This window comes from Nonomuraea sp. NPDC001684 (assembly GCF_053596515.1).
The window spans coordinates 1-54,197 of record NZ_JBSFGJ010000003.1; the positions used below are offsets into that span (position 1 = coordinate 1).

The 54,197-nt window shown below is 68.9% G+C and carries 59 protein-coding genes, 2 tRNA genes and 1 other RNA gene (1 of these 62 running past the window's edge); 25 read left to right on the forward strand and 37 right to left on the reverse strand.

Annotated features, from left to right (window positions below):
- The 3 genes from ACWCSD_RS01205 to ACWCSD_RS01215 form a co-directional block, all read right to left on the reverse strand.
- Positions 1-522, reverse strand: a 522-nt coding sequence (locus ACWCSD_RS01205) for an amidase family protein (RefSeq protein WP_449912340.1), incomplete at its 3' end; no start/stop codon positions are given.
- Positions 522-1,487, reverse strand: a complete 966-nt coding sequence (locus tag ACWCSD_RS01210; RefSeq protein WP_397212512.1) for an LLM class F420-dependent oxidoreductase — start codon at positions 1,485-1,487, stop codon at positions 522-524. The genes ACWCSD_RS01205 and ACWCSD_RS01210, both read right to left, overlap by 1 nt.
- Before the next feature lie 66 nt (positions 1,488-1,553).
- Entirely contained in the window at positions 1,554-2,231 is a 678-nt protein-coding gene (locus ACWCSD_RS01215; RefSeq protein ID WP_449912341.1) for a TetR family transcriptional regulator, read from the reverse strand.
- Positions 2,232-2,541: 310 nt separating this feature from the next.
- On the opposite strand from ACWCSD_RS01215, the gene ACWCSD_RS01220 reads away from it, so the two are divergent.
- A complete protein-coding gene (locus ACWCSD_RS01220) occupies positions 2,542-3,291 on the forward strand; it encodes a hypothetical protein (RefSeq protein ID WP_449912342.1) in 750 nt (249 codons plus the stop codon).
- A gap of 163 nt (positions 3,292-3,454) precedes the next feature.
- Here ACWCSD_RS01220 and ACWCSD_RS01225 read toward each other — a convergent pair whose 3' ends face one another.
- From ACWCSD_RS01225 to ACWCSD_RS01245, 5 genes are all read right to left on the reverse strand, one after another.
- The gene (locus tag ACWCSD_RS01225; protein ID WP_387671721.1) at positions 3,455-4,513 is read right to left on the reverse strand and encodes an aspartate-semialdehyde dehydrogenase; all 1,059 of its coding nucleotides are present in this window, start codon (positions 4,511-4,513) and stop codon (positions 3,455-3,457) included.
- Entirely contained in the window at positions 4,510-5,784 is a 1,275-nt protein-coding gene (locus tag ACWCSD_RS01230; RefSeq protein ID WP_352318411.1) for an aspartate kinase, read from the reverse strand. The genes ACWCSD_RS01225 and ACWCSD_RS01230 overlap by 4 nt, the downstream gene beginning before the upstream one ends.
- Positions 5,785-5,871: 87 nt before the next feature.
- A complete protein-coding gene (locus ACWCSD_RS01235; protein ID WP_352362187.1) occupies positions 5,872-6,402 on the reverse strand; it encodes a DUF5063 domain-containing protein in 531 nt (176 codons plus the stop codon).
- Positions 6,395-6,994 (reverse strand): recombination mediator RecR, encoded by a 600-nt coding sequence (gene recR / locus ACWCSD_RS01240; RefSeq protein ID WP_125640516.1) that lies wholly within the window; start codon positions 6,992-6,994, stop codon positions 6,395-6,397. The genes ACWCSD_RS01235 and recR overlap by 8 nt, the downstream gene beginning before the upstream one ends.
- Positions 6,995-6,996: 2 nt before the next feature.
- Positions 6,997-7,347 carry a YbaB/EbfC family nucleoid-associated protein gene (locus ACWCSD_RS01245; protein WP_125640519.1) on the reverse strand — a complete coding sequence of 117 codons (351 nt, stop codon included), beginning with the start codon at positions 7,345-7,347 and terminating at the stop codon, positions 6,997-6,999.
- Between the two features lie 494 nt (positions 7,348-7,841).
- On the opposite strand from ACWCSD_RS01245, the gene ACWCSD_RS01250 reads away from it, so the two are divergent.
- Entirely contained in the window at positions 7,842-9,098 is a 1,257-nt protein-coding gene (locus ACWCSD_RS01250; protein ID WP_449912347.1) for a GAF domain-containing protein, read from the forward strand.
- Between the two features lie 42 nt (positions 9,099-9,140).
- Here the strand turns inward: ACWCSD_RS01250 and ACWCSD_RS01255 are convergent, their stop codons facing one another.
- Together ACWCSD_RS01255 and ffs are read right to left on the reverse strand one after the other, a co-directional pair.
- A complete protein-coding gene (locus ACWCSD_RS01255) occupies positions 9,141-11,495 on the reverse strand; it encodes a DNA polymerase III subunit gamma and tau (RefSeq protein WP_449912349.1) in 2,355 nt (784 codons plus the stop codon).
- Between the two features lie 31 nt (positions 11,496-11,526).
- Positions 11,527-11,622: signal recognition particle sRNA small type (ffs, locus tag ACWCSD_RS01260), an RNA gene on the reverse strand.
- Between the two features lie 106 nt (positions 11,623-11,728).
- Between ffs and ACWCSD_RS01265 the strand changes: the two genes are divergently transcribed.
- Positions 11,729-11,816, forward strand: a tRNA-Ser gene (locus ACWCSD_RS01265).
- Positions 11,817-11,880: 64 nt separating this feature from the next.
- On the opposite strand, the gene ACWCSD_RS01270 is transcribed toward ACWCSD_RS01265, so the two are convergent.
- The 10 genes from ACWCSD_RS01270 to ACWCSD_RS01315 all read right to left on the reverse strand — a co-directional run bounded on the left by ACWCSD_RS01270 (position 11,881) and on the right by ACWCSD_RS01315 (position 20,959).
- A complete protein-coding gene (locus tag ACWCSD_RS01270) occupies positions 11,881-12,984 on the reverse strand; it encodes a pentapeptide repeat-containing protein (protein ID WP_449912351.1) in 1,104 nt (367 codons plus the stop codon).
- Between the two features lie 196 nt (positions 12,985-13,180).
- A complete protein-coding gene (locus ACWCSD_RS01275; RefSeq protein ID WP_449912353.1) occupies positions 13,181-14,419 on the reverse strand; it encodes a tyrosine-type recombinase/integrase in 1,239 nt (412 codons plus the stop codon).
- 1 nt (position 14,420) lies between these two features.
- A complete protein-coding gene (locus ACWCSD_RS01280; protein ID WP_449912355.1) occupies positions 14,421-14,660 on the reverse strand; it encodes a helix-turn-helix domain-containing protein in 240 nt (79 codons plus the stop codon).
- Entirely contained in the window at positions 14,657-15,805 is a 1,149-nt protein-coding gene (locus ACWCSD_RS01285; protein WP_449912357.1) for an AAA family ATPase, read from the reverse strand. Before ACWCSD_RS01285 ends, ACWCSD_RS01280 begins: the two co-directional genes overlap by 4 nt.
- Positions 15,802-16,713: a bifunctional DNA primase/polymerase gene (locus ACWCSD_RS01290; protein WP_449912359.1), complete on the reverse strand. Its 912-nt coding sequence runs from the start codon at positions 16,711-16,713 to the stop codon at positions 15,802-15,804. Before ACWCSD_RS01290 ends, ACWCSD_RS01285 begins: the two co-directional genes overlap by 4 nt.
- Positions 16,710-16,961 carry a hypothetical protein gene (locus ACWCSD_RS01295; protein ID WP_449912360.1) on the reverse strand — a complete coding sequence of 84 codons (252 nt, stop codon included), beginning with the start codon at positions 16,959-16,961 and terminating at the stop codon, positions 16,710-16,712. The genes ACWCSD_RS01290 and ACWCSD_RS01295 overlap by 4 nt, the downstream gene beginning before the upstream one ends.
- A 143-nt stretch (positions 16,962-17,104) precedes the next feature.
- Positions 17,105-19,330 (reverse strand): cell division protein FtsK, encoded by a 2,226-nt coding sequence (locus tag ACWCSD_RS01300; RefSeq protein WP_449912362.1) that lies wholly within the window; start codon positions 19,328-19,330, stop codon positions 17,105-17,107.
- On the reverse strand, positions 19,327-19,536 hold the full coding sequence (locus tag ACWCSD_RS01305) for a hypothetical protein (protein WP_449912364.1): 210 nt from the start codon (positions 19,534-19,536) through the stop codon (positions 19,327-19,329). The genes ACWCSD_RS01300 and ACWCSD_RS01305 overlap by 4 nt, the downstream gene beginning before the upstream one ends.
- 14 nt (positions 19,537-19,550) lie before the next feature.
- On the reverse strand, positions 19,551-20,492 hold the full coding sequence (locus ACWCSD_RS01310) for a hypothetical protein (RefSeq protein WP_449912366.1): 942 nt from the start codon (positions 20,490-20,492) through the stop codon (positions 19,551-19,553).
- A 191-nt stretch (positions 20,493-20,683) separates the two neighbouring features.
- Complete coding sequence (locus tag ACWCSD_RS01315) at positions 20,684-20,959, reverse strand: WhiB family transcriptional regulator (RefSeq protein WP_449912367.1); 276 nt, start codon at positions 20,957-20,959, stop codon at positions 20,684-20,686.
- 593 nt (positions 20,960-21,552) lie between these two features.
- On the opposite strand from ACWCSD_RS01315, the gene ACWCSD_RS01320 reads away from it, so the two are divergent.
- Both ACWCSD_RS01320 and ACWCSD_RS01325 read left to right on the forward strand, forming a co-directional pair.
- Complete coding sequence (locus tag ACWCSD_RS01320; protein ID WP_449912368.1) at positions 21,553-22,392, forward strand: GntR family transcriptional regulator; 840 nt, start codon at positions 21,553-21,555, stop codon at positions 22,390-22,392.
- Positions 22,392-23,081: an HAD family hydrolase gene (locus ACWCSD_RS01325; RefSeq protein WP_449912426.1), complete on the forward strand. Its 690-nt coding sequence runs from the start codon at positions 22,392-22,394 to the stop codon at positions 23,079-23,081. Before ACWCSD_RS01320 ends, ACWCSD_RS01325 begins: the two co-directional genes overlap by 1 nt.
- 101 nt (positions 23,082-23,182) lie before the next feature.
- On the opposite strand, the gene ACWCSD_RS01330 is transcribed toward ACWCSD_RS01325, so the two are convergent.
- The gene (locus ACWCSD_RS01330; RefSeq protein WP_449912370.1) at positions 23,183-23,608 is read right to left on the reverse strand and encodes a GntR family transcriptional regulator; all 426 of its coding nucleotides are present in this window, start codon (positions 23,606-23,608) and stop codon (positions 23,183-23,185) included.
- A gap of 71 nt (positions 23,609-23,679) precedes the next feature.
- On the opposite strand from ACWCSD_RS01330, the gene ACWCSD_RS01335 reads away from it, so the two are divergent.
- Entirely contained in the window at positions 23,680-24,357 is a 678-nt protein-coding gene (locus ACWCSD_RS01335) for a hypothetical protein (protein ID WP_449912372.1), read from the forward strand.
- 273 nt (positions 24,358-24,630) lie between these two features.
- On the opposite strand, the gene ACWCSD_RS01340 is transcribed toward ACWCSD_RS01335, so the two are convergent.
- On the reverse strand, positions 24,631-25,734 hold the full coding sequence (locus ACWCSD_RS01340) for a WD40 repeat domain-containing protein (RefSeq protein WP_449912374.1): 1,104 nt from the start codon (positions 25,732-25,734) through the stop codon (positions 24,631-24,633).
- 411 nt (positions 25,735-26,145) lie between these two features.
- Here ACWCSD_RS01340 and ACWCSD_RS01345 point away from each other — a divergent pair, with 411 nt between their 5' ends.
- Complete coding sequence (locus ACWCSD_RS01345; protein ID WP_449912376.1) at positions 26,146-26,928, forward strand: class I SAM-dependent methyltransferase; 783 nt, start codon at positions 26,146-26,148, stop codon at positions 26,926-26,928.
- Positions 26,929-26,947: 19 nt separating this feature from the next.
- On the opposite strand, the gene ACWCSD_RS01350 is transcribed toward ACWCSD_RS01345, so the two are convergent.
- Positions 26,948-27,367, reverse strand: coding sequence for an SRPBCC family protein (locus ACWCSD_RS01350; RefSeq protein ID WP_449912378.1), 420 nt, complete (start codon positions 27,365-27,367; stop codon positions 26,948-26,950).
- Between ACWCSD_RS01350 and ACWCSD_RS01355 the strand changes: the two genes are divergently transcribed.
- Both ACWCSD_RS01355 and ACWCSD_RS01360 read left to right on the forward strand, forming a co-directional pair.
- Positions 27,293-27,691 carry a hypothetical protein gene (locus ACWCSD_RS01355; protein ID WP_449912428.1) on the forward strand — a complete coding sequence of 133 codons (399 nt, stop codon included), beginning with the start codon at positions 27,293-27,295 and terminating at the stop codon, positions 27,689-27,691. The two genes, ACWCSD_RS01350 and ACWCSD_RS01355, sit on opposite strands and share 75 nt — an antisense overlap.
- A 50-nt stretch (positions 27,692-27,741) precedes the next feature.
- Positions 27,742-28,218, forward strand: a complete 477-nt coding sequence (locus tag ACWCSD_RS01360) for a hypothetical protein (protein WP_364332970.1) — start codon at positions 27,742-27,744, stop codon at positions 28,216-28,218.
- A gap of 7 nt (positions 28,219-28,225) precedes the next feature.
- Here ACWCSD_RS01360 and ACWCSD_RS01365 read toward each other — a convergent pair whose 3' ends face one another.
- On the reverse strand, positions 28,226-28,867 hold the full coding sequence (locus ACWCSD_RS01365) for a LysE family translocator (protein WP_449912380.1): 642 nt from the start codon (positions 28,865-28,867) through the stop codon (positions 28,226-28,228).
- A gap of 88 nt (positions 28,868-28,955) precedes the next feature.
- Here ACWCSD_RS01365 and ypfJ (ACWCSD_RS01370) point away from each other — a divergent pair, with 88 nt between their 5' ends.
- The 4 genes from ypfJ (ACWCSD_RS01370) to ACWCSD_RS01385 all read left to right on the forward strand — a co-directional run bounded on the left by ypfJ (ACWCSD_RS01370) (position 28,956) and on the right by ACWCSD_RS01385 (position 31,595).
- Positions 28,956-29,915, forward strand: a complete 960-nt coding sequence (gene ypfJ / locus ACWCSD_RS01370) for a KPN_02809 family neutral zinc metallopeptidase (RefSeq protein ID WP_449912382.1) — start codon at positions 28,956-28,958, stop codon at positions 29,913-29,915.
- A gap of 53 nt (positions 29,916-29,968) precedes the next feature.
- Complete coding sequence (gene ypfJ, locus ACWCSD_RS01375; RefSeq protein WP_358291277.1) at positions 29,969-30,826, forward strand: KPN_02809 family neutral zinc metallopeptidase; 858 nt, start codon at positions 29,969-29,971, stop codon at positions 30,824-30,826.
- 45 nt (positions 30,827-30,871) lie between these two features.
- Positions 30,872-31,168, forward strand: coding sequence for a type II toxin-antitoxin system VapB family antitoxin (locus ACWCSD_RS01380; protein ID WP_352318431.1), 297 nt, complete (start codon positions 30,872-30,874; stop codon positions 31,166-31,168).
- Positions 31,169-31,277: 109 nt separating this feature from the next.
- Entirely contained in the window at positions 31,278-31,595 is a 318-nt protein-coding gene (locus ACWCSD_RS01385) for a hypothetical protein (protein WP_364332982.1), read from the forward strand.
- A 40-nt stretch (positions 31,596-31,635) separates the two neighbouring features.
- Here ACWCSD_RS01385 and ACWCSD_RS01390 read toward each other — a convergent pair.
- The 4 genes from ACWCSD_RS01390 to ACWCSD_RS01405 form a co-directional block, all read right to left on the reverse strand.
- A tRNA-Ser gene (locus tag ACWCSD_RS01390) sits at positions 31,636-31,725 on the reverse strand.
- A 10-nt stretch (positions 31,726-31,735) separates the two neighbouring features.
- Positions 31,736-32,173: a tRNA adenosine(34) deaminase TadA gene (gene tadA / locus ACWCSD_RS01395; RefSeq protein ID WP_397155899.1), complete on the reverse strand. Its 438-nt coding sequence runs from the start codon at positions 32,171-32,173 to the stop codon at positions 31,736-31,738.
- Between the two features lie 14 nt (positions 32,174-32,187).
- Positions 32,188-32,664, reverse strand: a complete 477-nt coding sequence (locus ACWCSD_RS01400; protein WP_358291272.1) for a tRNA adenosine deaminase-associated protein — start codon at positions 32,662-32,664, stop codon at positions 32,188-32,190.
- A 19-nt stretch (positions 32,665-32,683) separates the two neighbouring features.
- Positions 32,684-33,199, reverse strand: coding sequence for a tRNA adenosine deaminase-associated protein (locus ACWCSD_RS01405; protein WP_387671736.1), 516 nt, complete (start codon positions 33,197-33,199; stop codon positions 32,684-32,686).
- 149 nt (positions 33,200-33,348) lie between these two features.
- On the opposite strand from ACWCSD_RS01405, the gene upp reads away from it, so the two are divergent.
- The 5 genes from upp to ACWCSD_RS01430 all read left to right on the forward strand — a co-directional run bounded on the left by upp (position 33,349) and on the right by ACWCSD_RS01430 (position 37,423).
- Positions 33,349-33,987 carry a uracil phosphoribosyltransferase gene (gene upp, locus ACWCSD_RS01410; protein ID WP_449912386.1) on the forward strand — a complete coding sequence of 213 codons (639 nt, stop codon included), beginning with the start codon at positions 33,349-33,351 and terminating at the stop codon, positions 33,985-33,987.
- A gap of 210 nt (positions 33,988-34,197) precedes the next feature.
- Positions 34,198-34,422 carry a hypothetical protein gene (locus ACWCSD_RS01415; RefSeq protein WP_352318442.1) on the forward strand — a complete coding sequence of 75 codons (225 nt, stop codon included), beginning with the start codon at positions 34,198-34,200 and terminating at the stop codon, positions 34,420-34,422.
- 252 nt (positions 34,423-34,674) lie between these two features.
- Positions 34,675-35,208, forward strand: coding sequence for a PH domain-containing protein (locus ACWCSD_RS01420; RefSeq protein WP_352318446.1), 534 nt, complete (start codon positions 34,675-34,677; stop codon positions 35,206-35,208).
- 96 nt (positions 35,209-35,304) lie between these two features.
- Positions 35,305-36,648, forward strand: a complete 1,344-nt coding sequence (locus tag ACWCSD_RS01425; RefSeq protein WP_387671740.1) for a helix-turn-helix domain-containing protein — start codon at positions 35,305-35,307, stop codon at positions 36,646-36,648.
- Positions 36,649-36,748: 100 nt separating this feature from the next.
- Positions 36,749-37,423 carry a FadR/GntR family transcriptional regulator gene (locus ACWCSD_RS01430; protein WP_352318450.1) on the forward strand — a complete coding sequence of 225 codons (675 nt, stop codon included), beginning with the start codon at positions 36,749-36,751 and terminating at the stop codon, positions 37,421-37,423.
- Positions 37,424-37,430: 7 nt separating this feature from the next.
- Here ACWCSD_RS01430 and ACWCSD_RS01435 read toward each other — a convergent pair whose 3' ends face one another.
- On the reverse strand, positions 37,431-38,273 hold the full coding sequence (locus tag ACWCSD_RS01435; protein WP_449912389.1) for an SDR family oxidoreductase: 843 nt from the start codon (positions 38,271-38,273) through the stop codon (positions 37,431-37,433).
- Positions 38,270-38,557, reverse strand: a complete 288-nt coding sequence (locus ACWCSD_RS01440; protein ID WP_352318454.1) for an antibiotic biosynthesis monooxygenase — start codon at positions 38,555-38,557, stop codon at positions 38,270-38,272. Before ACWCSD_RS01440 ends, ACWCSD_RS01435 begins: the two co-directional genes overlap by 4 nt.
- Positions 38,558-38,619: 62 nt before the next feature.
- Here ACWCSD_RS01440 and ACWCSD_RS01445 point away from each other — a divergent pair, with 62 nt between their 5' ends.
- Positions 38,620-39,075: a MarR family winged helix-turn-helix transcriptional regulator gene (locus tag ACWCSD_RS01445; RefSeq protein ID WP_387671745.1), complete on the forward strand. Its 456-nt coding sequence runs from the start codon at positions 38,620-38,622 to the stop codon at positions 39,073-39,075.
- Between the two features lie 7 nt (positions 39,076-39,082).
- On the opposite strand, the gene dnaN is transcribed toward ACWCSD_RS01445, so the two are convergent.
- The 3 genes from dnaN to ACWCSD_RS01460 form a co-directional block, all read right to left on the reverse strand.
- Positions 39,083-40,180 carry a DNA polymerase III subunit beta gene (gene dnaN / locus ACWCSD_RS01450; RefSeq protein WP_449912392.1) on the reverse strand — a complete coding sequence of 366 codons (1,098 nt, stop codon included), beginning with the start codon at positions 40,178-40,180 and terminating at the stop codon, positions 39,083-39,085.
- A 124-nt stretch (positions 40,181-40,304) separates the two neighbouring features.
- Complete coding sequence (locus ACWCSD_RS01455) at positions 40,305-40,958, reverse strand: response regulator transcription factor (protein WP_352362228.1); 654 nt, start codon at positions 40,956-40,958, stop codon at positions 40,305-40,307.
- Complete coding sequence (locus ACWCSD_RS01460) at positions 40,958-42,376, reverse strand: sensor histidine kinase (protein WP_397155164.1); 1,419 nt, start codon at positions 42,374-42,376, stop codon at positions 40,958-40,960. The genes ACWCSD_RS01455 and ACWCSD_RS01460 overlap by 1 nt, the downstream gene beginning before the upstream one ends.
- A gap of 109 nt (positions 42,377-42,485) precedes the next feature.
- Between ACWCSD_RS01460 and ACWCSD_RS01465 the strand changes: the two genes are divergently transcribed.
- Together ACWCSD_RS01465 and ACWCSD_RS01470 are read left to right on the forward strand one after the other, a co-directional pair.
- Positions 42,486-43,391 (forward strand): ABC transporter ATP-binding protein, encoded by a 906-nt coding sequence (locus ACWCSD_RS01465; protein WP_352362232.1) that lies wholly within the window; start codon positions 42,486-42,488, stop codon positions 43,389-43,391.
- A complete protein-coding gene (locus tag ACWCSD_RS01470; protein WP_449912396.1) occupies positions 43,388-44,119 on the forward strand; it encodes an ABC transporter permease in 732 nt (243 codons plus the stop codon). Before ACWCSD_RS01465 ends, ACWCSD_RS01470 begins: the two co-directional genes overlap by 4 nt.
- 5 nt (positions 44,120-44,124) lie before the next feature.
- On the opposite strand, the gene ACWCSD_RS01475 is transcribed toward ACWCSD_RS01470, so the two are convergent.
- A complete protein-coding gene (locus tag ACWCSD_RS01475) occupies positions 44,125-45,036 on the reverse strand; it encodes an SMP-30/gluconolactonase/LRE family protein (protein WP_449912397.1) in 912 nt (303 codons plus the stop codon).
- Positions 45,037-45,092: 56 nt separating this feature from the next.
- Here ACWCSD_RS01475 and ACWCSD_RS01480 point away from each other — a divergent pair, with 56 nt between their 5' ends.
- Both ACWCSD_RS01480 and soxR read left to right on the forward strand, forming a co-directional pair.
- Positions 45,093-45,524 (forward strand): Lrp/AsnC family transcriptional regulator, encoded by a 432-nt coding sequence (locus tag ACWCSD_RS01480; RefSeq protein WP_352362236.1) that lies wholly within the window; start codon positions 45,093-45,095, stop codon positions 45,522-45,524.
- 9 nt (positions 45,525-45,533) lie between these two features.
- Positions 45,534-46,040 carry a redox-sensitive transcriptional activator SoxR gene (soxR, locus tag ACWCSD_RS01485; RefSeq protein ID WP_352362238.1) on the forward strand — a complete coding sequence of 169 codons (507 nt, stop codon included), beginning with the start codon at positions 45,534-45,536 and terminating at the stop codon, positions 46,038-46,040.
- On the opposite strand, the gene ACWCSD_RS01490 is transcribed toward soxR, so the two are convergent.
- Together ACWCSD_RS01490 and ACWCSD_RS01495 are read right to left on the reverse strand one after the other, a co-directional pair.
- Positions 46,006-46,461: a universal stress protein gene (locus ACWCSD_RS01490; protein WP_387671756.1), complete on the reverse strand. Its 456-nt coding sequence runs from the start codon at positions 46,459-46,461 to the stop codon at positions 46,006-46,008. The genes soxR and ACWCSD_RS01490 overlap by 35 nt on opposite strands.
- Before the next feature lie 105 nt (positions 46,462-46,566).
- A complete protein-coding gene (locus ACWCSD_RS01495) occupies positions 46,567-50,697 on the reverse strand; it encodes a replicative DNA helicase (RefSeq protein ID WP_449912401.1) in 4,131 nt (1,376 codons plus the stop codon).
- Positions 50,698-50,981: 284 nt separating this feature from the next.
- Here ACWCSD_RS01495 and ACWCSD_RS01500 point away from each other — a divergent pair, with 284 nt between their 5' ends.
- Positions 50,982-52,283 (forward strand): MATE family efflux transporter, encoded by a 1,302-nt coding sequence (locus ACWCSD_RS01500; protein ID WP_449912403.1) that lies wholly within the window; start codon positions 50,982-50,984, stop codon positions 52,281-52,283.
- 122 nt (positions 52,284-52,405) lie between these two features.
- On the forward strand, positions 52,406-53,875 hold the full coding sequence (locus tag ACWCSD_RS01505; protein ID WP_397155151.1) for an APC family permease: 1,470 nt from the start codon (positions 52,406-52,408) through the stop codon (positions 53,873-53,875).
- On the opposite strand, the gene ACWCSD_RS01510 is transcribed toward ACWCSD_RS01505, so the two are convergent.
- Positions 53,872-54,197, reverse strand: the final stretch of a protein-coding gene (locus tag ACWCSD_RS01510) for an amino acid ABC transporter ATP-binding protein (RefSeq protein WP_397155149.1). 418 nt of this gene lie beyond the right edge of the window; only the last 326 of its 744 coding nucleotides appear in the window; its start codon lies off the right edge, out of view; its stop codon occupies positions 53,872-53,874. The genes ACWCSD_RS01505 and ACWCSD_RS01510 overlap by 4 nt on opposite strands.

Below are 54,197 nucleotides of genomic sequence, written 5' to 3' on the forward strand. Positions count from 1 at the left end.
GATCGAGCCGCCGCCGTCGCTCGCCGTGGCCAGCGCGACCATGCCCGCGGCCACCGCCGCCGCCGAACCGCCGCTCGACCCGCCCGCCGAGTACGCCGGGTCGTAGGGGTTGCGCGTGGGGCCGTACGCCACCGGCTCGGTCGTGACCGTGCTGCCGAACTCGGGGGTGTTCGTCCGGCCCAGCAGCACGAAACCGGCCCGGCGCAGGCGGACCACGCCATGGCCGTCCTCGGCGGCGTCCAGGTCGTCGCGCACCCGCGAGCCCGCGGCGTACGGCTCGCCGGCCTGCCGCCAGCCCAGGTCCTTCAGCAGGATCGGCACGCCGCGGAAGGGCGCGTCCGCCGGGAGGCCGTCGATCTCGGCCAGCGCCCGCTCGAACCGCCGGTGGACGACGGCGTTGAGCTCGCCGTCGTGGGCCTCGACGGCGGCGATGGCGGCCTCGGCCAGCTCGCGGGCCGACACCTGCCCGTCCCTGACCGCCTGGGCCTGGCCGACGGCGTCGAGCCGCAGCACGTCGTCCATCAGCCCTCCCGGACCGGGGCCAGGTCGCGCACGGCCTGCTCGATCGGCACCTCGCCGCCGGGGATGGGCGCGAGCACCGGCGTGTCGAGCCCGTTGTCGACGTACTGGCGGATCCTGGCCCGGCAGGTGGCGGCGTCGCCGTGCACGACGAGGGCGTCGACCACCTCGTCGGGGATGGCCTTGAGCGCGGCCTGGCGGTCGCCCGCCGCCCACGCCTCGTGCATGGGACGCAGCACCTCGCCCCGGCCCAGCCAGTCGTGGAAGGCGGCGTAGGCGGGCACGGTCAGGTAGCTCGCCAGCATCCACCTGGCCATCTCGCGCACCTTGTCGGCGTCCTCGCTCACGCAGACGAACAGCCGGGCGATCAGCTCGGTGTCCGGGCCGATCTCGGCGCGCACCTTGGGCACGTCCTCGGGGGCGAGCCAGTTGGTGATCGCGCCGTCGGCCTCCTCGGCGGCCAGGCGCAACATCCGGGGCCGCAGGGCGGCCAGCACGATCTTGGGGGCGGTCTTCGGCGCCCGTTCCAGCTTGAAGCCCTTGATCTCGAACGTCTCGTACCGCTCGGAGACCTTCTCCCCCGCCAGCGCCCTCCGCAGGAAGCGCAGCGTGTCACGGGTACGGGCGTACGGCTTGGCGAACTCCACGGCGTTCCACCGCTCGACGATCGCCGGCGAGGAGGAGCCGATGCCGAGCACGAACCGGCCGGGGGCCAGGTCGGCCAGGGTGGCCGCGGACATGGCCAGCAGCCCCGGCCCCCGCGTGGAGACCGGGACGATCGCGCTCCCGAGCCGCATCCCCGGCGCCCACTGCGTGGCCATCGCCAGCGGGACGAACCCGTCGTTCCCGTTGACCTCGGCCGACCAGGCGTCGGTGTAGCCGAGGCCCGGCAGCTCCGCGATCAGCTCCTGCGACCTGGCCAGGGAACGGTCGTAGAAGGGGATGGTCATGCCCCAGTTCGGCGTCATTCATGGCCTCCGGTTCGGCGACGGTGAGCCGACCATACCAAGCGGTATGTCACCGCAAGGAGCCCCCTAGGCCCGCAATTCGTGCACCGCGGCGATGAAGTCCTTCGTGATCCCCTGCAACCCGGGCAGATGCGACAGCCCCACCAGCCGGTCCACCAGCGGCACCGTGACCTCGATCAGCCGGTACGTCCGCACGCACCCCGGCGAGGTGTCGTGCACCCAGAACAGCACCATGCCCATCGACAACAACCACAGCAGCTCGGGCAGCTCCGCCCGCAGCTCGGCGTTCATCCGGTCCTTCGACCCCTCGACCACCTCGCGGTAGATCCCGATGGACGCCTCCCGCGCCGGCGACGACTGCGCGCTGAACGGGCTCAGCGGGTTCGTCGGCTCGGCCGCGTGCTTGAAGAACTTCACCGCGAACTCGTGGTACGGCTCCGACACGCGCACCCACTCGCGCAGCACCCCGCTCAGCCGCGCGGCGAACGACCTCTCCGTGGCCAGGAACTCCCGGCAGGCCTGCTCGTGCTCGGCCTGCGCACGGTCGTAGTAGGCCTGGATCAGCGCCTCCTTGCTCTCGAAGTAGTAGTAGGCGTTGCCCACTGACACCCCTGCCTCGGCGGCGATGGCGCGCATGGTCGTCGCGTCGAAGCCACGCTCACGGAACAGTCGCAAGGCCGTCTCGACGATGACCTCTCGGGTGCTCTCCGATCCTCTGTTTCGGGCTTCGGACACGTTCGTCACTTTACGTCTTGAAAGCGCGGTGGGTCATGGAGTGGCACGGTGATCGCCGCCACAGGGCAAAGATGACTATGAGACATGAGTTATCTCCTGGGAATGGTGGGATTGTCGTTTCAGGCGGAAGGGCTCTTTTCCGCGAAAAGGCATCGACATGTGGATACGTGGAACAGCGCGCACCTTCGTGGTGGCGCTCCTCGGCATTCAGATCACCATAATCGCGCTGGCGTCGGCCGCTTCCGCCGCCTCCCACCCATCAGGTGGAGAGCGGGTTCAGGCGCCAACACCGTTCAACCGTCCTGACGAGACCGGGGGGATGCTCGACCTGTCCCTGTGGTTCCCGGAGGGGATCGACGGACCGTGGACCAACATCCGGCAGGCCGCCGTCGAGGCGGCCCTGGCGGAGACATACCAGGTCGAGCAGCACCAGGCGGACCCCGCGTCCGCCAAGTCACAGCTGTCGAAGGAGGACTCCGAGGAGACGGAGGACGCCTGGGCCGAGGCCGAGGACGCGTTCGCCGCGCAGTCGGACATGCAGGACCACGCCGAGCGCTCAGAAGCCGTCACGAGGCCCGCGAGCGTCGAGGAGGCGGTGGCGCCTCAGAGTCGGCCACAGAGGTCGCAGAAGCGATCTCAGCTTGATCTGGCGCGTGTGCTGCCCAGGCAGGCCGCCATGCACATGACCCACGCCCTGGCCGCCCGCTGGCTCAAGAGCTCGGGCCTGCGCACGAAGTCGTCGGGCCACTGTACGAGCCGCCACATGCACCACTGCACCTCGCTCGACTCCGTAAGGGCCGGCACGATCGCCCGGATCATCGACCTCAAGCATGACAGCGGCTGCCCGGTCATGGTGACCGGCGGCACCGAGGCGGGTCACGCGCCTGGCCAGTACAGCCACGGAAACGGCTACAAGCTCGACATCACGCACAACGCGTGCATCGACCGCTACATCACCAGGCACCACCGCAAGACGGGGGTCCGCGGCGACGGCGCCGCGCTCTACCGCTCCGCCACCGGAACCGTCTTCGCCAACGAGAGCAGCCACTGGGACATCCTCTTCCGGTGACAGGCCCCGCCCGCGGGAGAACACGCCCCGCCGGGAAAGCACGAGTCGTCGGGAAAGCACGAATCGTCGGGAGACGCGACCCCTCGGAGAAGGCGACAGAACCCTCCGGGAAAACGCGAAGGACGCCGCACACTGGCACGGCGTCCCCACGGAGTCGGCCGGGCTACAGCTCGGAGGCCACCAGCTCGGCGATCTCAGCCGCGTTGAGCGCGGCGCCCTTGCGCAGGTTGTCGCCGCAGACGAACAGGTCGAGCGTGTTCGGGAAGTCGATCGCCTGGCGGACGCGGCCCACGTAGGTCGGGTCGTTGCCGACCACTTCGAGCGGCGTCGGGAAGACGCCGTTGGCCGGGTCGTCCATCAGCACCACCGTCGGCGCCGCCGAGAGCACGCGGTGGGCGTCCTCGACCGTGATCTCACGCTCGAAGCGGGCGTGCACGGCCAGCGAGTGGGTGGTGATCACCGGCACGCGGACGCAGGTCGCCGAGACCTTCAGGTCGGGGATGCCGAGGATCTTGCGCGACTCGTTGCGCAGCTTGAGCTCCTCGGACGCCCAGCCGCCGTCCTTGTACGAGCCCGCCCACGGCACCACGTTGAACGCGATCGGCGCCGGGAACGGCGACTCGTCGGGCAGCTTGCCGGCCAGCGCCTTGCGCACGTCGCCGGCCGTCTGGCCGAGCGAACGGTCGCCGGCCAGGGCCTCGACCTCGTCGTACAGCCGGGCCGAGCCGGCCACGCCCGCGCCCGACACCGCCTGGTAGGAGGCGACGACGAGCTCCTTGAGCACGTACTCGGCGTGCAGCGCGCCCATGGCCGCCATCATCGACAGCGTGGTGCAGTTGGGGGTCGAGATGATGTTCCTGGGCCGCTGCCGCGCGTCGAGCGGGTTGACCTCGGGCACCACCAGCGGCACGTCGGGCTCCATGCGGAACGTGCCGGACTTGTCGATCGCGATCGCGCCGCGCTCGGCCGCGATCGGCACCCACACGGCCGACACCTCGTCGGGCACGTCGAAGATGGCGATGTCGATGCCGTCGAAGACCTCGGGCGCGAGCGCCTGGACCACGACGTCCTCGCCGCGCACGCTCAGCACCTTGCCCGCCGAGCGCGGGGAGGCGACGAGACGGATCTCGCCCCAGATGTCCTGCCGGCTGGACACGATGTCCCGCATGACGGTGCCCACGGCGCCGGTGGCGCCGATCAGGGCGAGATTGGGCCTGCTCATCGTCCGCTACCTCCGTAAACCACAGCTTCGACCTGGTCGGCGTCGAGATCGAAGGCACGGTGGGCGGCCGCCACGGCCGCGTCGACACCGTCCTGCTCGACGATCACCGAGATGCGGATCTCCGAGGTGGAGATCATCTCGATGTTGACCCCCGCGTCGGCGAGGGCCGCGAAGAACGTCGCCGTGACGCCGGGGTGCGAGCGCATGCCCGCGCCGATCAGCGACACCTTCCCGATCTGGTCGTCGAAGAGCAGCGACTCGTAGCCGATGCGGCCCTGGATCTTCTTCAGCGCGGTCAGCGCCACCTGGCTGTCGGCCGTGGGCAGCGTGAAGGAGATGTCCGTGCGGCCCGTGGCCGCGGCCGAGACGTTCTGGACGATCATGTCGATGTTGATCTCGGCGTCGGCCAGCGTTTTGAAGATCGAGGCAGCCTCGCCGACCTTGTCGGGGACCCCGACAACAGTGATCTTGGCCTCGCTCCGGTCGTGCGCGACGCCGGAGATGATCGGCTGCTCCATCTCGGTTCCTTCGGTGTAAGGGTCGGAGACGACCCACGTGCCTTCCGTGGTGCTGAACGAGCTGCGTACGTGGATCGGCAGGTCGAACCGCCGAGCGTACTCGACGCAGCGCAGATGCAGGATCTTCGCGCCGCAGGCCGCCATCTCCATCATCTCGTCGTACGAGATCTTGGGGATCTTGCGGGCGACGGGCACGATGCGGGGGTCGGCCGTGAAGATGCCGTCGACGTCGGTGTAGATCTCGCAGACGTCGGCCTCCAGGGCCGCCGCGAGCGCGACCGCGGTGGTGTCGGAGCCGCCGCGGCCCAGCGTGGTGATGTCCTTGGTGTCCTGCGAGACGCCCTGGAAACCGGCCACGATCGCGATGTGACCCTGGTCGAGCGCCTCACGGATGCGGCCCGGCGTCACGTCGATGATGCGCGCCTTGCCGTGGGTGGAGTCGGTGATCACGCCGGCCTGCGAGCCGGTGAACGAGCGCGCCTCGTGACCGAGGTTGGCGATCGCCATGGCCAGCAGGGCCATCGAGATGCGCTCTCCGGAGGTCAGCAACATGTCGAGCTCGCGGCCCGGAGGCAGCGGCGACACCTGCTCGGCCAGGTCGAGCAGCTCATCCGTCGTGTCGCCCATCGCGGAGACGATCACGACCACGTCGTTGCCGGTTTTTTTCGTCGCGACGATCCGCTGCGCGACCCGCTTGATGCAGGACGCGTCGGCGACGGACGAACCACCGTACTTTTGCACAACGAGCGCCACGAGAGTCTCCCGGTCTGGACTGTGAACTGCCAGTCTACTGGGGGCCTCTTATGGGCCTGATGGTTCATACCACTATGTGGATGATCATCACACGGTGGTGGCTTCCTCCGCCACGTCGAGCCGCGAGTGCGCGGCGAGGGCCTGCAGCGCGCGCATCGCCGCGCCCGCGTGGTTGCCCCAGGTGTTGAAGTAGGAGTACTGCCACCACCACAGCGCCTCGTGCGGACGGCCCGCGTGGAAGTGACGCAGTCCGTGGATGAGGTCGGCGGCCACCGCGGTCAGGTCGTCCGACAGCCGGTACGGCGTGACCGACGTGTCCTTGTACGGGTCGAACACCTCGGCGTAGTCGTCGACCGCCTCCAGCCGCTCGGCCAGCGCCGTGCGCACGCCGTCGATGTCGGGGTCCTCGCTCATCGGCGGCTCGTAGTTGCCCGACAGGATCACGTCGCGGTTGGCGCCGAGCTTGGCGCCGGCCAGGCTCACCTGCGCGACCTCCACCAGGAGCAGCGACCAGATCGCGTCGCCGCCCTCGCCGCCGGCGACCCTGGTCAGGCCGTCGACGTAGTTCTGCGCGTGCGCGGCGATCTCTTCGGCCAGCACATCCCACATATCAGACATCCAGGAGCCTCCGTCCTTCGAAAGCACGGCCCAGGGTCACCTCGTCGGCGTACTCGAGGTCACCGCCCACCGGCAGGCCGCTGGCGAGTCGTGTCACTTTGATGCCCATCGGCTTGACCAGACGGGCGAGGTAGGTAGCGGTCGCCTCGCCTTCGAGGTTGGGGTCGGTGGCGAGGATGAGCTCGGTGACCCGCCCGTCGGCCAGGCGCGTCATGAGCTCGCGGATGCGCAGGTCGTCGGGGCCGATGCCGTCGATCGGGCTGATCGCGCCGCCGAGCACGTGGTACGTGCCGCGGTACTCGCGCGTCTTCTCGATCGCCACGACGTCCTTCGACTCCTCGACCACGCAGATGACGTGCGTGTCGCGCCGCGGGTCACGGCAGATGCGGCACTCCTCCTCGGAGGCCACGTTGCCGCACACCCGGCAGAAGCGCACCTTGTCCTTGACTTCGAGCAGCGCGTGCGCCAGCCGCTTGACGTCGGCCGGGTCGGCCGCCAGCAGGTGGAACGCGATGCGCTGCGCGCTCTTGGGACCGACCCCGGGCAGCATGCCGAGCTCGTCGATCAGGTTCTGGACGACCCCTTCGTACATGCCTAGAACCCTGGCAGCTGTCCGAGTCCGCCGCCGCCCAGACCTTGGGCGAGCGGGCCGAGCTTCTCCTGCTGCAGGTCGGCGGCGGCGCGCACCGCGTCGCGGACGGCCGCGATCACCAGGTCGGCGATCGTGTCGGCGGTGTCCTGCGGGTCGGCCGCGTCGATCACGCTCGGGTCGATCTTGAGTTCGAGCAGCTCACCTGAGCCGTTGACGACGGCAGTGACCATGCCGCCGCCCGACGAGCCCTCGATCTGCGCGTCGTTGAGCTCCTGCTGGGCGCTCACAAGCTGCTGCTGCATGAGCTGAGCCTGCTCCAGCAGCTGCTGCAGGTTGACATCCCCTGGGTTCACCGTCGTGCGCTCCTCGTGGCTCCGGTTCTTGACTGCCACGAGCCTACGGTGTTTGGGCGGCGTCATGTACTGGGAGGGCTCCCCATGTTTCCCTCCAGGCATTCGTCACGGACCTTTGTCATGGCCGGATCTCGGCCCCCCTCCAGTGTCCGAGACCCGGCCATCACGTCGGACGGAGCGGCCGCACCACGCCGACGCGTGTTTCGGAACGGTAGTGCGCCCAACGTTGCACACACGTTGCGTTCATTCAATCACCCTACGCAATCCCCCTGAACAGCTTGCGCATATCGCCGCCAGGACGGATGCTCGTTGTTGACTACTTGGAGTGACCGATGAGTTACGGCCATCTCGATGCGTACTCCCGTCTTCTACGCGGAGCACACGAAGCGGCGGCTACCGGGCAGAGCTCGCCCGATTCGCCCCGCACCCTGATCACGGCCTCATGGCGGCGATCGCTCGCGGCGGGGATCGACCCGGATGGCCGGAGCGCCCCTTTGGTCTGCGAGTCCTCCGACGTCGTCGAGATCCGCGAGGCTCATCCGCTGCGGCCGCTGCTGCCCCTGCTCGCCCAGACGCTCTCCGGCCTGGCCGACGAGGCCGAGCACGTCATGATCGTCACAGACCGTGACGGACGAGTGCTCTGGCGTAACGGCAAAGGCGGCATCCTGCGCGATGCGGACCAGGTGGGCCTGGCCGACGGCCATCACTGGGGCGAGTGCATGGCCGGCACCAACGGCATCGGCACCGCGCTGGCCACCGGCCGGCCGGTGCACGTCTACTCCGAGGAACACCTGATGCGGGTGCTGCACGTCTGGTCGTGCAGCGCGGCGCCGATCAGCGATCCGGAGTCGGGCGACGTCATCGGCTGCGTCGACGTCAGCGGCATCGCAAGGTCCCTGCATCCGGCGACCGTCGCCCTGGTCGGCGCGACGGCCAGGCTCGCCGAGTCGCAGCTCGCCGTACGGATGCACGAGCGCGACGAACGCCTGCGCCGCCGCTACGAATCGCTGCGCAACCGCGGCGGCATCCTGCTGTCGCCCACTGGCCGGGTCATCTCGGGCGATCCCATGGGCCGGCTCGGCGCCCGCCTTCCCGTGTCCGGCCAGCGCATGATCCTGCGTGACGGGAGCGTCGCCTTCCTCGAACCCTTCTGCGACGGCTACCTGCTGCGCGACACGCCGTCCGCGACGCCGCCCACCCTGCGTCTGACCTGCCTGGGCGAGGGCACCCCGACGGCCGACCTGGGCGAGCGCCCACGTCAGCTCTCACTGCGCCACGCCGAGATCCTCGCCCTGCTCGCCCTGCACCCGCAGGGCCTGTCGGCCGACCAGCTCTCGTTCCACCTCTACGGCGACGACGGCAACCCGGTGACCATCCGGGCCGAGATCCACCGGCTGCGCGGTCAGCTCGGGGAGGTGCTGGCGGCGAAGCCGTACCGACTGGTCTGCCCGGTCGAGGCGGACTTCCTCGGCGTTCGCCGGCTGCTCGACTCGGGCGACACCGCCGCGCTGGCCCGCGCCTACCCCGGGCCGCTCCTGCCGCGCTCGGAGTCGCCGGACATCCGGCGCGAACGCGAGGAGCTCGAAGCCCAGGTACGCGCGTGCCTCCTGCGCCACGGCTCGCCCGACGACCTGTGGACCTACGCCCAGACGCCCAACGGCCGCGACGACTACCAGATCCTGGAACGCCTGTCGGCCCTCCCGCCGACGGACCCCCGCTCGGCCGCCGCCCGCGCCCGACTCTTCCCCTGACCCTCGCTCAAGGACCCCCGCTCGGGCGGAGTGGGCCTTCGGTCAGGTGTGGTCGATCTCGCCGATGACCTGGGCGCCGAGCTCGCGTTGCAGCAGGGCCATGCCGGAGACGGCGTCGACGTCGGCGTCCGCGTCGTTCAGCGGGTCGACGTCGTCGGCGTCGGCGGCCTTGTCACGGCCCGGGATCGCGCTCGGCCACGCCGCCGTGCCACCCGCACGTGACGCCGGGGCACGCGGACCCGCCTGAGCCGCCGCCTTGGCGGCCGACCGCGCGGCGGCCAGCCCCGCTCCGACCGGCGCGGCGGCGGGCTGCCGGGCGGTCACGGTCTGGGTGGGGTCGGGGCTCGGCGGGGAACCGGGGCTGAGGTCGTCGGGCGCGTCGGGCCACGACTCGTCGGTGGTCGGGCGCGCGGACTCCGTGGTCGGACGCGCTGACGCGGCGGCCGGAGGTTGGCCCGGGTCCTGGGAGCCCTGGTCGTCCTGGGAGCCGCCGTGCGAGCCGGACCGCCCCTGGGAGGTCGCCTGGACGCCCGTCCCGCCCTGCGGGCTGGTCGTCGCCTGGCTCGCGGCCGGGACCGCCTGAGGAGCGGGGGCGCCGTGGCCGCCCGACGGCGGCTGCTGGCGTGCGGGGCCGCGGGTGGCCTGGGGCGCCGGAGAGCCGCCGACCACCGCCTCGACCCGCCAGGTGCCGCCGAGCACGTCGCCGAGCGCGGTCGCCACGACGGCGTCCTTGCCGCCGCCAGTGAAGTTCTTCATCGCGCCGACCTGGCTGAACCCGAGCGTGACCAGGTTGCCTTCGACGCCCACGACCTGGGCGTTCGTACTGACGTTGGCCCAGACCACGATGCTGCGCTGCTTGAGCGCGGCCAGCACGGCGGGCCACTGCTGCTGCATGCCGCCCGCCCCGCCCGCGACCGGGCCCGCCGCCGCGGGCGCCTGAGCGACAGGCGCCTGGGCGACGGGTGCGGGCGCGTCGGAGGCCGGAGCCGCCGCCGAACCGGGACGCACGGGCTCGGGCCAGTCGTCGGCCCCGCCGCCCACCGGCCCCTGTCCACCGGCGGAACCGTTGCTCCCCGCGGGCGTCGCAGGCTCCGGAACCGCCGCGTCGCCGCCGACCGGCGCCGGCGTGCCGACGGAGACAGCCGGGGGCGCGACGGGAACGTGCACGTCGTGGCCGCCGCCCGGGGCGGCCGGACGCGGGATCGTCACCGCGCCCGCCCTGGAGGCCATCTGGGCGACCGTGCCGCCGCGCTCCAGACGTTCGAGCCGGGCGAGCAGGGACGCCTCGCCCTGCGAGGCGCCCGGCAGCAGCACGCGCGCGCACATCAGTTCGAGCAGCAGCCGCGGCGAGGTGGCGCCGCGCATCTCGGTGAGCCCCGCGTTGAAGATCTCGGCCGCACGGGTGAGCTCGGCCGGCCCCATCGAGGACGCCTGCCCCACCAGCCGCTCCAGCTCGTCGGCGGGACGGTCGAGCAGCCCGCTGGACGCCGCCTCGGGCACGTTGGCCAGGATCACCAGGTCGCGGAAGCGCTCCAGCAGGTCGGAGGCGAAGCGGCGCGGGTCGTGGCCGCCCTCGATCACCCGGTTGACCGCCTGGAACACCTGGCCGCCGTCGCGCGCTGCGAACGCGTTGACGACCTCGTCGAGCAGGTCGCCGTCGGTGTAGCCGAGCAGGGAGACGGCCTTGGCGTAGGTGATGCCGTCGTCCTCGGCGCCGGCGAGGAGCTGGTCGAGGATGGAGAGCGAGTCACGGGCCGAACCGGCGCCCGCGCGGACGACCAGCGGCAGGGCGGGCGGCTCGAAGGGCACGCTCTCGGAGGTGAGGATCTCCTCCATCAGCGCCTTGAGCGTCGCCGGCGGCATCAGCCTGAACGGGTAGTGGTGCGTACGCGACTTGATGGTGCCGATGACCTTTTCCGGCTCGGTCGTCGCGAAGATGAACTTCAGGTGCGGCGGAGGCTCCTCGACGAGCTTGAGCAGCGCGTTGAAACCCTCGCGGGTCACCATGTGCGCCTCGTCGATGATGTAGATCTTGTAGCGCGCCGACACGGGCGCGAAGAAGGCACGTTCGCGCAGGTCACGCGCGTCGTCGACACCGCCGTGGGAGGCCGCGTCGATCTCGATGACGTCGAGGTGGCCGGGGCCGGTCGGGGCGAGCGCCACACACGACTCGCAGGTGCCGCAGGGGTCGGGCGTCGGGCCCTGCTCGCAGTTGAGAGAGCGGGCGAGAATGCGCGCGCTGGAGGTCTTGCCACATCCGCGGGGGCCGCTGAACAGGTACGCGTGGTTGATGCGGCCCGTACGCAACGCCTGTCGCAGCGGATCTGTGACGTGTTCCTGACCCTTGACCTCGGCGAAGGTCCCGGGTCGGTACTTGCGGTAAAGCGCAAGGCTCATGCGACCATCCCGCCTGCGAGGGGGCTCTCAACGAAGAGACCCCCCGCACACCCGCCAGAGCCCGCTTATCCTTGCTGCCTTCCGGCCCTGGGGAGGTTCACAGGATGACGCCGCGCGAGGGGTCCCTGGACAGTCTAACCGGCCTCAGCAGTGCTCGCTCCACGGTTCGGGTTGAGCATGTCCTGGAAAAATCGCGGTCACCGCAGTGCCGGAAGTCCGGTAAGCTCGTCGGCGGAGGATTCGCCTAGTGGCCGAGGGCGCACGCTTGGAAAGCGTGTATAGGGCAACCTATCAGGGGTTCAAATCCCCTATCCTCCGCCAGTCCAGAAGGGGTGTGCCGTGATCACGGCACACCCCTTCTTGCATTCCAGTCTCAGTTTTAGTCTCAGTTGGCTCCCTTGGAGGGCTCGTCTCCCTCCCGGGCCAGGCCGCCAACCCTCTTGGCCGGCGTGTTCCCGGTGCCGTCGGTCGAGCTTGTAGGTCCAGCATGTGTTCCTGGTCTCTGACACATCACGTCCTGAAGAGCCTCATGGAGCTGTTCCGGCAACCGGGTCGAGTCATCGATCTCGGCCTCTGCAAGCTGCTCCACAGTCAGTCGCCTGGTCGGCTCAGCAGGCTGACCAGTGGGGAAGGCGATGAAGTCCGTTCCCTGCATCTGCGCGCCCTTTAGGACCGCCTCGTGGAGATCGGTCGCCGCTAAATAGGCTCCCCGGAGGTCGGCGTCCTCCAGTACTGCGCCCTGCAGCTTTGCGCTCAGGATGACGGCTTGCTGTAGCTGCGTATTGTAGAACTTGGCACCTCGAAGGGACGCATAGGAAAGCCCTGCATACTTCAAGTCTGCATGGGAGAAGACCGTTCCCTCAAAGCTGGCTCCTTGAAGCTTCGCCGATCGGAGCTTCGACCTCCAGAACCACGCACCGTCAAATGTAAGATCTCCTAGGTCAGCTCCGGTGAGATCAGTCTGCGACAGGTCAACCAGTCCATCTCTCTCTGGGCGCTTGGGGCGTCGGCCTAGAACGGTAAGAGCAGCCTGAACGTCAGTGCGAGGTTTCACCAGCCATGTGGCGGCCCGCTCATCCTCCTGAGGTTCCTGAGGTTCCTGAGGAGCGCTGCTTACAGGTGAGAAGGCAGTCTGATCACGAACAAAGGCGGCAAGCACCTCAACGACCGTCTCGTGCTCGCGCTCTGACTCGATCATCAGATGCTCCAGGGCGTACACTCCCCCGATCCGCTCCGTGAGCCTGTCTGATCCCAGAAGGCCAATCGCCTTGGTGTACCGGTCAGTTAACTGCCCTCGCTGGGCCAAGTAGTAAGTCCGCGCAGTGAACGCGGCACCGATCAGCAACCCGATGCCGCCTACGGCTGCAAGAAGGATCTGACGGGTAGCGTTGATCGTGTCTGCTAGCTCTTTCCCTCGCATACCTGTTGCTGGCGTCGCCCATTGCGCGATGGGTCCTAGCAGCAGAACGAGGAAGACGATGCAGCTCACGAAGCTCAGAAGAAATAAGCCTCGCTTCCAACCCCATAGCCATTGCTTCACCCTGGCAATATTTCACCTTCATCGTCGGCGTGGTGACCGTTGAGCCGCCCAGGGAGCGAGGCCCATCTCCACGAATGGCTGCTCACCCTTCGCTAGGCACAAAAGAGGGGGCAGCGTAGTACGCCGCCCCCTCTGAATCCAGAACCTAGACGACCTCTTCGGATGCTCCGTGGTCTTCTGCAGGCTGCCAAAGCAACCCACCGACTTGCTTCGCAACGGTGTTACGGATCGAATCGGTGACGTGCTGGTACCGACGCGCCATGCCGCTGCTGGACCACCCCATGATGGCCATCACGGTTCGCTCAGGAACTCCCAGGATCAGCAGGACGGTCGCGGCGGTATGCCGGGCGTCGTGGAGTCGACCGTCCCTCAGCCCGGCCGAAGCCAGGAGGTCTTTCCACTCGTGGTAGTCGCTGTATGGGCTGACGGGACGACCAGTCGCAGTGGTGAAGACCCAGTCCCCCTCTTCCCAGAGCTGGCGCGCCTTGGCGCGCTCCACTTGCTGTTCCTCTCGGTGTTTGCGCAGTAGAGCGATGAGCTGAGCCGGGAGTCCGATGGTGCGGCGGCCCGCGCGGGACTTGGTGTCAGCGGTCTCGGCTCTCACCTGCTTTCGGTCGGGACAGTAGCCAGGCTTGCGACCGCAGTTCTCCCGGCAGCCGTGTTCGTACTTCGGACGTTGACGCCCCCGGCGTACACGCAGCTTGCCCCTGTCGAGGTCCACGTCTGCCCACTTGAGCCCCAGCGCTTCGCCTTGGCGGAGACCCAGCGCCAGCGCGACCGCCCATCGCGCGCTGTTGCGCGGCAGTTCCTCAGCGGCCTTGAGCAGTCGCTTGACCTCGTCGATCTCGTACGGCTCTACCTCCTCTTCGGTGAGTGTCGGGGCCTTGGCAAGGGTCGCTGGGTTGATGGTGATGTGCCCACGACGCACCGCGACGTTGAGCGCGGTCCGTACCGTCCGGTGGACGTGATGCGCGGTGCCGGCCGATTTACCCGACGCCTGGATCTTGGCGTACAGCTTCTCCAGGTGTTCCGGCGTCAGCTTGTCGAGACGATGCGCCCCAATGCCGGGAATCAGGTGGGTGTTGACGTCCACCTTGTAGCCGGAGTGCGTGCTCTCTCTGATGGAGGGCGGAACCGCGATGGTCTCGATCCAATGCGTGAGCCACTTCTCGACTGTCCAAGACTGCCCTGCCTTGCGGACCTTGCCGCTGTCGCGTTCCCTCTCCAGTGCGCGAACTCGGCGGATGGCCTCTGCTTGCGACTTGACCATGACATGCCGCCGATCCGGCTTCCCATCGTCCTTGACGCCTACGGTCACCCTCCCGTGCCAGTAGCCGTCCTTCCCGAGGTAGACGCTCGACGCGCCGTTGGGCTTGCGTCCCATGTCAGCGGCCCCCTTCGAGGAGGTTGTTCACGTAGGCGGCCAGGCATTCGATGGGGACGCGGCGGAGGCGGCCGATGCAGACGGACTCCACTTCGCCGGTCTTCACCAGCTGGTACATCTGCGTTCGCCCGATCCTGAGCCGGTGCGCGGCCTCTTCGACGGTGAGCAGCAAAGGCATGTCCTCCTGGGGCGCGATGTCGGTCATGTCGAGCCGGACGCTGTCCGGCACGGTGATGGTCATGACGGCGCGTCCTCCTCGTGTGCAGGGACGGCAGGGACAGCGGGCAGGGATGTCTGTCCCTGCTCGTTGATGGCGTTCGTACTGGTCAAAGCAGGGCTAGGGACACCGGGGACGCCAGGGACACCTTCTTGGGCCGGTGTCGCCGGTACCCGGTAGCGGCTGTTGGCGTCCACGCAGAGCTGTCCGTCGCTGGCCATGCGCGGGCAGGTCTTGCGGACGTTCTCGTAGGACAGGCCGGTGCCGTCGGCGATGGCCTTGGGTGTGCTGTTCGGGTTCGCGCGGAGGTAGCGGACGATGGTCGCGCGGGTCTCCCCCAGCGTGTGATCTTCCGGTGGTCCGTCCAGCAGGTGCCACACCCCAGCGGCGGGCTGGAAGGCCATCGCGTACTCAGCCTCTTCGACGTCGCGGCCGGTGACATGCAGTACGCCGTCGGCGGTGCCGCGTTGGCGCTTGAGCACCAACGTGGCGTCGGCGGCACCAGCCAGGCCGTTGGTGCCTGAGACCTGCTCCAGGAAGTCGTCAGAGCCCATCTTGCGGACGTGATGGACCAGGACGACGGCGACGCCGTAGGTGTCCGCCAGGTTCTTGGCCCGGCTCATGGCGGCATAGTCGGCGTCGTACGCGGACAGTCCAGGCGGCGTGGTCCCCCGGACCTTCGCGAAGACGTCGATGACGACCATGCGTGCGCCCGGGTTGCGCTCCAGCCACCGGGCGATGGACTGGTCTCCTCCTCTGGGAAGGGTGTCGCATGCGGTGGCCAGGGTCAGTCCGCGCGGGGCTGGCTTGCCTCCCAGGATCTTGCCCATGCGGGACTGGAGACGGCGCGGTGTGTCCTCCAACGCCAGGTACAGCACCGGGCCGGGCTCTACCTCGATGGCCTCCAGGGCCTTGCCTCCCCCTGCGACGGCGACGGCCGTGGCGAGTGACAGCCACGACTTGCCGACCTTGGGAGGACCGGCCAGCAGGTTGAGCCCTTCGGCGATGACACCGGGCACAGCCCACTTGGTCGGCGGGAAGGTGACGGACATCAACTCATCGGCGGTCCAGGAGGTGCGGAACGGCCTTGGTGAAGCTCCTTGGTCGCCAGTCACATGAACCGCATCACCCGCGACCAGACGTAGATGTGGTGGGCGTTCGTTCGTCATGCGGCCACCGTTCGCGGGCGGCGCGCACCTGCCCGTAGTCCGCTCGCGATGGTGCGCATGGCCTCGCCGAAGGGCTGACCCACCTGTTGCGCGGCGTCGACGAGCCAGCTCGTGACGTCTCCCTCCGCGAGCTCCCCGCCGGCCACGAGTTGCCCGAGAGCGACCGACGCACGGTAGAGCGCGATGTTGTGACCGTGAGGCGGTGAGCTGGTCACCCGCTCCAGCTCGCCGGTGATCGCGGCGCGCAGGTACGCGCCATGCCGGTCGGCGGCGAGAGTGATGGAGACGGGTTTCTGTCTGGGCAGCGGCTTGGGTCGCAGCAGCTCTGTCAGCCAGGACGGCAACGGAGCCACGGGCGCGGGGTGAAGCACCTCGTACCGGCCATGACCGTCGCGGGCAGCGACTCGGCTGCCGGGGCCGACGACGTAGCCGCCCGTTGCTCGCGTGTCGATCAGCCAGCCCAACGCGTCTTGGGTGTTGGTCAGGGTCACCCCGTCAGGGGCGCTGTAGTAGAGATGCAGGCCGCCGCGCCGCGTACGGACCTGGAACGTCTCCAGAGGCAGTTCCTGCCCCTGCTCGGCGCACAGGGCCGCGAAGACATCAGCGCCGTCGCGGATGCCGGGGCGGTCCCACGCGGGCGGTGGCGTCTGGCCGGGCTTCGGCAGATCGAGGTCGATGACCACGAGCCCCGACGGGCCGCAGGCAACGCCGACGTTGTACGGCCTGCACCAGGTGGCGCGGATGACGTCGGGCTGGACAGTGGCGCGCTCCTCCCAGCGGGTGAAGCCGCGGGGCGGCTCCTTGCCGCCCGGAGCAAGCGGGAAGACATACCAGCCCCGAGCGGCGGCGGCCAGGGCGTAGCGGATCGGGTCAACGGTCATGGCGCTCTCCTGTTCGTGGTTGGTCATCGGATCCCGTCGTTGTGAAGGCGGCGGGCGAAGTTGTAGGCGTGGCGTCCCCAGCGGAGCCGCAGGCCGGTGCCGTTGCAGCGGCGACAGTCGTGGGTGCCTCGGCCGATGCGGTTGGGCAGGTAGCGCTTGCCGTGGCACTTCTGGCAGGTGGCGAACGGCCGGATCCAGCACGCCATGACGTAACGGAAAGTGACTATCGCGACGATCGTCGCGGCGGCGATAGCGAGGAAGGTGACGGGGTCCAAGACAGCCTCCAGCGGCCTGTTTTTTGGGTGTCGTCAGCCAGGGCGCTAGCGCGCTAACGCCCTGATCAGGGAAGGTTTTGGAGTGCTAGCGGAGGTGCTAGCGCTAGCAGGGTCAGCCGCTAGCGCTAGCAGCCTCCGAGCGGTCAGCCGGAACCGTTCCGACGGTTACGTTCGGCGATGGCGTCGGCCAGGTCATCGAAGCGGATGCCGCGCCTGGTGACGGGCTTGCCGTCGATCCGGCGGCCGATGGAGGCGACCGTCACTCCGTGCGGCTTGAGCGCGGTGGTGAGCTGTTCGGAGGCCCAGCCGTTGTAGACGTCCGGTCGCAGCTCGCTCAGGTAGCCGCACAGGGTTTCGTTCCAGGCGCCGTTCTCCCCTGCGGGCCAGACCTTCGACAGGTCGGCCAGCAGGTCGAAGATGGGCGCGTCGTCACGAGTCTGGGTGTCAGGTTCGGGCAGCGTTCCTGCGGCGGCGCGGAGGGCGATGGCCCGGGTGACGACCTTCTGAGCGTCGTCGGAGTTCACCTCGTACGAGCGGCGGGCGGCCGGAGTGCCCAGACCAGCCAGGATGCCCCATCCGGCCTCCACGACCGGCTGGAAGACGGTGGCGCGGTAGCCGTTCTTGTACATCGAGGTGCCGAGGATCATGTCGTTGGCGACCTGGTCGGCGACGCTCATGCAGTAGCGAGTGTTGACGTTGCGGGTGATGCCGGTCGGCAGGCTGTCCTTGTCGGGGATCTGGGTGCCGATCAGCAGGATCACGCCCAGGGCGCGCCCGAGCTTGATGACCTTCTCGCAGATCTCCCCGGCTTCCTTGCCGTGTTTGGGGTCGAGGAACAGTTCCTGGATCTCGTCTATGGCGACGATCAGCGGGTGCAGGCCGGAGCCCTTGAGGCTGGCCAGTTCGGGAGTGACCTTGTTCTCAGGGGCCTTCCCGAGAGCGGCGTAGTGCGCGATGCGCTTGGAACGGCGCTCGCACTCCTTGTAGAGCCAGCGGATCATGCCAGCGCAGCGCGCCTTGGTCTCGTCGTCGAAGCCGTTGCCGTACTCGGTGCAGACCGGCTCCAGGACCTTGAAGTCCCCGACGCCCTTGAGTTCGTAGATGCGCAGCTCGGCGCGCGGGTCCAGCGAAGCGGCGAGGACGGCCAGGCGCAGGGCGAAGGTCTTGCCGGAGCCGGGCTGTCCGCCCACGAGCCAGTTGCGGAACATCAGCGAGGCGTTGACGGTCTCCATGCGCGGCGTGGTGGCGAACGGGAAGGGCTTGAAGACGTCCACCTTGCCGTCTCGCAGGAGTGGCCAGGCGGGCTGCTTCATCTCGGACGCAGGCTGGTAGCCGACCCAGAGCGCGAGACGGCCGGGGTGGCCGGCACCGGGCTCGGGCCAGACCTGGTCCATCGGCAGGCGCATGGCGGACGCCAGGCGACCGCGCCTGGCCACCACGTCGGCGGCCTCGACGCCGTAGGGCAGGTCGATGATGGCCAGGTGGCCGGGGCCGTCGCGGTGGATCTCCTGCGGGAAGCTGATGGCGTTCGGGTCCTTGCTCACGGCCTGGTTGATGCCGGAGATGCCGCAGTGCATCAGAGCCCGACGGACCAGCTCGGCGGTGAGCTTGCGATAGCGCGGTCCCTCCGAGACGCGATCCGTGATGGGCGCGTCCGCAGGGCGTCCGGCCCGTGCTAGCACCGGCAGCGCGGCGGCCAGAGTCGCCCACCGAACCCACGTCGGCAGGTCGGCCAGGGCGAACACGAGCAGCGCGACAGCGGCCAGGACGCTGCCTCCGGCCAGCACGAACCAGCGCCACCGGGACTGACGCTGGCGCTGCTTGTCGAGCTTCAGCCATGTCTCGGGGTCGTTCCGGTCGGCGGCGTACTGGCGCAGCGCCCAGTTACCCTCTTCGGCCGTGGCCCAGTGGAGCAGGCGGCCAAGGGTGCCGAACAGGCCGGGCACGGCGTACCAGAGCGTCTTGGCGGCGTACTTCGGGGCGCGTACGGCGTGGTAGCCGACGACGTATCCCGCGTCCCTGGCCTGCCAGGAGAGCATCGCCCGGATGCCCTGCCAGGTGCGGAGCGTGGCGGGGATGATGGGCGTCCGACGCTGAGCCTTCTGCGCGGCGTACGGCACGGCGTCTTCGTCGGGCGGATCCACAGGACTGCCAAGGGCCTGGTCCTCGATGGCGATCGTCTCGCAGTCAAAGAACTCGTCGGACTCGGCGTCCTCTTCGGTGGAGGTCGCCCGACGACGGCTGTTCAGTGGCACGACCTGGCCGCCGGGCTCGTCGGCCTTGGGCGGGTCGGCGAACTGGAAGCCGTTTAGATCGGCCAAGGATCCCTCGGCGAGTGGGTTTTCCGGTTCGTTCGGGTTCTGCGTCATGATGAGGTCACCTCGTTGCCGTTGCTAGGGGCGGGGTTGCGGGGCGCGACCGGAGTCTTGGCGGATGAGGTCGCGCCCTGTGCGTTGATCTGGAAGGCCATGTGGATCTCAGCCCGCGCGCGCGGGCCGGTGACCAACATGCGGATGAAGATGGCCACCGGCACGGCCAGGCAGGCGGCCGTGGCGATGATGGCGATGTGGAGCATTGGGAGTCCTCCTCTCAGGTGAAGTTGGGGTTGCTGCGTAGGGCGTCGCGAACGGCTCGGGCCGTGTCCATCCCGCACCCCAGGGCGCGGCGGAACTTGTCCGCCCCTGCGTCGACCGAGAGCTGACCGGTGCCGACCAGGCGGCGAGCTTGGGCGGTCAGCTTGTCCACCGTCGCGGCATTCACCCTGTACGAAGGGGTGGTAGGGGTACCGGAAGAGCTGTGATCGAGACCGGAGAACGCAGCCAGGATGATGGGCAGAGCGGTCACGACCGCCACCGCGACGATCGGCCCCAGGACGTGCAGGACCAGCCGGGACAGTGAGAAGTCGTCGGCCACGAACGGCAGGTACGGCCAGGCGTTCATGGAGAGCGTGAGCCCCAGGAACAGCCACTCGATCCGTACGAGATTGGGGTCGTCGAGCGGTTGGCCTCGCGTGCCGAGATAGGCGCGTGCGCCGACCACGACCAGCAGGGCCAGGGACAGGAACGGTTCGACCAGCCAGGCGAAGATCCAGGCCGGAGACCAGGGCGCGGCACCGTCGGCGGCGAAGTGCTGCACACCGGCCGTTGACCAGGCCAACGCCAGCGTGAGCGAGACGAGCGCGGCGGTGACGAGCAGACGCCGCATCCGGGCGGCTTGCCAGGCGCGCATCTCGGAGTCTTGAGCCAGGGTGTGGAGCCGCGCCGCCTGCTGTGCGGCCTTGCGGCGCTTGCGCACCTTGGGCGTGTCCAGCAGCAGCGGGGCGTCGTCCTCCTGGAGGTCGGCCAGCAGGTGCGCTTCGGCGACTTCGGCGCGCAGCTTCCGCACCCTCCGGGTCTCACCGGTTGTTTGCGGCCGGGGCGACGGGGTGGAGGCCGAGCCCTGATTTGCGAGCGCTTCCAGGTGGGCCAGCGCACTGGCCATTTCCTCAGGAGTCGGCTCGTTGGACGGGTCGGGATTACCGATGATGCTCATGACGAGTTGTTCCTTTCAACGACCGGACTGAGAGCGAGCGAGAGCGCGGCAGACGAGGCAGCCGCCATGCGAACGCGGGCCGTGGGTGCGGCAGAGCTGCACCTGAACGGCTGCGGTAGGGCCGCAGTAGCGGCAGCTGTACGGACTCTGAGAACGGCGAGTGCATTCAGAGCACTGGAAGCGGCCGGCCATCACGCCACCACCTGTGCCGCGATGGCGTTTCGGTCGTCGGGGCTGAGCCCTGCCCAGATGCCCTCACCGGGGTCGAGCTCCAGCGAGTAGGCCAGGCACTCGACCAGAGCCGGGCAGCGGCGGCAGATGGCCTTGGCGCGCTGTTCGCGCTCCTGGCGCTCGTCGCGCCGCTCTCCGTCGATGCCGGTGAACAGGTCGGCCGTGTCGGGGCCGCACGCAGGATCGGCGTCCAGGACAGCGGTCAGCAGGTCGGGCAGGGTGACGGAACGGTTCATGCCGACACCCCCGTACCGATCAGGAGATCAGCGAGGGTCAGCCGAGCGCAGGTGGGACAGACAGCGGGGACGGGAGGTTCGGTGCCGGGTGGGCACGCTTCCATTCCCTCGCAGACAATGCAGACGAACTGCATGTCCTCGGTCATGATGAGAACACCTCTCTTGAGGAGGCATCGGGGCGGCTCGTGTCTTGGCGGATGAGGGCCGCTCCGGTGCCGAATGTGATCGACAGCGAACGATGGGACTTGCTCAGGCCCCATGACGGAAGACCTGAGAGCCGTCCGATCAGGGGCCGATTCCCCCTGATCAGGCCGCCTTTTCAGTGGGAGGCGGTGACCCGGATTCAGTTCTCAACTACGGCGGTTGCTCCAGCCCGTCGGCGTGCGCCGATGTCGGCGCCTTCCCATGTCTTCCGGCTGTGCAGTTCGGGCTGCTTGGCCAGCTAGGCCGCTAAGCAGTCCGGCACACTACCCACCTGACCAGGTTGGCTAGGCAGGTTGTACAAGCATCATGTTGATTGGCCTGCCTAGTCATGTCAAGAGACATGGCCAACTTGGTTAGTAATGTTGTTCAGGTGACGCTACGATCGAGGCATGAGACTCGATCCGGACGACCCTCGTCCGCCCTTTCAGCAGGTCGCTACGCAGCTCAGAGCGGCCATCCTCACCAGGAAGTTCGCGCCCGGGGAGAAGCTCCCCTCAGGGCCGGAGCTCGCCAAGACCTTCGGCGTGGCGCGCCAGACGATCCAGCAAGCAATCCGCCTGCTCAGGGAAGAAGGGCTGATCGTTTCCCGACAGGGAAGCGGCGTGTTCGTTCGGGAGAAGACCGCGCGCCCTGTCGGCCTGCGTCCTCACATTGAGGAAGCGTTCAAGCGGCCTGAGGTGTCCATAGACTTCGCCGGGTTCTCGGGCGAGACGTTGCACGGCGCGGTTCAGGAAGCGCTCGACAACATCCGGGCGGGTCGCCTGACTCCCGAGCGCATCTCCATCCGGCTCCTGCTGCCTGACACCAGCCGCCCTTGGTCCCTCCCCTGCCGGGTGGACAACGGGCAGGACGAGCCCCTGTTCAGACAGCGGGCAGAAAAGATCATCTCCCGGCACGCCCAGGCCATCGTGGACTCGGTCCATGAGCTGAGAGATCTCGGCCTGGTGGCGCATGCGTCTGCCCAGGTGCGGATCAGCGGAGAGCCGCCCCGGTCCAAGATGTACGTGATCAATGGGGAAGAGGCGTTCTTCGGCTACTACGCCGTGGCAGAGCACACCGTGGCGTTGGGCGGTGGGCCTGTCGAGATGTTCGACCTGATGGGGAAGGACACCGAGCTCTTCCACTTCGCGTTGAGCGATGGTCCCGATTCGACGTCGGCTCAGTTCGTCGAGCAGTCGTCCGCGTGGTTCGACGCCGTGTGGAACAGCGTCGCCCACGAGGCGACGTGATGGCGCTTTCGGGATCGGCGGCCGTCCGGGCAGTCATGGGCGAGACTCGGTGCCTCCTGCTCGACTTCGACGGGCCGGTCTGCGACATCTTCGCCGGACTGCCGGCGCCTACGGTCGCGGATGCTCTCCGCGCCACGCTGGCAGCAGCTGGCGCACAGCTTCCACCGAAAGTGCGTGCCACCAATGACCCGCTGGAGGTGTTCCGGCACAGCGCATCCCTTGGCGACGAACTCAACGAGCTCGCCATGAGGAGACTCACCGAGTTGGAGGTGAAGGCGGCCGGAGTGGCACGGCCGACGCCGGGAGCGTCGAAACTCATGGAACGGGCACGCGACAAGGCCCTGCCCGTGGCCATCGTCAGCAACAACTCAGTGGCCGCGGTGACGACCTTCTTGGACCGAGAAGGACTCACCGACCTGGTGCAGTACGTCTCCGCGCGAGCCACTGCGGACCCGTCGCTTATGAAGCCGAACCCTCACCTGCTCAATCAGGCGCTGACCCATCTCGGCGCGGAGCCGTCCTCTGCTCTCCTGGTCGGCGACTCCACGACGGATGTTGAGGCGTCCAAGCACGCCGGGGTAGTTGCCGTCGGCTACGCCAATCGACCGGGGAAGGTCGAGCGGCTTGGTGACGCAGGAGCGGATCTCATCGTCACAGGTATGCAGGAACTGGCAACAGCGCTCACATGAGAATCCGCGCCCTGAGCTCGTTCCCGCAAGAACTGGGTCGCGAGCATCTGTGAGGTTCAGAGCGGCGCTCTTCTCGCTTCTCAGGGCCTCCCAGGGGCTCCCTACCCCTTCTGCTCCCCTGCCGCAGGACCAGCGTCGATCGCTGATCGCGCCAGGACCTCAGCCCGACCATCCGAATAGGTGACGACCAACACGGGTTCGCCCTCCGGCAGGTTCAAGGTCATGCGCTCCTTGGCCGTCGGCATCCGGGCAGTGATCCTCGCGGGCTTCTCAAGGCTCACCACGGTCAACTCCGGTGGCTGCCGGACGGTGCTCCCCCGCCGGTTCTCCGTGTCGATGAGCCCTTCGGTACGCAGGAGCCGGAGCGCCTGACGAACGGTCGCCTTGCCCGTGCCGAACTCCTCTGCCAGGGCGTCTTCGTTCTTGAGCTTGTCTCCTGGCCGCAGTGTGCCCTCTTCGATCTGGGCGCGCAGCAGGTCAGCCACCTGCCGGTAGAGCGGCGTGAACGAGTTCGGATCAACCTGCACCGTCCCATGATTCTGGTGCAATAGCGCTTCTGCACCTTTACGCTATTACGCTATAGAGCAATCTTAAGCGCATGGTGACCGACTCCACACAGGGAAGTGCAACCATGACCGGGTACAAGACCGTTCCGTACACGATCGCGTTCGCCAACGAGCTGGTGACAGATTCGATCGCCTTCGAGCCCTTCGCCGGGCGGCTACGCCTGGCCTACCAGCCATCTCAGCCCGGAGATTGGATTACTCCACCCAACGCAGATCCCTGGCGGCCGGGCATCCTCCGCGCAAGGACTCGCGACTTGCGAGACAAGCCTCAACAGCGGGGACCTGAGCGCATGAGGAAGCTCAACACGCGCCGGCAGTGGCGATGCATGGACAAGCTGCTGTGCCAAGTGTGCGGCGCTCCGGCGGTGGACTCTGGATCGCACCTGATCCCCTGGCCCCTAACCGAGACCGTGTTCGAGCGCACCGGCTCTAACAGCGGCCGTACCAACGCCCCACCGACGTGTTGGAGTTGCATCCCCAAGGCTCTGGAGGAATGCCCGATGCTGCGGGAGGACTTCACCTTGTACACCGTTCGAGCAGTCGAGAGCGTGGGCGTGCTGGCCGACCTCTACCGGCCAGGGATCTTCCGCGAGCCCATCCTCACCTCACACAACGTCTTCATCTCCTGGGACGCCCCTCGATACCACCCCCGCGCCCTGGCTGTCGCCAAGGTATTGGAGCTGCATGGCATGAAGCATGTAGGCCCGTAGGCCCGTAGAACGGACGGCTCGTGTCCCTGCCGTCCCAGACGTCCCCGCACCTATCATGACCAGCGCAAACACAGGTTTCCTATCTGAGACGGACCCTCTGGAACCTGTCCCCGCTGTCCCTGCGCGATGACATGCGAAGAGCTGAACAGCGCTTCGCACGCCCCCTGAGCGCGCTTCGCGCGGAACGGCTGCAACACTCGGGGGGCTGGTGTTACAGCCGGATCTTCACGAGGGCAGTTTCAGCTGCACTTCCTCGCCTGGCGGAACCGTCTTCTAAGACCCCAGGCTCCAGACGCGTATCGCCTTGTCCCAGCCACCGGTGATCAGGACAGGAGTCCCGTCACTGCGCTTGCCCGTCGCCACAGTGAAGATCGTGCCGGAATGAGCAGTGAAGGGCTCTCCCACTGCACTTCCTGTGTCGAGATCCCAGACCGACACGTTGCCGGAGTCATCGCCGTAGCCGAGAACGGTGGAGCCGTCACGGCGCTGTCCCACTGCCATGCCGGCGAACGTGGTGGCAGGGATCCGGATGGACTTCCCGACAGGCTTTCCCGTGTTCAGGCTGTACATCCAGATCTTGCCATCAGGTGCGTCTTCATCCGGAAGCGGATAGTCGGTGTTCGCGGAGACGGCGACAGGCGTGCCGTCTCGGCGCTTCCCGATCGCCAAGGCTCGGGCCTGGCACTGGTGACAGCTGAAGAGGTACTTGCTGAGCGGCTTTCCCGTCTCCAGGCTCCAGATGCGCGTACGACCCTCAGAGTTGCCAGTGACGACTACGGGGTTGCCGTCGTTGCGCTTTCCGGTCGCCAAGTACCTCGTAGTGGTGGGGAAGGATTCGGAGAACGACCTCTTGATGTGCTTGCCGGTGTTCAAGTTCCACAGGCCGACGGCCGAACTGATTCCTCCTGCGGTGGCGGCTATGACAGGCGTGCCATCTCGGAGTCTCTCCGTTGCGACGCCCCACATGATGTTGCGTTCAGCCACAACGGGCTTCCCTAGCGGCTTGCCGGTGTCCAGGTCCCAGATTCGTACAGTGCTGTCCTCTTCACCGCCGGAAATGATGACCGGTGTGCCGTCACTGCGCTTATCGATCACCAGACTGTAGACCTCTTGCCGGTGCCCTCTCAGAGGCTTCCCTATCGGTTTTCCGGTGTTCAGATTCCAAATGCGGATGGTCTTGTCGGAACCACCGGAGACGACGACAGGCGTGCCATCACTACGCTTGCCCACAGCCAAGGCCAGTACATAACCAGTGTGCCCCTTGAGGGAGCCACCGATCTGAGTGCCCAAGGGCGAGGCGCTGGCCGGACGAACAACCTCGGATGCCGCGCTTCCCGCCGACAGGGTCAGCGAGCCAACGGCTAACAGCAAACTCACACCAACAACCAGAGACCTGGCACCCACCGGACGTACCTCGTATCCATGTCGATCAACGGCCGGGATCAGAGTAGTGACCGCATCTGCATGGCAGGAAGAGGAAGTCACGACGCAGAGGACCGGCTACTTGGATGCACAGCCGGGTTCTGTTCCGCAGTCTCATTCCCAGTCTCAATTCACCCCTGTACAGGGACGTTCACCGAAGTCGGCGTCGGAGCTGACGCCGCAGCTAGAGACCCCTACGACCGGCGGTGAACGAAGGTCCGCAGACTTGGAAAGCGTGTATAGGGCAACCTATCAGGGGTTCAAATCCCCTATCCTCCGCCAGTTCAGAAGGGTCATGCCAGGTCAACGGCATGGCCCTTCTGGCGTTGTGTCGTCCTCGGGCGCCTCGACCGTATGGTCCCGTGCATGGAGGATGTGTTCGGCAGTGCCGCGCCGTACTACGCCAGGTACCGTCCAGGCCACGGGCAGGCGACGACTGAGCATCTGGCGAAGACGTTCGGCGCGGGCAGCCGGGTGCTGGATCTCGGCTGTGGCCCCGGGACGATCGCGATCCCTCTGGCGCGGCGGGTCGGGGCCGTGCTCGCCGTGGATCCGGCGCGGGAGATGCTGGCGGAGGGCAGGCGGCTGGCCGGGGGCGTCGCGAACATCGTCTGGCTGCGTGGTGACTCGACCGGTCTGGGGGCGTTGCCGCCGTTCGATCACGTGGTGATGGGACGGTCGTTCCACTGGATGGACCGCCGGTCCGTGCTGGTGGAGCTGGACGGGCTGCTGCCGCCCGGCGGCGTGGTGGCACTGGTCGGCCCCGCGAGGCGGCAGGGTGAGCCGTGGCAGCCGGACGCGCAACCGTGGCAGCCGATCGAGAGACGAGTGTGCGAGGAGTTCGGCCTCGACATCCACACCGCCGCCAGTTCGTTCCACGCCACCGGCGAGCACCACAGCGACGTGCTCGCCGCCTCGCCCTTCAGCAGCCTGGAGTCCCGGGTGTTCAGCCGACGGCTGACGTGGGACGTGGACGGACTGATCGGGCTCCAGCTCTCCTACTCCTACAGCTCGCCCGCCAGGCTCGGCGACCGGCTGCCCGCCTTCGTCGAAGCACTGCGACGGGCGCTGCTCGCCGGCAATCCCGCGGGCCGGTGGGAGCAGCGGCTGACCGCCGAGGTGCTGGTCGCCAGGCGCCCGGGGCGCTGAGCCGACCCGGTAACTCCCATTAGGCGGTCAGGGAAGCGTGCAGGGCGTCGAGGCCGTCACGGAAGATGGTGGTGAACAGGGCGACCGCCTCGCTCTCGCTCACCCCGACCGGGGTGAAGCAGCCGGACCATTGCACCTCGGCGGCGTCCTCGCGGCCGGGGATCGAGTGCACGCGCAGGGTGGAGAGGTAGCCGGTGACCGGGAAGGGCGCTTCGATGATGGAGCAGGTGTAGTGGCGCTCGGTCTCGCTGAAATGCATGAGGCGTTCGACGATCACCTCGCCGTCCGGGTTCGCCAGCCGGCGGACGCGGCCGCCTTCGAGCATGGTGCTCTCGGGAATGTAGGGAAGCCAGTCGGGCAGGGAGTGGAACCCGCCGATGAGGTCCCAGACCCGCTGCGGGGACGCGGGCAGCACGCGGCTGACCGAGGTCGATGCCATGGTCGTTCCCTGGCGGTCGGGGCCGCGCTGGCGATCGGCCGCACCACCGGGCCGGGCAGCGTCCAGCTGAGCCTGCTGCTGTTCGGCGGCCCGATCCTGTACCTGGTCGCGCAGGCGTGGTGGTACTACGTCACCACGGGCCGGGCGTGGGCGGCCCGGCTCCTCGCCTGCGGCGCCTGCGCAGTCGCCGGGCTCGCGGCGCGCCGGCTGCCGCCGCTGGTGTCCGTGCCGATCCTGGACGTCATCCTCGTGGTGCTGGTCCTCGCCCTCACCCGGGTGCACCGCCAGGTGGCCGAGACGCTGAACCCCGATGACGGTGCCTGACGGCCGTCACGGGTGGCGAGAACTGGAATCGTCAGGATATCTTGACGATTATGACTCTGAGCACTGCCGAGCTTCCCGGGCACGAGGGTTTCGTCGCGCCCGTCCTGCCCGACGGGGAGCTGGCCTCGTCGTCCAGCGCCTTCACCAGGACGTTCGTCGGGTATCAGGCCGCCTGTTCGTGCGGGTGGACCGATCGGCGGCGGTATCCGGCGACGCCGGAGGGGGCCAAGGAGGCGGAGTACCGGTGGTGGAGCAGGCACACGCCGCCGCTGCTCGCCGCCGCCCCGCCCAGCTGGCTGGTGATCAAGTCGAACCTGCTGTGCGAGCAGGTCGTCAAGCTCGCGGCCGACCGGCCGCTGGCCGCGCTCACCCTGCTGTCCCAGGTGGAGAGCTGGCAGCGGACGCTGCTCGACCAGGCCGTCGCCGGGGCGCGGGACAACGGCGCCTCCTGGGCGGAGATCGGGGAGGCCATGGGGATCTCCAAGCAGGCCGCCCACGAGCGCTTCAGGGCCCAGGTGAGCCAGTAGAGCCCGGTCAGGCCGGCACGAGCGCCTTGGAGCGGTCGGCGACCATCCGCACGGCGAAGACGCCGAGCACGGTCCCCATCGCGTACCGCTGCACCCGCAGCCACACCGGATGCCGGACGAGGAAGGCGGCGAGGCCGCCGGCCGAGATCGCGATCAGCGCGTTGACCAGCGTGCCGATCGCGATCTGCACCGAGCCGAGCGCGAGGCTCTGCAGCAGCACGTGCCCCATGCCGGGGTCGATGAACTGCGGCAGCAGCGACAGGTACAGGATCGCGATCTTGGGGTTGAGCAGGCAGGTAAACAGCCCCATGGCGAACAGTTTCCGCGGCCTCTCGACCGCCAGCTCGCGCGGCTGGAAGACCGAGGCGCCGCCCGGCCTGACCGCGTTCCAGGCCATCCAGAGCAGGTACGCGGCCCCGGCCAGCTTGAGCGCCGTGTAGGCCACCGGCACGTACGCGAACACGGCCGTCAGCCCGAGGCACGTCGCCGTCAGGTAAGTCATGAACCCGAGCGCGACGCCGACGAGCGAGATCAGCCCGGCACGACGGCCCTGGCTGATCGAGCGGGAGACCAGATAGATCATGTTCGGTCCGGGCGTCAGAACCATGCCCAGGGACACCAGCGCGATCCCCACCAACCCACCCGTCATAGCGGCAGATTAGCTGACAAATGGCAGAAAATCACGGTCCCACATATTGCCTTGCGTAATCGACCGACTACGGGGGATGACACAGGGCATGCAGTTCGACGACGACGCGCCACTCGACCCCTCACAGGTCGAGGACGTCCGGGCCTCCGGCTCCCAGCCCGGCCGGGGCGGCGGCGGCTGGGGCGGGATGCCGGGCGGCGGCTGCATGTTGCCCATCGGCGGCCGTGGCGGCGGCTGCCTGCTGCTGGTCCTGGCGGTGGCCGGGCTGTTCCTGTTCAAGCTCGCCCCCACGCCGTTCAGCGGCGACGAAGGCGGCGAGCAGGGCGGCGGACGCTACCCGACCGCCCCCGGCCAGCTCTCCCCCAGCGGCAACCTGGCCGAGCGCTGCCGTACGGGCGCCGACGCCGACCAGTCGGAGGACTGCCGGATCGTCGGCACGGTGAACAGCATCCAGTCCTACTGGCGGCAGGAGTTCAAGGAACGCGACCAGCAGTACACGCCGGCCAAGACCGTGCTGTTCTCGCGGGCGGTGAACACCGGCTGCGGCCCCGCCGACTCGGCCGTGGGCCCGTTCTACTGCCCGCGCGACCGCAAGGTCTACCTGGACCTGGCCTTCTTCGACACGCTCCAGCGCGACTTCGGCGCCGAGGGCGGCCCGTTCGCCCAGGCGTACGTGGTCGCCCACGAGTACGGCCACCACGTCCAGAACCTGCTCGGCACCATGGACAAGGTCGGCAACAACAGCCGGCCGGGCGCCGGCAGCGCGTCCGTGCGCCTGGAGCTGCAGGCCGACTGCTACGCCGGCGTCTGGGCGCACAACGCGGTCAAGACGGGCTTCTACCGCGAACCGTTCTCGCAGGCCGACATCAACCAGGCCCTCGACGCCGCCGCGGCGGTCGGCGACGACAGCATCCAGCGGCGCTCGCAGGGCCGCGTCACGCCCGACGCGTTCACCCACGGCACCTCCCAGCAACGCGAGAAGTGGTTCAGCGTCGGATACGACAGCGGCCTCCCGGACAGATGTGACACCTTCTCGGATGGCATCTAGACGCCCTCCTGGGGAAGCTCTCTAGCGGGCAGCACCCAGAAGGGACGTCAGATATGGATTTCAAGGACGACGTCAACCTCGACTCGTCGCAGGTCGAGGACGTCGGCGGTCGCGGTGGCGGCGGGTTCTCGGGCGGCGGCTTCCCCGGCGGCATGGTCCTCGGGGGCGGCGGCATCGTCGGCCTGATCGCCTTAGTGCTGGTGTTCGTGCTCAACAACCTCGGCGGCGGGGGCGGCGACGCCGAGCCGGCGCAGAAGCAACCCCCGGCCAAACTCGCCGAGGAGTGCAAGACGGGCAAGGACGCCGACCAGTCGGAGAAGTGCCGCGTCGTCGGGGTGGTCAACAGCATCCAGGACTACTGGAAGCAGGAGATCCCCGACTACCGGACGTCGAAGACGATCCTGTACTCCGGCAGCCTCCGCACCGGCTGCGGCGCGGCCAGCTCCGCCGTCGGGCCGTTCTACTGCCCGAGCGACCAGCGCGTCTACCTCGACCTGAGCTTCTTCGACCAGCTCCACAGCCAGTTCGGCGCCAAGGGCGGCCCCTTCGCCCAGGCGTACGTGATCGCCCACGAATACGGCCATCACGTCCAGGACCTGCGTGGGGCCCTCCAGTCGGACACCGGCAGCTCGGTCCCCGTCGAGCTCCAGGCCGACTGCTACGCGGGCGTGTGGGCGCACAACGCCGTCCGCACCGGCTTCTACGAAAAGGCCTTCACCCAGACGGAAATCGCCGAGGCACTGGACGCCGCGGCCGCCGTGGGCGACGACAGAATCCAGCAACGCACGAGCGGCAGAATCGATCCCGAATCGTTTACGCACGGCTCGTCCGAGCAACGCGTCAACGCCTTCCAGCGCGGCTACCAAAACGGCCGGCCGGGCGAGTGCGAACAGTCTGAGCTGGGCCGATAGCCCTGGACAACGCAGCAGGTCGAATTCTCTCCTAAAATGAGGTGGGTGATCTTCAAGCTCGTCGGCGACGGACGCCCTTATCCCGAACACGGTCTGACGAACCGAGAGTGGGCGCAGATCCCTCCCAGGCAGGTCCGGCTCGACTCGTTGATCACCACGAAGGCCATGCTGGACCTGCACTCGCTGCTCGCCGCGGACTCCACTTTCTACGGCGACCTGTTCCCGCACGTCGTGCAGTGGCAGGGCGAGCTCTACCTGGAGGACGGCCTCCACCGGGCCCTGCGCGCGGCCCTGCACCAACGGTCGATCCTGCACGCCAGGGTCCTGGATCTGCCCAACTGAAACGCGCCGGAAAAGGGAGCCGCCATTCGCGGCTCCCTTTTTCATGTGTCAACCTGATCGACGTGCCGTGTGTCACGTCCGCGTCTTTCAACATCGTTCGGAGAATGCCGTGTCGTATCCACCGCCACACGGGTCGTGGCCGCCACCCGGATACGGCCCGCCGTCCTACTACTCGCAGCCGCCGGCGCACGAGTACGTCGAGGAGCCCGGGCCGCTCGACAATCGCAACCTGATCGTGCTGCTGGCCATCGGGCTGCCGCTGCTGCTCCTGAGCGCCTGCGGCGCGCTGTTCTTCGTCCTGACCGACGACGGCCGTCCGGAGACCCGCGGCGGCGGGACGGTCCAGACGCAGGTCGTCGAGGACAGCCCGCCGGACGTCCAGCTCAACCTGAATCCGCCGGCCGACGGGCCCACCCAGCAGCCCTGAGGGCAAAAGAAAAGGGCCTCCGAGGTCGTCGGAGGCCCGCTGGCGGTGGTGGTGGGATTTGAACCCACGGATGAGTTGCCCCATCACACGCTTTCGAGGCGTGCGCCCTCGGCCACTAGGCGACACCACCGCGGACGAGCTTACCGGATTCTCCGAGTAGCGAAGAACGTCTTGAGGACAGCGGAGCATTCTTCGGCCAGGACGCCCATGACGACCTCGGGCCGATGGTTGAGCCTGCGGTCGCGTACGACGTCCCAGAGCGAGCCCACGGCGCCGGCCTTGGCGTCGACGGCGCCGTACACGATCCGGTCGACCCGGGCGAGGACTGACGCGCCCGCGCACATCGTGCACGGCTCCAGTGTGACCACCAGCGTGCAGCCGCTCAGCCGCCACTCGCCGCGCAGCGCGGCGGCCCGCCTGAGCGCCAGCACCTCGGCGTGCGCGGTGGGATCCGCGGCGGACTCGCGGTCGTTGCCGGCCGCGGCCAGCACCTCGCCCAGCGGGCCGAGCACGACGGCGCCGACGGGGATCTCGCCCCTGCCGCCGGCCGCGACGGCCTCGGCCAGGGCCAGGCGCATCGCTTCCTCGTGGGTCAACGCAACCGGTCGAGCTCGTCGGCGAACGACAGCCGTTCGGCGATCACCGAGAGGACGTCGGCGGGCAGCAGGCCCTCCTCCATGCTCAGCTCCAGCAGTTCCTCCGAGCTCACGCCGAGGTCGCTGAGCAGCTCGAAGTCACCGGCGGGACGCACGCCGAGCCCGTTGCCCTCCTTGTCGGGGGCCACGCCGGCGAACTCGGCGAACAGCTCGCCCATGCTGTTGGAGGAGATCGCGTGCACGTCCGACAGGAACACCCGGGGCTCGTCCTCGCCGCGGTAGCGGGCGATGGCGAACCATTCGTCCTCGACCTCGACGCAGAGCAGGGCCAGCTCGTCGCCCGTCAGGCCCAGGGTCTCGATGACGGCGTCACCGAAGTCGTCGACGATCTCCGCGTGGCGCAGATCGACCTCTGCGCCGGTCCAGCCGTCGGAAGTCCTGACAAAAGCCGCAGAGAAGGTGTTGGACGCCATGCCCGCACTCCAGGGGGGTTCAGCCGAAGACCGATTCGATGGCACGCTCGAACGGCTCGGAGAAGCCGAGTCGCGCGGCGATGCTGGACAGCACATCTTCGGGGAGGAGATCGATGTCGCCGGAGAGGATGCCCAGCTCCATCTCGTCCAATCCGAGATCGGCGAAGATCGACAGATCTCCCGCCGGCAGCACGGTCTCCTCGTCCTGGAGGATCTCGTCGAGCTCCTCCTCGTCGGGGACCGGCACGTCGAGGTAGTGCAGCACCTGACGGGCGAGCGGGAAGTCCCAGGAGGCGGCGATGTCGGACAGGAAGACGTCGACCCGCTCGCCGAGCACGCGCAGCGCCACGAAGAACTCGTCGCCGACGGCGATCAGGCCGATGGTGCCGCTCTCGCTCGGCTGCTGCCTGAGGGCCTGGATCAGGCCCTGGAGGTCGGACGTGAGCGTGACGGGCAGCAGCTCAGCGTGCCACCGCTCGTCCTCGCGGTAAATCACTATGGCGAAGTCGAGCGCATCTTCGTCTGTCATCGCCATCCCCACCCGAGCCTCTGACACGACAGGTTCGCACCAGACCCCAATCGTTCCAGAACAGGCCACGCGGCGTGTGCTTCTCCGACCAAATTGTGATCAAAACCAAAGGCCCGGGATGCCACCGCTCCGTCCACCGGATACCGTTGGGCGCTATGGAAACCCTCGTCGTCGACCATCCGCTCGTGGCCCACAAGCTCACCACGCTGCGCGATGTCCGCACCGACTCCCCGACCTTCCGCAGGCTCGCGGACGAGTTGGTGACGCTGCTGGCGTACGAGGCGACGCGCGACGTCCGGGTCACCGACGTCACCGTCCAGACCCCGGTCTCCCCCGCCCACGGCGTGCGCCTGGCCAAGCCCCAGCCGCTCGTCGTGCCCATCCTGCGCGCCGGGCTCGGCATGCTCGACGGCATGACCCGGCTGCTGCCCACCGCCGAGGTCGGCTTCCTCGGCATGATCCGCAACGAGTCCACCCTCCTGGCCGAGACGTACGCCACCCGCCTGCCCGACGACCTGTCCGGGCGTCAGTGCTTCGTCGTCGACCCGATGCTCGCCACCGGCGGCACGCTCGCCGCGGCCGTGCAGTTCCTGTTCGACCGCGGCGCGGTCGACGTCACGGCCATCTGCCTGCTGGCCGCCCCCGAGGGCCTGGCGTACATGGACAAGGTGTTCGCCGGCTCCGGCAAGCCCATCCGCGTGGTCACCGCCGCCCTCGACGAGCGCCTCAACGAGAACGGCTACATCGTCCCCGGCCTCGGCGACGCCGGCGACCGCCTCTACGGCGTGGTCTGACCCTTCCATCGGCTCCCCTTCTCCTTACGCTGGGTCGCCACTTCGTTACATACTGTGGTTGGGTGGGTACGAAGAGACAGGAAGGGAACTTCCGCATGCGCGTGGGGGAAGCACGATGAGCGACATGCCCGGTGCCGAGGAGTCCTCGTGAACGAGCGACCGACCGGCAACAGCAGCGCCCCGTCTCATGCGACCAGCACAGGAGGGCGCATGAGCGAGCACACCGAGGCCGACCCGACCCCGTACGCGGAGGTCGAGGCCGCGCTGCGCGACGAGTTCGCCGGCGTGCATTCCTCCACCACCGTAACCCGCTGTGTGGAAGCAGCGCACTACGGCGCGCTGGAGGTCACCGGCTATGCGCATCCGAGCCTTGTGGAGCGCATCGCCCGGAAGCACCTTCACGTCCTGGCGCTGGTCGCCAGCGAACGTGGCTAAGCAAGATCAAAACTAACCCGCCAAGTTACCTTTACCCCGGCTACCGGGTGGGTAATGTATACGGCGGGTGGAGTGGGTTAGTGGCACGGAGGCGACAGTGCAGGTCAAAAAAGTCCTCACATACAGTGGGATCGCATTTGTGGCGTACTACCTGTTCGCACGACCAGCTGATGCCGCAGACGCGGTGAAGGGGGCGTTCGACACGGTGTTCAACGCGGCCGACTCTCTGGCCCAATTTGTGAACAACCTCGCATGAGACTGGTGACCCACGGGGACTCTGCTCCGTCGTCGGTCAACCGCTACCTCCTCCCCAACGAACAACAGGTCATCATGGTGCGGCGTCATCCCGCCGTGCTGCTGCGCCCGGTCGCCGAGGTCTTCGGCGGCCTGGTCATCGCCGGGCTCCTCAGCAAGTTCTTCGGTGGAGGGGAGTCCGGCGGCACGGCGCTCGTCGTGGTGTGGTGGCTGTGGCTGCTGCTGCTCGTGCGTTTCGTGTGGAAAGTCGCGGAGTGGTCGGTCGATTACTTTGTGGTGACGTCCAAGCGGATGTTGCTCACCACCGGGTTGATCACGCGCAAGGTCGCGATGATGCCGCTCGGCAAGGTCACCGACATGAGCTTCCAGCGATCTCTCCTGGGCCGCATGCTCGGTTACGGCGAGTTCATCCTCGAGTCCGCTGGTCAGGACCAGGCTCTGTCAACGGTCGAGTACATTCCGTATCCGGAGACCCTCTACCTGGAGGTCTGCCAGATGCTTTTCCCCAGCAAGGACGACAGCGACGATTAATCTCCGCGCGGCAAATTCTTCACGCGGGGATACCAGATTCGGCTACTTCATGCAATCATTGCGTGTTGTTGACCCTTCCCCGCCTTGAGAGATGAGATGCCGAGTCAGGGAACCATCGGTGACCGCGTCCGTGGACTGCGGCTGAACAGGCGGATGTCTCAGGCCCAGCTGGCCGGACCCGACCTGTCTGACAGTTATGTCTCGCTCATCGAGTCGGGCAAGCGTACGCCGACTCCTGTCGTGGCCCGCCTCCTCGCCGAGCGGCTGGGATGCACCACCGAGTTCCTCCTGCACGGCATCGAGCCGCGGCAGCGCATCGACACCGAGCTGGGTCTTCGCCATGCCGAGCTGGAGCTTCAGCACGGCGACCCCGCGGTGGCGGCCGACCGCTTCACGGAGATCGTGAAGGCGGCCGACGAGGAGAACGCCATGCTCACCGCGCACGCCCGCTTCGGCCGGGCCCGTGCGCTGGAGGTCCAGGGGCGTCTCGGCCAGGCCGTCGAGGCGTTCGAACGGCTGCGCAGGGAGGCCGCCGCGCATCCCGAGCGGCTGGCCGACCTGCCGCTCACGATCGCGCTGAGCCGCTGCTACCAGCGGGCCGGCGACCGGCTGAGGGCTCGCGACCTGGCCGCGGCCGCGCTGGAGCAGGCCGAGCGGCTGTCCATCTCGCAGGGCGAGATCGCGGTCGACCTGGCCACCGCTCTGGTCGAGGCGCGCAGCGAGCGTCAGGGCGACTCCCCCGAGCTCGAGTACGTCAAGCGGGTGCTGGACAACAGCGGCGTTCCTGAAGTTATGGACCGTTCCGAGGAGATCCACGCCCTGTGGCAGGCGAGCTCCGCCGCCGCCGCCGGTGAGGACTCCGCGCTGGCCGTGCGCCTGGCCGACGACGCCATCATGGCCGGTCGTCAGTCCCGGCTCGCGCTGCAGCTCGCGCGGGCGGCCATGCACTGGTCCAGGCTGGTCACCGCGCCGCTCGACGAGGCCGAGCGGCTGGCCGCCGCCGCGTCGCGGGCGTTCGCGTCCTCCCCCGGCAGCGTCCGCGAGCACGGCGAGAGCCTGGTCGCGCACGCTCGGGTGCGGCTGCGGGCGGGCGACCAGGCGGGTGCCGCCGAGCTGGCCACCACGGCGCTGGGGCTGGCCCACGACGGTTCGGGCACCACGCCGGCCGAGGCGAACCTGGTGCTCGCCACCGTCGCGCTCGACCTCGACGGCAGTGCCACGACGCAGCTCCGTACCGCGCACGAACTGCTCGACTCGCTCGACCGTCCGGTGTTCGGGTCCGACAGGCAGGCCGCCCGCTGCTGGCGCGAGCTGGGTGACCTTTACGGGAGGGTCGGGGCAAGAGCACAGCAGACCGCCGCATATCGTAAAGCCCTTGAAGCTGCCGGAGTTCGCTCCGCGTTGGCAGGGGTGACGGTCGAGGCCACGGTCGCGCACTGAACCTCCGGGAGCTCCAGATTTGGACTTTTGAGTCTGGAATAATTAGGGTCGACCAGTCATTGACTCATAGGATGATTGGTTTCCCCGGAGGAGGCGGACTGTGAGTCTGCGTACGGCGCAGCGGGCTTCGCTCGTCGACCAGGTGATCGATCAGCTCAAGGAGCAGATCACCTCAGGGTCGTGGCAGATGAACGGCAAGATCCCCACCGAGACCGTGCTCGCCGAGCAGCTCGGAGTGGGACGCAACACCGTTCGCGAGGCCGTGCGCGCGTTGACGCACGCCGGGCTGCTCGAGTGCCGTCAGGGGGACGGCACTTACGTCCGGGCGACCAGTGAGCTGTCGGGGGCGATGCTGCGCCGGCTGCGCCAGGCCGAGCAGTTGGAGATCCTTGAGGTGCGGCGCGCGCTGGAGGTCGAGTCCGCCCGGCTGGCCGCGACCCGCCGCACCGACGAGGACATCCGCCGCATCGAGGCCGCGCTGGCCGAACGCGACCGCGCCTGGGAGCTGGACGACCCCGACTTCTTCGTCGAGGCCGACCTCGCCTTCCACATGGCGGTCGCGCACGCCACCCACAATCTCGTGCTCATCGACCTCTACGAGGACTTCTCGGCGGCTCTGCGGGCCAGCATCACGGCCGCGGGCACGTCGTTCAACAAGAGCTACATCCCGCACGACGCCATCGCCCGCGCCATCGCCGCCGGCGACGCCACCGCGGCCGAGCGGGCCGGGCACGCGTGCATGGAGCACATCCTCATCGCCCTCACCGACTCCTGACCGGCCCTCAGGCGGCGGGGCGCAGCTCGGCCGCATGGTCCTTGGCGAACTCGGTGAAGCTGCGGCCCGGGCGGCCGGTCACGTCGGTGAAGGCCGTCGTCGTCAGGTCGCCCCAGTTCGCGGCGTAGGCCGTGAGGTATTCCCTGGTGACGGCCGCGTCCCACTCGCGCAGGCCGGCGTCGAGCATCGAGCGGTAGGCGTCGTCGGGGGCGACGGGTTGGTAGGCGATCGGCGTGCCGTAGACCTCGGTCAGGGCGGTGGCCGCCTCCCCCATCGAGATGCTGGCCGGGCCCGTGAGGGTGTAGGTGCGGCCCTTGTGCGGCGCCGGGTCGCGCAGCACCGCGGCGGCGAAGTCGCCGATGTCGCGGACGTCGATCAGCCCGATCCGGCCCTCGCCCGTGCCGCCGTAGAGGGTGTCGCCGGCCACCGAGCCGAGCAGGTTCTGCATGAAGAAGGCCGGGCGGATGACGGTCCAGTCGAGGCCCGAGGCGGCCAGCTCGACGTCGGAGAGCGCGTGCAGGCGGCCGTTGCGCGTGGGGGCGTCGTGCGCGGCTCCGATGGCCGACAGGCGCACGACGTGCCGCACCCCCGCCTTCCGGGCCGCCCACAAGGCGTTCATGCTCGCATGGGGCGCCTGGGGGCCCATGGCGGTCAGCAGCCACAGGGTGTCGACCCCCTCGAATGCGGCGTCGAGCGTGGCAGGCTGGTCGAGGTCGCCGACGGCCACTTCGACGCCCTCGGGGGCCTTGGCCGCGTCACGCACCAGGACGCGCACGTCGCTCAGGTCGCCCAGCGACTTCAGCACGGCCCCGGAGACGGTGCCGGTGGCACCGGTGATCAGGATGGTCATCGCAATGTCCCCTCTTCTGCAGAGATCAACTCGTCGATCAGGTCGAAGAACTTCTGGATGCCGGGCAGGTTCGCGCCCTTGGCACGGGAGGCGGCGAAGTCGTCGCCCGAGCGCCAGTCGACGATGTCCAGCCACTCGTCGTCGGACAGGCGGACCAGCCGGGCGCCGAGGAATCCGGCGCGGTCGGCCGCGAAGTCGGCGAGCATGCCCGGACGAGCCGCCAGCAACTGGCCGGCGCGTTCCGGGGACACTCTGAATCTGGTGAGTTCCACCGTCGTGGTCATGGCATGACGATATAGTAAGAATCAGTGACAGTCAAAATCAGTGACTAATTGGAGGGCCGCCCGTGCGCAGGAGTCATCGCAAGCAGGACGAACCAGATCTGGGGGTCCTGGCGGGGCGCACACTCTTCGCCCTGCAGCGCGACCTGTTCGCCAAGCTGGCCGAGCAGGGCCATCCGGGGCTGCGGCCGCGGCACGGCGCCGTGCTGGCCTACCTGGACGAGGAGGGCAGCAGGGCGACCGACCTGGCCGCGCAGTCGGGGCAGCACAAGCAGGTGATCGGCACGCTGGTGGACGAGCTGGTCGCGCTCGGCTACGTGGAGCGGCAGCCCGACCCGGCCGACCGGCGGGCCAAGCTGATCGTGCCGACGGACAAGGCGCTGGACCACATGGTGAAGTCGGACGCGATCATCGCCGAGATGGAGGCCGCGCACGCACGGGCCGTGGGCGAGCAGGCGTACGCGGAGTTCAAGAGGGTCTTCAAGCTGGTCGCCGAGCGGCAGACGCGCGCGGCGGAGTGACGGCCGCTCAGGTCAGGCGCAACGACATGACGAGGTAGCGGAAGGCGGGCTGGGCGTCGCCCGGCACGTCCTGGATGAGGGCGGGCCTGGTGGGCGACTCCATGTTGATCCTGGCCAGCTCGCCTTCGATGCCGGTCAGGCCGTCGAGCAGGAACTGCGACTGGAAGGCGATCTGGATGTCGTCGCCGCGCAGCTCGCAGGGGACCATCTCGGTGCCGCGCCCGATGTCGCCGCCGCCCGCCTGGATCAGCACCTGGCCCTGCGTGAACGACAGCCGGATCGCGGTGTTGCGCTCGGCGACCAGGGCCACCCGCTTGATCGCGTTGACGAACGGAGTCACCGCGACGTCGGCCCTGATCGACCAGTCGGAGGTCAGCCTGGCCCGGTAGTCGATGAACTGCTCGTCCAGCAGGCGCACGGTGGTGCTGCGGCCGACGCTCTCGAACCCGGCCACGCCGTCGCCCATCGCGACCGACACCTCGCCGCCGCGCAGCGACTTGGCCACCTCGACCAGCACCTTCGCCGGCACCATGGCCGAGACGGCGACGTCGGGCGCGGCCGGACGCCAGGTGAAGTCGCGGGCGGCGATGCGGTAGCGGTCGGTGGAGGCCATCGCCACGGACTCGCCCTCGATGTCGACCCGGATGCCGGTGAGCATCGGCAGCGTGTCGTCGCGGCTGGCGGCGGGCGCGACCTGGCTCACCGCGGAGGCGAACACGCCGCCGCCGATCGCGCCGATGCTCGGGGGCATCGTCGGCAGGGCCGGGAAGTCCTCGACCGGCATCGTGATCAGCCCGAACTCGGCGCTTCCGCAGGTCAGCACGGCCTCGGCGCCTTCGGTGACGATCTCGACGTCTTCGGCCGGCAGGCTGCGGCTGATCTCGGCGAGCAGCCGGCCGGGGATGAGCACGCTCCCGGACTCGACGATGTCGGCGTCGACCAGGGCGCGCGCGGAGACGTCGTAGTCGAAGGCGGACAGGCTCAGCTCGTCGCCCGCCTCCAGCAGCAACCCGGAGAGTACGGGCACCACCGGGCGGCTGGGCAGGACTCTGGCGGCCCATGCCACCGCATCTGCCAGTACATCGCGGTTAACCCGGATCTTCACGAGGATCCACCCTTTCGTCGCGCCGTGCCTCTATGAAAATAGCCGCTCCCACCGACAACTCCGGCTGTGTCCGGGCACGGTTGGGCGTCCTGTGCACGATGGGCCTGGTGGGACCGGAAGGGCGTCAGGCGCGGCTGTTCAGGTAGGCGAGCACGGCGAGGACGCGGCGGTTGTCGTCGTCGGAGGGGGCCAGGCCGAGCTTGGCGAAGATGCCGGCCGTGTGCTTGGCGACGGCGCTCTCGCTGAGGAAGAGCCGCTGGGAGATCGCGGCGTTGGAGCGGCCCTCCGCCATGGCCTCCAGCACCTCGCGCTCGCGGGGCGTGAGCGCGGCCAGCGGCTCGTTCCTGGCGTTGCTGGCCAGCAGCTTGGCGATCACCTCGGGGTCCATCGCGGTGCCGCCTTCGGCCACCCTGCGCACGGCGTCGACGAACTGCTCCGCGTTGAACACCCGGTCCTTCAGCAGGTAGCCGATGCCGCCAGAGCCGTCGGCCAGCAGCTCGCGGGCGTAGAGCTGCTCGACGTGCTGCGACAGCACCAGAACGGGCAGCCCTGGAATCTGCGCGCGGGCGGCCAGCGCGGCCTGCAGGCCCTCGTCGGTGAACGTGGGCGGCAGCCGTACGTCGACGACCGAGACGTCGGGACGCAGCTCCAGCAGGCCCTTCAGCAGCTCCGGCCCGCTCTCGACGGCGGCGACGACCGTGAAGCCGTGCGCCTGCAGCAGGTGGACCAGGCCGTCTCTGAGCAGGTAGAGGTCTTCGGCGACGAGCACCCGCTTCATCAGCAGGGCCCCAGACCGCCGACGCGGCCGAGTACGAGGCTTCTGTTGTGGACGAGCCGGATGCGCATGGCCGCAATGTACATGAGCGTGCCGAGGGCGATGTTGGCCACGATCACCGGCCACTGCAGGGGCTCGGGCAGGTAGAGGGCCAGGAACCAGCTGCGCTCGTCGATGTGGAACGCCTTGAAGACGGCCGTGACGAGGCCCTGGGGGAAGAGCGGGCACCAGGCCGTGCCGTACAGGACGGCGATCGTGGCGGCCTTCTTGGGAGGCAGCTTCGCCTGGTCGGCCTGCTCGGGCAGGACGTGCGGGATGTCCAGGGTGACGGTGGTCGGGCCGCCCGGCGGGCTGTGCAGGGCCAGCACGCCGTCGAAGGCGGCCAGGCGGCGTTCGATGCCGGTCAGGCCGCTGCCCTTGGCCGGGTCGGCGCCGCCCATGCCGTCGTCGCTGACGGTGACGCGCAGGGCCGCGCCGTTGACGCTGATGTCGATGGCCACCGACTCGGCGCCGCTGTGCCGGGCCGCGTTGGCGAGCAGTTCGCTGATCGCGAAGTAGGCCGCCGCCTCCACCGGGGGTTCCAGGCGGTGGGGCAGCTCGACGTCCACCTTGACGCGCAGCGGGCTGTCCATGGCCAGGGCGCGTACGGCGTCGGCGAGGCCGCGTTCGGCCAGCACCGGCGGGTGGATGCCGCGGATGACGGTGCGCAGCTCGGTCAGGGTCTCGGCGGAGGCGTCCCTGGTCTTGGCCAGCAGGGCCTTGGCGGCGGCCGGGTTGTCGTCGATGAGCTGTTCCACCGCGCCCAGCGTCATGCCGATGGCCACCAGGCGGGCCTGGGTGCCGTCGTGCAGGTCGCGTTCGATCCTGCGCATCTCGGCGGCCTGGGAGTCGGCGGCGAGGTTGCGCACCTGCCGCAGATGGGTGATCTGGACGGCCAGGCGGCTGGCGGAGGTGGCGCCGAGCAGCAGGCGGACGGTGAGGGCGTACAGACGCAGGCCGCGCGCCGGGAGCAGGACGAACAGCGGCAGCAGGACGATCTTGACGATCGGGTCGAGCGTCAGCCAGAGCGTGTCGCGCCAGGTCGCCGGGTCGGTGAGCAGCCACTTGAACCGGTCGTTCCAGGCCGGCATGCGCGGCGACTTGTACAGCGTGCGGTCGACGCGGTAGAGGCCGTCGGCCATGGGGACCGGCGGCGGCGGCTCGGGCAGGTAGGGCGCCTCGATCTCGACGCCGGTCCAGGCGCGCAGCAGGCGCCGGTGCCGCTCGGCCGCCCGCCTCACCAGCCTGGCCTGCCACGGGAAGAAGAAGACCATCCCCAGCGCGAACGACAGCATGATCATGGCGCCGGCCAAGGGGATCAGCGCCACCTCGACCAGCAGCAGCGCGAACAAGACCGCGACCTGCCCGAACCGTTGAAGCATGCCCCCAGTCTGCGCCACCATCGCCGCCGGGGACATTGCACCTAGATACACCCTTGCTCGGCATCTACCGAGATTCCCCGGGAAACCCGCAGCTCCTAGCGTCGATGCCATGAAGGTGATCGAAGTGCGGAACCTGCGCAAGCAGTATCCGAACCACCTCGCGGTGGACGACGTGTCTTTCGAGGTCGCCGAGGGCGAGATCTTCGGCATCCTCGGCCCCAACGGCGCCGGCAAGACCACGACCGTGGAGTGCGTGGCGGGCATGCGCCCGGCGGACGGCGGCACCGTACGCGTGGCGGGCCTGGACCCGCGGCGCGACCGGGACGAGCTGCGCCAGGTGCTCGGCATGCAGCTGCAGAGCGCCGCGCTGCCGGAGAAGATCAAGGTGTGGGAGGCCCTGGACCTGTACGCCTCCTTCTACCCCGACCCGGCCGACTGGCGGGAACTGCTCGAACACGTCGGTCTGGCGCACAAGCGGGACGCCGCCTTCAAGAGCCTCTCCGGCGGCCAGCGGCAGCGGCTGTCGGTCGCGCTGGCGCTGGTGGGCCGGCCGCGGGTGGCGGTCCTCGACGAGCTGACCACCGGCCTCGACCCGCAGGCCCGCAGGGACACCTGGGAGCTGATCGAGCAGGTGCGCGACTCGGGCGTGACGATCGTGCTGGTCACCCACTTCATGGAGGAGGCCGAGCGGCTCTGCGACCGGCTCGCGCTCATCGACGCGGGCAAGGTGGTGGCCACCGACACGCCCGCGGGGCTGATCGCCCAGGTGGGGGCCGAGCAGCACGTACGGTTCCGCCCCTCCGGCCCGCTGGACGACGCCGTGCTGCTGGCGCTGCCCGAGGTGCGCGAGGTCGTCCGGCACGGCGGGCAGGTCTCGGTGTCCGGCACCGGCAACCTCGCCCACGTGGTCACGCTGGCCCTGGCGCAGCACCAGATCATCCCGGCCGACCTGCGCATCGAGCAGGCGACCCTGGACGACGCGTTCCTCGCGCTCACCGGAAGGAAGTTGTCATGAGGAAGATCCTGCTCGTGGAGGCCAAGCTGCACCTGCGCGACTGGCCGTTCATGATCTTCACCATCGGGTTGCCGGTCGGCCTGCTGCTGGTGCTGGGGCTCAGCGTGCCGGACATGACCAAGCCCGACGCCTCCGGTCTGCGGTCGGTGGACGCGCAGATGCCGGCCCTGATGACCCTGCTCGCGCTGCTGACGCTGGCCCTCAGCGTGCTGCCCACCGTGCTGGCCGGCTACCGGGAGCAGGGCGTGCTCAGGCGCATGTCCACCACGCCGGTGCATCCCGGACGGCTGCTGACCGTCCAGCTCCTGATCAACCTGACCGTCGGGGCCGTGTCCACGGTCGTGCTGATCGTGGCCGGGATGGCGGCGTTCGGCACGTCGGCGCCCAGGCAGTGGCTCGGGTTCGTGCTGGTCTTCCTGCTCGGCACCGCCGCGCTGATGGCCATCGGCCTGGTGATCGCGGCGCTGGCGCCCAACGGGAAGGCTGCCTCGGGGATCGGGTCGGCGGTGATGTTCCCGCTCATGTTCGTCGGCGGCATGTGGCTGCCGCGCGAGATGATGCCGGACGCCCTGCGCAAGGTCAGCGACTTCTCCGTGGCCGGGCCGTTCGCCCAGGCGCTCAAGGACACCTGGGCGGGGCAGAGCCCCCAGCTCCTGCACCTGGTGGTGATGGCCGCGGGGCTGGCGGTGTTCGGGGGCCTGGCCGTGCGGCTGTTCCGGTGGGAGTAGGGACGTCAGCGGCGGGCCCAGACCGGGCGGGCGCCGGTGACGTTGGTCATCAGGGAGTAGAGCGAAGAGGAGGAGGCGATGAACAGCCGATTCCTCTTCAGCCCGCCGAACACCAGGTTCGCCGTGAACTCCGGCAGCCTGAGCCGGCCGATCAGGGTGCCGTCGGGGTCGTGGCAGAGCAGCGCCTTGCCCGCCGCGGCCCAGACCCGGCCGGTGTCGTCGAGGCGCATGCCGTCGAAGTTGTCGGCCTGGGTGCCCTCCGCGAAGACCCGGCCGCCCGACAGCGTGCCGTCCTCGCGCACCTCGAAGACGCGCAGGTGCCTGGCCCTGGTGTCGGCGACGTACAGGAGCTTCTCGTCGAGGGAGAAGGCCAGGCCGTTGGGGCGGACGAAGTCGTCGGCCACCACGCGCACCTCGCCGGTCACCGGGTCGGCGCGGTAGACGTGGCAGCCGTCGATCTCCTGCTCGGCCGCGACGCCCTCGTAGTTGCTGGTGATGCCGTACGGGGGGTCGGTGAACCAGACCGAGCCGTCGGAGCGCACGACCGCGTCGTTGGGGCTGTTGAGGCGCTTGCCCTGCCAACGGTCGGCGATGACGGTGATCGAGCCGTCGGGCTCGGTGCGGGTGACGCGGCGGTTGCCCTGCTCGCACGAGATCAACCGGCCCTCGCGGTCGAGGGTGTTGCCGTTGGTGTAGCCGGACGGCTGCCGGAACGGACCGACGGCGCCGGTCATCTCGTCCCAGCGCAGCATGCGCTCGTTGGGGATGTCACTCCAGACCAGGAAGCGGCCGGCCGGGAAGTAGACGGGGCCCTCGGCCCAGCGGGTGCCGGTGTAAAGGCGTTCGATCCGGTCGTCGCCGCCGATCGTGGCGAAACGCTCGTCCAGAACCTCGAACTCGGTGGGGATCGTGTCCATGGCGGCCACCATACGGCATTCGACCATCAGCACATTTCACCAGATACCATTCGGTCATGGATGAGATCGACAGGACACTAATCGGGCTGCTGCTGGAGGACGCCACGCAGTCGTACGCCGCGCTCGGCAAGGCGGTGGGGCTGTCCAGCGGGGCCGCGCACGAACGCGTACGCAAGCTGCGCGAGCGCGGCGTGATCAGGCGCACCACGATCGAGGTGGACCAGGACGCCCTCGGCCGCACGGTCACCGCCTACGTGCTGGTGGACGGCGCGAGCTGGATGGGCGACAGCGCCGGCCTGCTGGCGCGGATCCCCGCCGTCGAGGAGGCCCACGTCATCGCCGGGCCCGCGTCGCTGCTGCTCAAGGTGCGCACGTCCAGCACCAAGGAGCTCCAGGACGTCCTGCGCCAGATCTTCGAGGTGGACGGCGTGACCGGCACCCAGACCGTCGTCGTGCTGGAGACGTTCTTCGAACGAACCCTCAAGTAAGCTTCAGGAATGGTCGCCTGGAACAGCAGAGAACTGACGGTCGGACAACTCGCCGAGCGCAGCGGCGTGGCCGTCTCCGCGCTGCACTTCTACGAGACCAAGGGGCTCATCGCCAGCCGCCGCACGGCCGGCAACCAGCGCCGCTACCACCGCGACACGCTGCGCAGAGTCGCCTTCATCCGGCTCTCCCAACGCCTCGGCATCCCCCTCGCCACCATCAAGGACGCGCTCTCCGAGCTGCCCGACGGGCGCACCCCCAACCGGGAGGACTGGGCCAGGCTGTCGGCCGCCTGGCGCGGCGAGCTCGACGACCGCATCGAACAGCTTCAGCGCCTGCGCGACGACCTGACCGACTGCATCGGCTGCGGCTGCCTGTCGCTCGACCGGTGCCCGGTGGCCAACCCCCGCGACCGGCTCGGCGAGGAGGGACCGGGCGCCCGTCGCATGGACACCCGGCTGTCCCCGCCCAAGGTCTGCTGCGTCACGCCTTCGGCTGCGCAACCGGCGGAACGATGAGCGTCGGCCGGTGGGCGTGGTGCAGCACATGGTTGGACACGCTGCCGAGCAGCACCGACCTGACCCCCGCCAGGCCACGCGAACCGGTCACGATGAGCGAGGCGTCCAGCTCGTCGGCCACGTCGACGATCGTCTTCCAGATCGACTCGTTGTCGGCGACCGCGCGGTAGCTCACCTCGGGCAGCCCGGCGGCGGTGGCCAGCTCGGCGCCTTCCTTGGCGTAGTACTCGGCCTGGGCCTGCCCCTCGGTCTCGGTCTCGGGGGAGATCGCCCCCGCCGCCAGCGGGTGCTTCCTGAGCTGCACGAGCAGCGGCTCCCACACGGTGACGACGACGGTCGGCTGGGCGGCCAGGTGCTTGGCGGCGAACTCGATGGCGCTGCGCGAGTCGGCCGAGCCGTCGTAGGCGATCAGGATGGTCATGGCGTTCTCCCCTTTGCTTCAGTCATCGGGTAAAGCGCCCCGATGATCGATCGCCATCCCTTCCGCGCTGTCTGGTTTGTCACACCTTGACCGGGCTTTCACGTCTTAGTGCTGGGCCATGTCCACGAAACGGCTGTAGTGACCCTGGAAGGCCACGGTCACCGTGGCGGTGGGGCCGTTACGGTGCTTGGCCACGATCAGGTCGGCCTCACCGGCCCGGGGGGACTCCCGCTCGTAGGCGTCCTCGCGGTGCAACAGGATGACCATGTCGGCGTCCTGTTCGATGCTGTTGTGCACCGCGATGCCGTTGGCGACGAAGTTGTGGGTGCCGAGGACCGTGGCGTCGAACACCGGCTGATCGCCCAGGCTCTCGATCGATGCGACCTCGTCCCAGAACACGTCGTTCGTCGCCAGCATCTCCATGTCGGCGTCGTCGAGGATCGAAGCCACCTTGCCCAGACGTTCCCGGCTCGGCGCGTGCTTCCACAACGTGCTGCCGCAGAACTGGGTGCCGAGCCGGGCGGAGAACTCCCGGTGAGTCATGCCGCGCTCCGACAGCACGCCGCGCACGCGGTCCCAGATCTCGCGGGGAACCGTGTCCAGATTGGTGTTGCCCTTGATCTCCCGCAGCCGGCCCGCGGACGCGTCCGCCTGCGCCGACCGCTCGCCGTGCACGCCCACCTCGTCCAGGAACCGCAGCTGGTTCTCGGCACCGTAGACGACCAACTGGTATCCGGGCCTGTGGCCGTCCTTTGGCACCTCCTTCACGCGGGTCATCACGTTGAACCGGAGGAGCAGCCGAGCCACGTCGTCGACCAGCCTGCGGCTCGTCGAGGCGTAGTAGATCCTCGACTGACCGCTCTTCGCGTCCCACCACACACAGCCATCGGTGGCCCACAGGTGCCGCAGGAACAGCGCGATCTGCTTCTTGGACAGGGAGAAGACTCCATCAGGGACGAACTTCTCATGGCTCCGCAACCCGAAGAGCCCCAAGCCGTCCAGCCAGGCGGCGACGGGGTTGCGCCTGCCATGAGTCAGCCGGTGGGGAGCCGGCAACCTCAAGGTGGTGACCCGTGCGGCAACGTACTCATCGCGGACGGCACTGATCCCGAAGTGCTCGGCCGCCCGCGTCACCGCTGTCAGGCAGGCCTCGTCCGTGCTCGCGTAGCGGATCGGCTGACGCTTGACGAAGGAGCCGTCGCCGATCATGTGCGCGAGCAGCACGATCTCCGCCTCCGGCCACTCCTGGAGGCCCTGCGGGGCCGGAACGTGGCGTGGGACCGCCAGCCGGGACCCGGTGGTCAGCTCACCCAGCGGCCGCCAGCCGTCGTAGGTCAGGAAGGGGTGGTTCGCGGTGGCCTCGATCTCACGTCCGGAGCGCAGACGCAGGCGGAAGACCTCCTTGACCCCGCTCGGGAAGGCGTGTGTCATCGTGCGCGGCACGAGCCGCAGCCGTTCGTCGAGCGACCACACCGGGATGTCGCGCGCGCCGCTCTCCAGCAGTTCGCCGATCGACACCTCGGCGCCGGTGTCGGCGCGCATGACGCGGGTGGCGGCGGTCAGGCAGCCCGACTCGCGAAGGTCGCTGACCGCCGGGCGCTTGTCCGTGCGCTGCTCGGGGCCTCGGTTGAGCTGGGAGATCGCGATGACCGGCACCTCCAGCTCCTTGGCCAGCAGCTTGATCGCACGGGAGATCTCCGAGACCTCGTTCTGGCGGCTCTCGGTCTTCTTCGGCGAACTCATGAGCTGGAGGTAGTCGATGACCACGAACCGCAGGTCGTTGCGCTGTTTGAGGCGCCGGCACTTGGCCCGGATCTCCATCATCGACATGTTGGGCGAGTCGTCGATGAACAGCGGCGCCTCGGCCACCTCGCTCATCCTGCGCGCGAGGCGGGTCCAGTCGTCGTCGCCCATCATGCCCGAGCGCATCGCGTGCAGGGCGACCCTGGCCTCGGCGGACAGCAGACGCATGGTGATCTCGTTACGGGACATCTCCAGCGAGAAGATGACGGTGGTCATCCCATGCTTGATCGCCGCAGAACGTGCGAAGTCGAGGCCCAACGTGCTGTTGTGGGTGGGAATGCAGGCCCGGCCGGCCAGGTACATGTGATCCGCGTTGTCGACCTCGACGCAGCGCACCGGACGGCTCTCGATCTTCCGCACATCGACGATGTAGCGGACCAGAGTCTTGGGATGGGTGGCGTCGACCTGCCTGGCCGCCTTCCTCGGCAGCCGGAAGAGCTTGTCGGAGGTCGTGAAATTGATCATGTAGCAGGTCGAGCTCTCCTCGGACCTGCCTCTGACCGGCTTGGTACGCATGGTCGCCTTGTAGCCGAGGCTCAGCACCAGCTCGTGCACGTCGGCGGCCAGACTCTTGCTGGTGACGGCGAACTGGATCTGCCCCGCGGCGCTGACGTAACCGTCGGAGTCGAGCAGTCCGGCCAGCAGGGCTCGTCGCTGCCCCTCGGAGGCCCGCAGGTAGCTCGCGGGGATGCGCTTGTCGCCGAGAACGCCCAGAGTACGAAGGATGCCCTGGACGGTGCCGTGTTCGAGATGGCAGGCCTGACACCGCCGCAGCCCGCTTGAGCGGCCGCCGCAGTCGGGACACGTGGGCGCGGCAACCGGCTCGGAGAGCGAACGGGCCCTCGCTCCGCAGCTCCTTCCACAAGTGCGGACCTGCGAGGTCTTGGGCACGAACCCGGCGCCGCACACCACGCATGTCCGCCGGGACGGCGGCGGCTCCGGAAGGGTCAGCTGGTAGGAGATCGAGGAGCCCACGCGGGTGACCCGGACGCCCTCGGCTTCGATGTTCTCGATGATCTCCGGGTCGATGGTCGAGAACCGCGCGGCCGCGCTGTGGCCGTCGCCCAGCCACACGCCGAGCACGTACGGGGACAGCGGAAGCTCGCGCTCCTCCAGCGCGAACGGCGCGGCCACCGCCACCGCGTGGTTGGGCCGCCGGTCGGCGGTCGCGCAGCGGAGGGTGGCGGCGATCTCCTCCGTCGTCACGACGTGCTGGTGCTCCGCGGTGGTGGCGGCGTTCTTCGGCGTGGTGATCCGCGCGTAGAGAGCGCTGTGGAGCTCGCCCGCCCGATAGGCGGGGGCATGCCAGGAGTAGCTCCTGATCGGGCCGCCCACGGCGGTGAGAACCTTCTCTATGGGGCCCACCTGACGCTGGACGGTGTGGAGGACATTGCGGAACTCCTCCCCCACGGTCTCAAGGGCCTCGCGATGCGTCACCAGCCTGTCCGGATGTGCGGACGCCGCGTCGCGGGCCTCTTCGACCCGCCGGACCGCCTCCGCCGTCCAGTGGAAGGACGGCAGCGTGCCGGCCGCCTTCCTGGCCGCGCGCGTGGACGTACGCCACTGGTGCTGGGCGTCCGCGACGATCACCGTGCCGTCGCTGAACTCCACCTCGTAACACGGCCTGTCGTGCATCACGTCGGTCGCCGCGACCACCCTGGTCGGCCTGCCGTCGGCTCCGATCAGCTCGTCGCCGACCTCGACCTCGCCCATCGTCGTCCAGCCGGTCGGCGTGGGCAGCGGGGTGTCCAGGGCCAGCGCCTTGCCGATGGCCGGGCGGGCGGCCACGACGATCATCTGGCCTGGGTGGAGGCCGTTGGTGAGCTGGTCGAGGTCCTGGAAGCCGGTCGGGACGCCGACCATCTGGCCGCCGCGGCTGCCGATGGCCTCCAGCTCGTCGAGGGCGCCCGGCATGATGTCGGCCAGCGGCGCGTAGTCCTCCGACGTGCGGCGCTCGGTGACCTTGTAGATCTCCGCCTGGGCGCGGTCGACGAGGTCGTCGACCTCCTCGTTCTGGCCGCCGTAGCCGAAGGAGACGATGCGGGTGCCGGCCTCGATGAGGCGGCGCAGGATCGCCTGCTCGCGCACGATCTTGGCGTAGTAGCCGGCGTTGGCGGCCGTGGGGACGACCGCCGTGAGCGTGTGCAGGTAGGCGGCGCCGCCCACCCGGGCCATCTCGCCGCGTTTCTGCAGCTCGTCGAAGACGGTGACGGCGTCGGCGGGCTCGCCGCGGCCGTAGAGGTCGGTGATGACGTCGTAGACCATCTGGTGGGCGGGCCGGTAGAAGTCGTCGGACCGCAGGATCTCGACGACGTCGGCGATGGCGTCCTTCGACAGCAGCATGCCGCCGAGCACCGACTGCTCGGCCTCGATGTTGTGCGGCGGGGTGCGCTCGAAACCGGGGCCTCCGCCGCCCTCTTCGTCAATGCTCACCGCGCCCCCTCGAACAACCTCGCAGGCGGTCGCACCACCCCCACTTGTAGCCGACCGGTGTGACAGTTTCGCTCGTTCGGCGCGTGAGGGCAACGCGGCCTGTGGACAACCCTGTGGGTGAGCTGTGCACTATCGCGCCCAGGATGTGAAAGCTCTGTGGACGAGCCTGGGGATAACTCTTTCGGATATGCACCGATCATCGTCTGACCTGGGCAAACAGTGTCCACCGACTGTGGAGGAAAGAAAGTTGGCCCGACACGCCGTGTAATGGCCATAATAGACAAATGCCCATTACACCCCGGGACCGGGAGATTCTGCGGCTCGCGCTGCCCGCGTTCGGCGCGCTGGTCGCCGAGCCGCTCTTCCTGCTCGCCGACTACGCCATCGTCGGCCACGGCCTCGGCACCACGGCGGTGGGCGCGCTGGGCGTGGCGGGGGCCGTCCTGGCGACGCTGGTGAACCTCTGCGTCTTCCTGGCGTACGGCACGACGGCGTCCGTGGCGCGGCAGAGCGGCGCCGGCAACCACGGGCGGGCCATGCGCAACGGCGTGGACGGCATCTGGCTCGCCCTGGCCATCGGCGTCGCGCTCATCGCCCTGGGCTGGCCGCTCGCACCGGCCATGGTGGACCTGTTCGGCGCCGGTCCCGACCAGGCCGCGCTGGCCGTGACGTACCTGCGGATCAGCCTGCTCGGCGCGCCCGGCATGCTGGTCGTGCTGGCCGGCACCGGGGTGCTGCGCGGCCTTCAGGACACCGTCACGCCGCTGGTGGTGGCCGTGGGCTCGTTCGCGCTGAACGCGGCGCTGAACGCCTGGTTCGTGCTCGGGCTGGATTGGGGCATCGCCGGGTCCGCCTGGGGCACCACGCTGGCCCAGACGCTGGGCGCGGCCGTCTACCTGGTCGTGGTGGTCCGGGGCGCGCGACGGCTCGGCACGCCGCTCATGCCCGACCTGGCGGGCGTCCGGCAGGCCGGTACGGCCGGTTTCGCCCTGCTCATCCGTACGGTGTGCCTGCGGATCGTGCTCATCGTGGGCACGGTGGTCGCCACCAGGATGGGCCAGGCCGAACTGGCCGCGTACGCCATCGCCGGCCAGGTGTGGAACCTGATGGCCTTCGCCCTGGACGCGATCGCGATCGCCGGCCAGGCCATCACCGGACGCTCGCTGGGCGCCGGTGACACGGTCGCCACCAGGGCCGCGACCAGGCGGATGATGCAGTGGGGCCTGTGGTCGGGCCTGGCGCTCGGCGTGGTGGTCGTGGCGGCCAGGCCGCTGCTGCCCGGCCTGTTCGGCGCCGACCCGGCCGTGACCGGCGAGCTGCTGGCCGTGTTGTGGCCGGTCGCGCTGTTCCAGCCGATCTGCGGGGTGGTGTTCGTGCTCGACGGCGTGCTCATCGGCGCGGGCGACCAGCGCTACCTGGCCTGGGCCGGGGTGTGGACGACGCTGGCGTACCTGCCGGCGGCGTTCCTGGCCGCCGGGTGCGGCGTGGTCGCGCTCTGGTGCGCGCTCGGGGTGTGGATGATCGCCCGGTTGATCACCCTCGGGCGGCGCGCGGCCGGCACGGCCTGGCTGGTGACCGGCGCGTAGCCGATCCGACCAGCCGCATTGCCGCTTCGGACGTTTGGACGCCGGGTCACCGTAATCGTCCTGTGCTTGCCGTTGTCCAAGTGGTGAGACAGAGTGGGCGAGTTCCCTGAGCGGGGTGTTCCGTGTCCACGATTCTTCGACGACTGCCACCGTCAGAGGCGACCGGGTTACGCACCGGCGCCCGGCACAGCCTGTCCGAGGTCTACCGCCCGGCCGACCTCGTCGTTCTCGGTCTCGGTGTGATCATCGGCGCCGGCATCTTCAGCATCGCCGGCGAGCAGGCCCACACCATGGCCGGCCCCGGCGTGATCCTCTCGTTCATGATCGCCGGTATCGCGTGCCTGCTCGCCTGCCTGTGCTACGCCGAGCTGTCGTCCACGATGCCGACGTCGGGCAGCGCCTACACCTTCACGTACGTCATCTTCGGCGAGGTCTGGGCCTGGATCATCGGCTGGGCGCTGATCCTGGAGCTGCAGTTCGCCGCCGCGGTGGTGGCCAGGGCGTGGGCGTCCATCGCGGTCAAGGCGGTCGCCGACTTCGGCGTACGGGTGCCGCAAGGCGTGGACGACGTGCTCGTCCTGGTCATCCTGGTGCTGCTGACGGGCATCGTGGCCCTCGGCGCGCGGGTGGGGCTCCGGGCGCTGTGGATCATGGTGTCGGCCAAGCTGCTGGCCATCGGCGCGGTCATCGTCGTGGGCCTGACCCACATCGACGTGGCCAACTACGGCGACTTCTACGTCGAGCCCAGGGCCCTGCCCGTCCGCCCGCAGACCGTGATCGAGCTCTTCGCCGGGCACGGCATGGCCTTCGGCTGGTTCGGGGTCTTCGCCGCGGCCTCGGCGATCGCGTTCGCCTACATCGGCTTCGACATCGTCGCGACCTCGGCCGAGGAGAGCGTCAACGCGCCGAAGTCCGTGCCCAAGGGCATGATCCGCAGCCTGGTGATCGCCACGGTCATCTATCTGGCGGTCGCGCTGGTCATGGTGGGCATGGTGTCGTACACGAAGATCAGCGGGGACGCGCCGCTGTCCAGCGCGTTCCGGGCCGTGGGCGTGGACTGGATGGTGCACGTCATCGACGCGGGGGCGGTGCTCGGGCTGACCACCGTGATCCTGGTGCTGATCGTGGGTCAGACCCGGGTGCTGTTCTCGATGGCCCGCGACGGGCTGATCCCGCGCGGCCTGGCCACGGTCAGCCGCAGGTACCACACGCCGTCGCGGGTGACGCTGGTGATCGGGTTCATCGCGATCGTGCTGGCCGAGTTCGTCCCGGTGCTCACCATGCAGGAACTGGTCGTCATCGGGACGTTGTTCGCGTTCCTGTTCGTGGCGGCGGGCGTGATCGTGATGCGGCGGCGCATGCCGCACCTGGAACGCGGCTTCCGCGTGCCGCTCTCGCCGCTGCTGCCCGCGCTCTCGCTGGTCGCCACGCTGTGGCTGATGCTCAACCTGCGCCTGCTCACCTGGGCGTGGTTCGTCCTGTGGATGGCCTTCGGCCTGCTGGTCTACCTGCTGTACGGCCGCCGCAACAGCCTGCTGGCCGCCCCACGGGAGGCCCCGGCCGAACCCGGCCGGGGCCGCCACCGCCGCTAGAGGCGTCCGGATTCGAGCACGCTGCGCAGGAACTCCCTGGTCCGCGGCTGCTCCGGCGCGGCGAAGATCTTCTCCGGCGGACCCTTCTCCACCAGCACCCCGCCGTCGAGGAAGCACACGGTGTCGGAGATGTCGCGGCAGAAGCTCATCTCGTGGGTCGTGAGGATCATCGTCATCCCCGCCTCCTTGAGCTCCCTGACGATCCCCAGCACCTCCACCACCAGCTGGGGGTCGAGCGCCGAGGTGACCTCGTCGAGCAGCATCAGCCTGGGCTGCATGGCCAGCGCCCGGATGACCGCCACCCGCTGCTGCTGCCCGCCCG

Coding starts and splice junctions, on each gene's coding strand:
- ACWCSD_RS01435 (WP_449912389.1), bottom strand. CDS start 38,273: ATGACCATCCTGATCACCGGTGCCACCGGCACCGTCTCCGGGGCCGTG.
- ACWCSD_RS01275 (WP_449912353.1), bottom strand. CDS start 14,419: ATGGGACGCAAGCCCAACGGCGCGTCGAGCGTCTACCTCGGGAAGGAC.
- ACWCSD_RS01440 (WP_352318454.1), bottom strand. CDS start 38,557: ATGACCACGACGGTGGAACTCACCAGATTCAGAGTGTCCCCGGAACGC.
- ACWCSD_RS01300 (WP_449912362.1), bottom strand. CDS start 19,330: ATGACGCAGAACCCGAACGAACCGGAAAACCCACTCGCCGAGGGATCC.
- ACWCSD_RS01425 (WP_387671740.1), top strand. CDS start 35,305: ATGCCGAGTCAGGGAACCATCGGTGACCGCGTCCGTGGACTGCGGCTG.
- ACWCSD_RS01310 (WP_449912366.1), bottom strand. CDS start 20,492: ATGAGCATCATCGGTAATCCCGACCCGTCCAACGAGCCGACTCCTGAG.
- ACWCSD_RS01350 (WP_449912378.1), bottom strand. CDS start 27,367: ATGGCATCGACCTCGGTCAGCCGCGTGCTGCCCGCGTCCCCGCAGCGG.
- ACWCSD_RS01490 (WP_387671756.1), bottom strand. CDS start 46,461: ATGACCATCCTGATCGCCTACGACGGCTCGGCCGACTCGCGCAGCGCC.
- ACWCSD_RS01290 (WP_449912359.1), bottom strand. CDS start 16,713: ATGACCAACCACGAACAGGAGAGCGCCATGACCGTTGACCCGATCCGC.
- ACWCSD_RS01255 (WP_449912349.1), bottom strand. CDS start 11,495: ATGAGCCTTGCGCTTTACCGCAAGTACCGACCCGGGACCTTCGCCGAG.
- ACWCSD_RS01400 (WP_358291272.1), bottom strand. CDS start 32,664: ATGGCGTCCAACACCTTCTCTGCGGCTTTTGTCAGGACTTCCGACGGC.
- tadA (WP_397155899.1), bottom strand. CDS start 32,173: ATGCGCCTGGCCCTGGCCGAGGCCGTCGCGGCCGGCGGCAGGGGCGAG.
- ACWCSD_RS01235 (WP_352362187.1), bottom strand. CDS start 6,402: ATGTCTGATATGTGGGATGTGCTGGCCGAAGAGATCGCCGCGCACGCG.
- ypfJ (WP_449912382.1), top strand. CDS start 28,956: ATGCAGTTCGACGACGACGCGCCACTCGACCCCTCACAGGTCGAGGAC.
- ACWCSD_RS01305 (WP_449912364.1), bottom strand. CDS start 19,536: ATGCTCCACATCGCCATCATCGCCACGGCCGCCTGCCTGGCCGTGCCG.
- ACWCSD_RS01365 (WP_449912380.1), bottom strand. CDS start 28,867: ATGACGGGTGGGTTGGTGGGGATCGCGCTGGTGTCCCTGGGCATGGTT.
- ACWCSD_RS01345 (WP_449912376.1), top strand. CDS start 26,146: ATGGAGGATGTGTTCGGCAGTGCCGCGCCGTACTACGCCAGGTACCGT.
- ACWCSD_RS01315 (WP_449912367.1), bottom strand. CDS start 20,959: ATGAACCGTTCCGTCACCCTGCCCGACCTGCTGACCGCTGTCCTGGAC.
- ACWCSD_RS01360 (WP_364332970.1), top strand. CDS start 27,742: ATGACTCTGAGCACTGCCGAGCTTCCCGGGCACGAGGGTTTCGTCGCG.
- ACWCSD_RS01220 (WP_449912342.1), top strand. CDS start 2,542: ATGCTCGACCTGTCCCTGTGGTTCCCGGAGGGGATCGACGGACCGTGG.
- ACWCSD_RS01475 (WP_449912397.1), bottom strand. CDS start 45,036: ATGGACACGATCCCCACCGAGTTCGAGGTTCTGGACGAGCGTTTCGCC.
- ACWCSD_RS01335 (WP_449912372.1), top strand. CDS start 23,680: ATGGTGACCGACTCCACACAGGGAAGTGCAACCATGACCGGGTACAAG.
- ACWCSD_RS01285 (WP_449912357.1), bottom strand. CDS start 15,805: ATGACGAACGAACGCCCACCACATCTACGTCTGGTCGCGGGTGATGCG.
- soxR (WP_352362238.1), top strand. CDS start 45,534: ATGGTCGCCTGGAACAGCAGAGAACTGACGGTCGGACAACTCGCCGAG.
- ACWCSD_RS01470 (WP_449912396.1), top strand. CDS start 43,388: ATGAGGAAGATCCTGCTCGTGGAGGCCAAGCTGCACCTGCGCGACTGG.
- ACWCSD_RS01455 (WP_352362228.1), bottom strand. CDS start 40,958: ATGAAGCGGGTGCTCGTCGCCGAAGACCTCTACCTGCTCAGAGACGGC.
- ACWCSD_RS01465 (WP_352362232.1), top strand. CDS start 42,486: ATGAAGGTGATCGAAGTGCGGAACCTGCGCAAGCAGTATCCGAACCAC.
- ACWCSD_RS01210 (WP_397212512.1), bottom strand. CDS start 1,487: ATGACGCCGAACTGGGGCATGACCATCCCCTTCTACGACCGTTCCCTG.
- ACWCSD_RS01480 (WP_352362236.1), top strand. CDS start 45,093: ATGGATGAGATCGACAGGACACTAATCGGGCTGCTGCTGGAGGACGCC.
- upp (WP_449912386.1), top strand. CDS start 33,349: ATGGAAACCCTCGTCGTCGACCATCCGCTCGTGGCCCACAAGCTCACC.
- ACWCSD_RS01405 (WP_387671736.1), bottom strand. CDS start 33,199: ATGGCGATGACAGACGAAGATGCGCTCGACTTCGCCATAGTGATTTAC.
- ACWCSD_RS01415 (WP_352318442.1), top strand. CDS start 34,198: ATGAGCGAGCACACCGAGGCCGACCCGACCCCGTACGCGGAGGTCGAG.
- ACWCSD_RS01460 (WP_397155164.1), bottom strand. CDS start 42,376: ATGCTTCAACGGTTCGGGCAGGTCGCGGTCTTGTTCGCGCTGCTGCTG.
- ACWCSD_RS01325 (WP_449912426.1), top strand. CDS start 22,392: ATGGCGCTTTCGGGATCGGCGGCCGTCCGGGCAGTCATGGGCGAGACT.
- recR (WP_125640516.1), bottom strand. CDS start 6,994: ATGTACGAAGGGGTCGTCCAGAACCTGATCGACGAGCTCGGCATGCTG.
- ACWCSD_RS01225 (WP_387671721.1), bottom strand. CDS start 4,513: ATGAGCAGGCCCAATCTCGCCCTGATCGGCGCCACCGGCGCCGTGGGC.
- ACWCSD_RS01320 (WP_449912368.1), top strand. CDS start 21,553: ATGAGACTCGATCCGGACGACCCTCGTCCGCCCTTTCAGCAGGTCGCT.
- ACWCSD_RS01500 (WP_449912403.1), top strand. CDS start 50,982: ATGCCCATTACACCCCGGGACCGGGAGATTCTGCGGCTCGCGCTGCCC.
- ACWCSD_RS01280 (WP_449912355.1), bottom strand. CDS start 14,660: ATGACCATCACCGTGCCGGACAGCGTCCGGCTCGACATGACCGACATC.
- ACWCSD_RS01420 (WP_352318446.1), top strand. CDS start 34,675: ATGAGACTGGTGACCCACGGGGACTCTGCTCCGTCGTCGGTCAACCGC.
- ypfJ (WP_358291277.1), top strand. CDS start 29,969: ATGGATTTCAAGGACGACGTCAACCTCGACTCGTCGCAGGTCGAGGAC.